The organism is Rhodospirillum centenum SW (assembly GCF_000016185.1).
Classification (GTDB): Bacteria; Pseudomonadota; Alphaproteobacteria; order Azospirillales; family Azospirillaceae; genus Rhodocista; species Rhodocista centena.
Map to the genome: position 1 here is coordinate 618858 of NC_011420.2, position 56069 is coordinate 674926.

General features: G+C 71.6%; 53 protein-coding genes and 1 other RNA gene (2 of these 54 cut by a window edge). 18 read left to right on the plus strand and 36 right to left on the minus strand.

What is annotated here, in order from left to right:
• A protein-coding gene (locus RC1_RS02730) for a TonB-dependent receptor domain-containing protein (RefSeq protein ID WP_012565808.1) crosses the window boundary here: on the plus strand, positions 1 to 400 show its end. Its footprint begins 2567 nt before the window's first position; only the last 400 of its 2967 coding nucleotides appear in the window; its start codon lies off the left edge, out of view; its stop codon occupies positions 398 to 400.
• 170 nt (positions 401 to 570) lie between these two features.
• A complete protein-coding gene (locus tag RC1_RS02735; RefSeq protein ID WP_012565809.1) occupies positions 571 to 1095 on the plus strand; it encodes a hypothetical protein in 525 nt (174 codons plus the stop codon).
• A 36-nt stretch (positions 1096 to 1131) separates the two neighbouring features.
• Here RC1_RS02735 and RC1_RS02740 read toward each other — a convergent pair whose 3' ends face one another.
• Complete coding sequence (locus tag RC1_RS02740; protein WP_012565810.1) at positions 1132 to 2025, minus strand: DnaJ C-terminal domain-containing protein; 894 nt, start codon at positions 2023 to 2025, stop codon at positions 1132 to 1134.
• Between the two features lie 105 nt (positions 2026 to 2130).
• Positions 2131 to 2604: an RT0821/Lpp0805 family surface protein gene (locus RC1_RS02745; protein ID WP_012565811.1), complete on the minus strand. Its 474-nt coding sequence runs from the start codon at positions 2602 to 2604 to the stop codon at positions 2131 to 2133.
• Between the two features lie 170 nt (positions 2605 to 2774).
• Between RC1_RS02745 and pdxH the strand changes: the two genes are divergently transcribed.
• The 5 genes from pdxH to RC1_RS02770 all read left to right on the plus strand — a co-directional run bounded on the left by pdxH (position 2775) and on the right by RC1_RS02770 (position 7317).
• Entirely contained in the window at positions 2775 to 3389 is a 615-nt protein-coding gene (gene pdxH / locus RC1_RS02750; RefSeq protein ID WP_049766630.1) for a pyridoxamine 5'-phosphate oxidase, read from the plus strand.
• A 72-nt stretch (positions 3390 to 3461) separates the two neighbouring features.
• A complete protein-coding gene (locus tag RC1_RS02755) occupies positions 3462 to 4427 on the plus strand; it encodes a cation diffusion facilitator family transporter (RefSeq protein WP_012565813.1) in 966 nt (321 codons plus the stop codon).
• A 163-nt stretch (positions 4428 to 4590) separates the two neighbouring features.
• Positions 4591 to 5421: an MBL fold metallo-hydrolase gene (locus RC1_RS02760; RefSeq protein WP_012565814.1), complete on the plus strand. Its 831-nt coding sequence runs from the start codon at positions 4591 to 4593 to the stop codon at positions 5419 to 5421.
• A gap of 114 nt (positions 5422 to 5535) precedes the next feature.
• Positions 5536 to 6081 (plus strand): hypothetical protein, encoded by a 546-nt coding sequence (locus RC1_RS02765; RefSeq protein WP_012565815.1) that lies wholly within the window; start codon positions 5536 to 5538, stop codon positions 6079 to 6081.
• A gap of 183 nt (positions 6082 to 6264) precedes the next feature.
• Entirely contained in the window at positions 6265 to 7317 is a 1053-nt protein-coding gene (locus tag RC1_RS02770) for a PRC-barrel domain-containing protein (protein WP_012565816.1), read from the plus strand.
• A gap of 102 nt (positions 7318 to 7419) precedes the next feature.
• On the opposite strand, the gene RC1_RS02775 is transcribed toward RC1_RS02770, so the two are convergent.
• Together RC1_RS02775 and RC1_RS02780 are read right to left on the minus strand one after the other, a co-directional pair.
• Entirely contained in the window at positions 7420 to 8598 is a 1179-nt protein-coding gene (locus RC1_RS02775) for a CobW family GTP-binding protein (protein WP_012565817.1), read from the minus strand.
• Positions 8599 to 8657: 59 nt separating this feature from the next.
• Positions 8658 to 9128, minus strand: coding sequence for a Fur family transcriptional regulator (locus RC1_RS02780; protein ID WP_012565818.1), 471 nt, complete (start codon positions 9126 to 9128; stop codon positions 8658 to 8660).
• A gap of 223 nt (positions 9129 to 9351) precedes the next feature.
• Here RC1_RS02780 and RC1_RS02785 point away from each other — a divergent pair, with 223 nt between their 5' ends.
• Genes RC1_RS02785 through panC form a run of 5 tightly spaced genes read left to right on the plus strand, consistent with a single transcriptional unit; the run spans position 9352 to position 13925 of the window.
• Positions 9352 to 10164 carry a DUF6134 family protein gene (locus RC1_RS02785; protein WP_012565819.1) on the plus strand — a complete coding sequence of 271 codons (813 nt, stop codon included), beginning with the start codon at positions 9352 to 9354 and terminating at the stop codon, positions 10162 to 10164.
• A 1-nt stretch (position 10165) separates the two neighbouring features.
• A complete protein-coding gene (locus tag RC1_RS02790) occupies positions 10166 to 11785 on the plus strand; it encodes a cryptochrome/photolyase family protein (RefSeq protein WP_012565820.1) in 1620 nt (539 codons plus the stop codon).
• Entirely contained in the window at positions 11782 to 12567 is a 786-nt protein-coding gene (locus tag RC1_RS02795; protein ID WP_012565821.1) for an SDR family NAD(P)-dependent oxidoreductase, read from the plus strand. The genes RC1_RS02790 and RC1_RS02795 overlap by 4 nt, the downstream gene beginning before the upstream one ends.
• 4 nt (positions 12568 to 12571) lie before the next feature.
• Entirely contained in the window at positions 12572 to 13009 is a 438-nt protein-coding gene (locus RC1_RS02800; protein WP_012565822.1) for a nuclear transport factor 2 family protein, read from the plus strand.
• Positions 13010 to 13046: 37 nt separating this feature from the next.
• A complete protein-coding gene (gene panC / locus RC1_RS02805; RefSeq protein WP_012565823.1) occupies positions 13047 to 13925 on the plus strand; it encodes a pantoate--beta-alanine ligase in 879 nt (292 codons plus the stop codon).
• 3 nt (positions 13926 to 13928) lie between these two features.
• Here the strand turns inward: panC and RC1_RS02810 are convergent, their stop codons facing one another.
• From RC1_RS02810 to RC1_RS02870, 14 genes are all read right to left on the minus strand, one after another.
• Positions 13929 to 14324 (minus strand): hypothetical protein, encoded by a 396-nt coding sequence (locus RC1_RS02810; RefSeq protein WP_012565824.1) that lies wholly within the window; start codon positions 14322 to 14324, stop codon positions 13929 to 13931.
• A 49-nt stretch (positions 14325 to 14373) separates the two neighbouring features.
• Entirely contained in the window at positions 14374 to 14538 is a 165-nt protein-coding gene (locus RC1_RS21655; protein ID WP_012565825.1) for a hypothetical protein, read from the minus strand.
• Between the two features lie 118 nt (positions 14539 to 14656).
• On the minus strand, positions 14657 to 15076 hold the full coding sequence (locus RC1_RS02815; protein ID WP_012565826.1) for a VOC family protein: 420 nt from the start codon (positions 15074 to 15076) through the stop codon (positions 14657 to 14659).
• A 316-nt stretch (positions 15077 to 15392) separates the two neighbouring features.
• Entirely contained in the window at positions 15393 to 16217 is an 825-nt protein-coding gene (locus RC1_RS02820) for a GIN domain-containing protein (RefSeq protein ID WP_012565827.1), read from the minus strand.
• Between the two features lie 11 nt (positions 16218 to 16228).
• The gene (locus tag RC1_RS02825) at positions 16229 to 16996 is read right to left on the minus strand and encodes a GIN domain-containing protein (protein ID WP_012565828.1); all 768 of its coding nucleotides are present in this window, start codon (positions 16994 to 16996) and stop codon (positions 16229 to 16231) included.
• 166 nt (positions 16997 to 17162) lie between these two features.
• A complete protein-coding gene (ligA, locus tag RC1_RS02830; protein ID WP_012565829.1) occupies positions 17163 to 19322 on the minus strand; it encodes an NAD-dependent DNA ligase LigA in 2160 nt (719 codons plus the stop codon).
• An 82-nt stretch (positions 19323 to 19404) separates the two neighbouring features.
• On the minus strand, positions 19405 to 19968 hold the full coding sequence (locus tag RC1_RS02835; protein ID WP_041785100.1) for a 2'-5' RNA ligase family protein: 564 nt from the start codon (positions 19966 to 19968) through the stop codon (positions 19405 to 19407).
• Entirely contained in the window at positions 19965 to 21635 is a 1671-nt protein-coding gene (recN, locus tag RC1_RS02840; protein WP_012565831.1) for a DNA repair protein RecN, read from the minus strand. The genes RC1_RS02835 and recN overlap by 4 nt, the downstream gene beginning before the upstream one ends.
• 58 nt (positions 21636 to 21693) lie before the next feature.
• A complete protein-coding gene (locus tag RC1_RS02845; RefSeq protein ID WP_012565832.1) occupies positions 21694 to 22518 on the minus strand; it encodes an outer membrane protein assembly factor BamD in 825 nt (274 codons plus the stop codon).
• A 236-nt stretch (positions 22519 to 22754) separates the two neighbouring features.
• Positions 22755 to 23696 carry a UDP-3-O-acyl-N-acetylglucosamine deacetylase gene (gene lpxC / locus RC1_RS02850; RefSeq protein ID WP_012565833.1) on the minus strand — a complete coding sequence of 314 codons (942 nt, stop codon included), beginning with the start codon at positions 23694 to 23696 and terminating at the stop codon, positions 22755 to 22757.
• Between the two features lie 486 nt (positions 23697 to 24182).
• Positions 24183 to 25871, minus strand: coding sequence for a cell division protein FtsZ (ftsZ, locus tag RC1_RS02855; protein ID WP_083759236.1), 1689 nt, complete (start codon positions 25869 to 25871; stop codon positions 24183 to 24185).
• A 109-nt stretch (positions 25872 to 25980) separates the two neighbouring features.
• On the minus strand, positions 25981 to 27264 hold the full coding sequence (gene ftsA, locus RC1_RS02860) for a cell division protein FtsA (protein ID WP_012565834.1): 1284 nt from the start codon (positions 27262 to 27264) through the stop codon (positions 25981 to 25983).
• A gap of 13 nt (positions 27265 to 27277) precedes the next feature.
• Complete coding sequence (locus tag RC1_RS02865; protein ID WP_012565835.1) at positions 27278 to 28204, minus strand: cell division protein FtsQ/DivIB; 927 nt, start codon at positions 28202 to 28204, stop codon at positions 27278 to 27280.
• A complete protein-coding gene (locus RC1_RS02870) occupies positions 28192 to 29124 on the minus strand; it encodes a D-alanine--D-alanine ligase (protein WP_041785102.1) in 933 nt (310 codons plus the stop codon). The genes RC1_RS02865 and RC1_RS02870 overlap by 13 nt, the downstream gene beginning before the upstream one ends.
• Before the next feature lie 69 nt (positions 29125 to 29193).
• Between RC1_RS02870 and RC1_RS02875 the strand changes: the two genes are divergently transcribed.
• Positions 29194 to 29376 (plus strand): hypothetical protein, encoded by a 183-nt coding sequence (locus RC1_RS02875; protein ID WP_041785103.1) that lies wholly within the window; start codon positions 29194 to 29196, stop codon positions 29374 to 29376.
• Here the strand turns inward: RC1_RS02875 and murB are convergent.
• The 17 genes from murB to RC1_RS22420 form a co-directional block, all read right to left on the minus strand.
• The gene (gene murB, locus RC1_RS02880; protein ID WP_419760921.1) at positions 29366 to 30322 is read right to left on the minus strand and encodes a UDP-N-acetylmuramate dehydrogenase; all 957 of its coding nucleotides are present in this window, start codon (positions 30320 to 30322) and stop codon (positions 29366 to 29368) included. The two genes, RC1_RS02875 and murB, sit on opposite strands and share 11 nt — an antisense overlap.
• Positions 30319 to 31767, minus strand: coding sequence for a UDP-N-acetylmuramate--L-alanine ligase (gene murC, locus RC1_RS02885; RefSeq protein ID WP_012565839.1), 1449 nt, complete (start codon positions 31765 to 31767; stop codon positions 30319 to 30321). Before murC ends, murB begins: the two co-directional genes overlap by 4 nt.
• 92 nt (positions 31768 to 31859) lie before the next feature.
• On the minus strand, positions 31860 to 32999 hold the full coding sequence (gene murG / locus RC1_RS02890; RefSeq protein ID WP_012565840.1) for an undecaprenyldiphospho-muramoylpentapeptide beta-N-acetylglucosaminyltransferase: 1140 nt from the start codon (positions 32997 to 32999) through the stop codon (positions 31860 to 31862).
• Positions 32996 to 34123 carry an FtsW/RodA/SpoVE family cell cycle protein gene (locus RC1_RS02895; RefSeq protein ID WP_012565841.1) on the minus strand — a complete coding sequence of 376 codons (1128 nt, stop codon included), beginning with the start codon at positions 34121 to 34123 and terminating at the stop codon, positions 32996 to 32998. Before RC1_RS02895 ends, murG begins: the two co-directional genes overlap by 4 nt.
• A complete protein-coding gene (murD, locus tag RC1_RS02900; protein WP_012565842.1) occupies positions 34120 to 35520 on the minus strand; it encodes a UDP-N-acetylmuramoyl-L-alanine--D-glutamate ligase in 1401 nt (466 codons plus the stop codon). The genes RC1_RS02895 and murD overlap by 4 nt, the downstream gene beginning before the upstream one ends.
• Positions 35521 to 35527: 7 nt before the next feature.
• Entirely contained in the window at positions 35528 to 36613 is a 1086-nt protein-coding gene (gene mraY / locus RC1_RS02905) for a phospho-N-acetylmuramoyl-pentapeptide-transferase (protein WP_012565843.1), read from the minus strand.
• Positions 36614 to 36620: 7 nt separating this feature from the next.
• Complete coding sequence (locus tag RC1_RS02910; protein WP_012565844.1) at positions 36621 to 38099, minus strand: UDP-N-acetylmuramoylalanyl-D-glutamyl-2,6-diaminopimelate--D-alanyl-D-alanine ligase; 1479 nt, start codon at positions 38097 to 38099, stop codon at positions 36621 to 36623.
• 13 nt (positions 38100 to 38112) lie between these two features.
• Positions 38113 to 39588: a UDP-N-acetylmuramoyl-L-alanyl-D-glutamate--2,6-diaminopimelate ligase gene (locus tag RC1_RS02915; protein ID WP_012565845.1), complete on the minus strand. Its 1476-nt coding sequence runs from the start codon at positions 39586 to 39588 to the stop codon at positions 38113 to 38115.
• Positions 39589 to 39627: 39 nt separating this feature from the next.
• On the minus strand, positions 39628 to 41421 hold the full coding sequence (locus RC1_RS02920; protein ID WP_012565846.1) for a peptidoglycan D,D-transpeptidase FtsI family protein: 1794 nt from the start codon (positions 41419 to 41421) through the stop codon (positions 39628 to 39630).
• Positions 41418 to 41834 carry a cell division protein FtsL gene (gene ftsL, locus RC1_RS02925; RefSeq protein WP_012565847.1) on the minus strand — a complete coding sequence of 139 codons (417 nt, stop codon included), beginning with the start codon at positions 41832 to 41834 and terminating at the stop codon, positions 41418 to 41420. Before ftsL ends, RC1_RS02920 begins: the two co-directional genes overlap by 4 nt.
• Entirely contained in the window at positions 41831 to 42793 is a 963-nt protein-coding gene (rsmH, locus tag RC1_RS02930; RefSeq protein ID WP_202795582.1) for a 16S rRNA (cytosine(1402)-N(4))-methyltransferase RsmH, read from the minus strand. The genes ftsL and rsmH overlap by 4 nt, the downstream gene beginning before the upstream one ends.
• Positions 42794 to 42816: 23 nt before the next feature.
• On the minus strand, positions 42817 to 43308 hold the full coding sequence (locus RC1_RS02935; RefSeq protein WP_012565849.1) for a division/cell wall cluster transcriptional repressor MraZ: 492 nt from the start codon (positions 43306 to 43308) through the stop codon (positions 42817 to 42819).
• A gap of 671 nt (positions 43309 to 43979) precedes the next feature.
• Positions 43980 to 44409, minus strand: an RNA gene (gene rnpB, locus RC1_RS20560) — RNase P RNA component class A.
• A gap of 13 nt (positions 44410 to 44422) precedes the next feature.
• A complete protein-coding gene (locus tag RC1_RS02940) occupies positions 44423 to 45187 on the minus strand; it encodes an N-acetylmuramoyl-L-alanine amidase (protein WP_012565850.1) in 765 nt (254 codons plus the stop codon).
• Positions 45184 to 46056, minus strand: a complete 873-nt coding sequence (locus RC1_RS22005; protein ID WP_012565851.1) for a DMT family transporter — start codon at positions 46054 to 46056, stop codon at positions 45184 to 45186. The genes RC1_RS02940 and RC1_RS22005 overlap by 4 nt, the downstream gene beginning before the upstream one ends.
• Positions 46053 to 47864 carry an ABC-F family ATP-binding cassette domain-containing protein gene (locus RC1_RS02950; protein ID WP_012565852.1) on the minus strand — a complete coding sequence of 604 codons (1812 nt, stop codon included), beginning with the start codon at positions 47862 to 47864 and terminating at the stop codon, positions 46053 to 46055. The genes RC1_RS22005 and RC1_RS02950 overlap by 4 nt, the downstream gene beginning before the upstream one ends.
• Positions 47865 to 47875: 11 nt before the next feature.
• The gene (locus RC1_RS22420) at positions 47876 to 48670 is read right to left on the minus strand and encodes a TerB family tellurite resistance protein (RefSeq protein ID WP_012565853.1); all 795 of its coding nucleotides are present in this window, start codon (positions 48668 to 48670) and stop codon (positions 47876 to 47878) included.
• Between the two features lie 304 nt (positions 48671 to 48974).
• On the opposite strand from RC1_RS22420, the gene RC1_RS02960 reads away from it, so the two are divergent.
• The 5 genes from RC1_RS02960 (at position 48975) to RC1_RS02980 (ending at position 55668) form a co-directional block, all read left to right on the plus strand.
• On the plus strand, positions 48975 to 49529 hold the full coding sequence (locus RC1_RS02960; RefSeq protein ID WP_012565854.1) for a GNAT family N-acetyltransferase: 555 nt from the start codon (positions 48975 to 48977) through the stop codon (positions 49527 to 49529).
• A 93-nt stretch (positions 49530 to 49622) separates the two neighbouring features.
• Positions 49623 to 53222: a hydantoinase B/oxoprolinase family protein gene (locus RC1_RS02965; RefSeq protein ID WP_012565855.1), complete on the plus strand. Its 3600-nt coding sequence runs from the start codon at positions 49623 to 49625 to the stop codon at positions 53220 to 53222.
• A 118-nt stretch (positions 53223 to 53340) separates the two neighbouring features.
• Positions 53341 to 54318, plus strand: coding sequence for a protein-methionine-sulfoxide reductase catalytic subunit MsrP (gene msrP / locus RC1_RS02970; RefSeq protein ID WP_012565856.1), 978 nt, complete (start codon positions 53341 to 53343; stop codon positions 54316 to 54318).
• Between the two features lie 118 nt (positions 54319 to 54436).
• Positions 54437 to 55096, plus strand: coding sequence for a hypothetical protein (locus tag RC1_RS02975; RefSeq protein ID WP_012565857.1), 660 nt, complete (start codon positions 54437 to 54439; stop codon positions 55094 to 55096).
• On the plus strand, positions 55093 to 55668 hold the full coding sequence (locus RC1_RS02980) for a hypothetical protein (protein WP_012565858.1): 576 nt from the start codon (positions 55093 to 55095) through the stop codon (positions 55666 to 55668). The genes RC1_RS02975 and RC1_RS02980 overlap by 4 nt, the downstream gene beginning before the upstream one ends.
• A gap of 10 nt (positions 55669 to 55678) precedes the next feature.
• Here RC1_RS02980 and RC1_RS02985 read toward each other — a convergent pair whose 3' ends face one another.
• Positions 55679 to 56069, minus strand: partial view of a PAS domain-containing protein gene (locus RC1_RS02985; protein WP_012565859.1) — the 3' portion only. It continues 80 nt past the right edge of the window; the window shows 391 of its 471 coding nt (coding positions 81-471); its start codon lies off the right edge, out of view; it ends in the stop codon at positions 55679 to 55681.

Consider the following 56069-nt stretch of genomic DNA (forward strand, 5'->3'; position numbering starts at 1 on the left):
CGGCACGGTCTGCGGCACGCCGAATCCGGAGTGGCGCCACAAGGCCCGCCTGACCTGGACCACCCCGATCACCGGCCTGACCCTGTCCACCCAGTGGCGCTACTACTCCAAGGCCGAACTGGACGCGACCTCCGACCAGCCGGGCCTGAACAACCCGGCCCAGGTCGCCGGCACCGACCTGAAGCTCGGCACGCAGAACTACTTCGACGCCACGATCACCTACCAGTTCCTGGAGTCGTACACGCTGCGTATCGGCGCCAACAACATCTTCGACCGCGACCCGCCGCTGACCGGCAGTGCCAACTGCCCGACCGGCCCCTGCAACGGCAACACCTGGCCGCAGGTCTACCAGGATGCCATGGGCCGCTACGTGTTCGTCGGCCTGACGGCCAAGTACTGATCGGCGCAGCCTTCGCTGATCGACTGGCGGCGGGACTTCGGTCCCGCCGCTTTTTTTTGTACCGCGCCGGCTGATGGCGCGAAGGGCTTGGTACGGAAGGGAAGTCTCTCGCCAAAAGGGACCGGGGGCGCTAGCCTGCGGGACATCTCCGACCCTTCCCAAGAGCCACGATGCGCCGTCCGTCCCTTCCGGTCCTGCTGCTCGGCCTGCCGGTTCTGCTGGCCGCGGCTCCCGCCTCTGCCCAACCCGTTCCGCCCGTGGCCGCCGTGCTCGGCTGCCTCGATCTGCCCGACGGTCCGGAGCGGCTGGCCTGCTTCAACCGGACGGTTCCGGCGCTGCGCGCCGCCGTGCCGCCGGCGGCTTCGTCCGGGGCCGTGCCGCGTGTGGGGGCGGTGTCCGCTCCCCCGGCGGCGGCGCCCGATCAGTCCTTCGCCGCCGAACAGCTTCCCCGCGCGACCGAGCCCGGGGCAGAGCCGGTCCGCATGACCGCCACGGTCACGGAGGTCGGCCGCGACCCGTCCACCGGCCGCCTGCTGGTGACACTGGACAACGGTCAGGTCTGGATGCAGCGCGAGGCTGCCGCCATCCGGCTGAAGACCGGCATGAGCGTGACCGTCAAACCCGGCCTGTTCGGCAGCTACGCCATGGTGCCGGAGGACGGGGCGACGATGATGAAGGTGCGGCGGGTGCGCTGACGCGCGCTTCCGTCATTCCGGGCGCCGTCCCGGGAGTCAGCCCAGCCCGGCCTTGCGCCGGACGTCGTAGTCGTGGGATTTCGCCCACTTCTCCACAAAGGCGGTGAGGTCCGCGTCCGGGCGTTCCGGCAGGACCACCGTCAGCTTCACGTACTGATCGCCGTGCGCCTTGCGCTCGGGGCTGAAGACCCCCTTGCCCTTGAGGCGCAGCACGCTGCCGGTGTTCGACCCCTTCGGCACCTTCACCGCCACCAGCCCGTCCAGGGTGGGCACCTTGATGGTGGCGCCCAGCAGCGCCTCCTGCAAGGTCACCGGCACATCCATATGGATGTCGTCCTCGCGGCGGACGAAGTAGGGGTGGGGGTCGACATGCACCTCCACGATGGCATCGCCCGCCGGGGCGCCGCCGACCCCGGCCAGCCCCTGGCCCTTCAGGCGCAGCTTGGTCTGGTCGCGGGTTCCCGGCGGGATCGTGACGTCGATGCTCTTGCCCGTGGACAGGGTGAGGCGCCGCTTCGTGCCCAGGCAGGCGTCGGCGAAGGGGACGGTGACGGAATAGGCGACGTCCGAGCCGCGTCCCTTGCTGCCCGTGCCGTAACGGCGCCGGGTGGCGCCGAACAGGTCGGCGAACGGGTCGTCGGAGAAGTCGAAGGGGTCGTCGCGGCCGGCGCCGGCATAGGCGCGCCGGAAGGAACGGTCCGGCCGCTCCGCCCCCGAGGCGTCGATCTCGCCACGGTCGAAGCGTGCCCGCTTGTCGGCATCCGACAGCAGGCTGTAGGCGCCGTTCACTTCCTTGAACTTCAGCTCGATGTCCGTGCGGCCCGGATTGAGATCCGGATGGTACTGCTTGGCCAGACGCCGATATGCCTGTTTGATCTCCTCGGCGGACGCTGTCCGACCGACGCCGAGGATTTGGTAGGGATCGCGCATGGTCACCGCAATTTATAGGACAGGTTGTTCCCGCATCCTACGCCGGCCACGCCGCCGGTCAAGCGGCGGGCCGGTGATCAGGAAGGGAACGCTGTCCCGCGCCGGTCAGCTCACGATCTTCCAGGAGCCGTCGGGCTGCTGGCAGGCCTGACCGTAGGCTTCCTCGCTGCGGCCGCCGACCGTGATGCGCTGCTGGAACTCGCGGCAGTAGGCGCCCGCCTGGGTGCGGCCCTCGCGGGTGGGGGTGACGACGACGCGGTTGCCGTTGTCGGGATTGTCCCAGATGATCGGCTGGTTCAGCGGGGTGGAGCGGTCCCAGGCGGTGCGGGTGTTGCGCTCCAGCGCCAACTGGTCGGCACGGTCGAGCGAGGCACCGACCTCGGACCCGATCAGCGCACCGAGCAGCACGCCGGCGCCGGTCGCCCACAGGCGGCCCGATCCACCGCCGATCTGGGAGCCGGCGAGACCGCCGGCGAGACCGCCCAGGACGGCACCCGCCCCCTGCTTCTGACCACCCGTTGACGTACACCCGGCCAGCATGGCGGTGGTGACGGCGACGAGAACGACTTTCCGGATCATGGTGCTGCCTCTTGAGGGAAGCCTGCGGATGCGCTGGGCGGGACCGCCGGCCTTCGGGTAACCGAAACGCCGGTCGGGACGTCTGCCATGCGGCTCCGGGCATGGACAAGGATTTAATGTTCCCTATTGTCGTGGGCAATTCCGGCGCAACTATGACACAGGTCACCGCCATGAATGCCGTGCCCAGCCCGCTGTCGCCCGCCGAGGCACCTGCCGATCCGTTCCTCTTCTTCCGCGACTGGCTGGCAGAGGCGGAGCGGACCGAACCCAACGACCCCACCGCCATGTCGCTGGCGACCGTCGATGCCGACGGCCGGCCCAGCCTGCGCATCGTCCTGCTCAAGGGGCTGGATGAGCGCGGCTTCGTCTTCTACACGAACACGGAGAGCCGCAAGGGATTTCAGCTTGCGGCGCGGCCGGTGGCGGCGCTCTGCTTCCACTGGAAGAGCCTGCGCCGCCAGGTCCGCATCGAGGGCGCCGTGGAGCGGGTGACGGAGGCCGAGGCCGACGCCTATTTCGCCTCCCGCCCGCGCGGCAGCCGTATCGGCGCCTGGGCTTCGCAGCAGTCGCGTCCGCTGGAGTCCCGCGCCGTGCTGCAGCACCGTGTGGCCGAGACGGAAGCCCGCTACGACGGACAGGAGGTGCCGCGGCCGCCGCACTGGTCGGGTTACCGCGTTCTGCCGGACGACATCGAGTTCTGGCAGGACGGCGAGTTCCGCCTGCACGACCGTTTCCGCTACCGGCGCTCGGCGACGGGCTGGACCTGCCAGCGGCTGTACCCGTAAGGTCCCGGCGCGGAAGCCGGGAGGCCGGGCTTCCGCGCCGCGGGGCCTGTCGGGGAAGCATATCGGGGCGTCATGAACACCGATCACATGCAGGACCGGGAAGGCGCGGCGCGCTGGCGGCGGCGGGCAGCCTATGCCAGCATCGCCGTGGCGCTGACGCTGATCGCGGTGAAGCTCGCCACCTATCTCAGCACCGGGTCCGTCAGCATCCTGTCCTCGCTGATCGATTCGAGCGTGGATGCGCTCGCCTCCGTCGTCACCCTGCTGGGTGTCGCGCAGGCGCTGACGCCACCCGATGCCGCCCATCGGTTCGGCCACGGCAAGGCCGAACCGCTGGCGGCGCTGGCGCAGTCCGCCTTCATCACGGGCTCTGCCGTCTTCCTGGGCTACGAGGCCATCGGCCGGCTGGTCGATCCCCGTCCCGTGGACTCCACCGGCCTGGGCATCGCCGTGATGGTCTTCGCCATCGTCATGACGGCGGGGCTGGTGACCTTCCAGCGCTGGGTGATCGAACGCACGGGCTCCATCGCCATCGACGCGGACAGTCTGCACTACCGCGGCGACCTGCTGATGAACCTGGCCGTGATCGCGGCCCTGGTGCTGACCCGGGTCACCGGGTCCGGGTACTGGGACCCGCTGTTCGCGCTGGGCATCGCCGGCTTCCTGGTCTGGAACGCCCTGCGCATCGCGGAGACGGCGCTGGACGTGCTGATGGACAGGGAACTGCCCGACGACGACCGCGCGCGCGTGGTGGCGCTGGTCCTGGCACATCCGCAGGCGCGGGGCCTGCACGACCTGCGCACCCGCTCCACGGGGGTCGGCCAGCACATCGACTTCCACCTGGAGCTGGACAGCGACCTGACCCTGGCGGAAGCGCACGACATCACCGACGAGATCGAGCTGCGCCTGCGTGAAGCCTTTCCGTCCGCCGACTTCAGCATCCACCAGGAACCCGAGGGCTTGGACGACGACCGTCTGGACAACCGTATCGCGGAAGCGCGGGCGGCTGCCCGCAGCGGGCTCCTGTCCGGGCGATGAATGGAAGGGACGCGCGGACGCCGTCCACGCGGGGCAGGGGCGCGTCGGCAGGGGAGCCGCCGGGGCGGCTCCTGTGCGCGCGGTCACACTTCCGGACGGCGGCCTGCTCTATCGTCTAGTCTACTGAGACAGGGTCCGGAGGGGTCCGGACCAAGGGGCGGAAATGGACTTCCGAGTCACTTTCTGGGGCGTGCGCGGCACGTTCCCCTGCGCCTATGCGTCACATCTTGGCTTTGGCGGCAATACGAGCTGTGTCGAAGTGCAGGCCGGTGACAGGACGCTGCTGCTGGATGCCGGGTCGGGCCTGCGCGCCGCGGGCAAGCATCTGCGGCGTGACGGGATCAAACACGCCACGATGCTGGTGACCCATACGCACTGGGACCACATCACCGGCTTTCCCTTCTTCGAACCGGCCTACTGCCCGGATTTCAGCATGGACATCCTGGGCGGCCATCTCCAGGGCGTCGCCTGCATCAGCGAGGCGCTCGCCACCTGCATGGAATCGCCGCTGTTCCCGGTGCCGCTGGAGACCATGCGGGCCGATCTGCGCTTTAGCTGGATCCAGCCCGGCGACGTGCTGGACATCGACCGGGGGATCACCATCCGCACGGCGTCGATGAACCATCCCGGCGGCGCCATCGGCTACCGCATCGAGTGCGCCGGCAGATCCGTCTGCTATGTGACGGACACCGAGCATGTGCCTGGACTGATGGATGCCAGCATCCTGCGCCTGATCGAAGGCGCGGACATGGTCATCTATGACGCCAGCTACACCGATGAGGAATTCGAGCAGCGGCGCGGCTGGGGCCATTCCACCTGGTCGGAGGGCGTGAAGCTCTGCCAGGAAGCGGGAGCCCGCCGGCTCTGCCTGTTCCACCACGATCCCGACCATGACGACGCCGCCATGACGGCGATCGAGCGGGCGGCCCGGGAGCGGATGCCGACGGCTTTCGCCGCGCGCGAGGGCACGACCCTGGATCTGCGGCGCGACTGACCGGCCGCTCTGGCGGTATCGGGAACCCGGCCGGCGGCGGCCGGTTGACCCGGGCGAGCGGGACACGGGCAAGACGCCCGGCTGTTCCGACCCGCAACCGCTCCGGAGCCTGCCATGTCGCGCACCGCCAGCATCCCGCCTGCCGCTGCTTCCCTTCTCATCCTTCTCCTGACCGCTCCGGCTGCCGCCGGCCAGTCCGCCGCGCCCGCCCCGTCCGGCACCGCCGTGCCTGCCGCGCAGGAGAAGGCGGCACAGGAACTGGAGCGCCAGCGCGCCGCCGACAGGGTGGAAACGCTGACGGGCTCGGACGCTCCGGTCACGGCGCCGGATCCGGGCGTCGGTGTCACCGGCGGCGACTGGGCCGCCGAGACCGTTCCGCCCGCACCCGCCGACGGCGCCGCCCCCCAAGGACCCGGCACGGATGCCGCGGGTGTGGACACCGCGGGCCGGGCGCAGGACGGACCGCCCCTGCCCGACGTTCCCGAGGCGATCGGGGAGGAGATGACGGACCAGGGCATCGCCGGCATCGACGCGCCGCAGCCGGGTTCCGCAGGAGCGGGGCAGGGGGATGCCGTCCGTCCTTCCGGAAACCGCCCCTCCGAAGGCCGTCCCTCAGAAGCTCGTCGGTCCGGGGTGCCCGCGGGCCAGGACGGCGGCTGACACCGGCGCCGGACGTACCCCGAAAAGGCGGAACTCCCGGACCGGCCGCCGGTTGGAGGGGGCGCGGACAGCCCGGGCGCGCCCCCCGGTGGTGGGCCGATCCGGTGACCTGCCCGCACCAAGGCCGGCCCGCCAGATCTGACCCCGTCAGATTCGCCCATGAAAGCCCCCAGGAGGACCCCCATGCGACATCGGCTGTTGTTCGGCACCGCTCTGGCCGTGGTGATCGGCGCCTCTTCCCTGACCCAGGCACAGCCCGGCGGCACCGCCCCGGGAACCGACAGGCGCCCCGTCGGTGAGCCCGGGCGCGAGGACACTCTGACCCTGCCCCCGGGCGGCCAGCCGCCGGCCGGGCTGGCGGATACCAGCGTCGCTGAGCGCCTGCAGGGCGCGTCGCAACGGCTGGCCCAGGCGCAGCAGCAGCTCGGTCAGGGTGGCCAGAACCAGGAGCAGCTCGGCCAGGTACGCGCCGCCCTGACCCAGGTCCGCCAGACGCTGGGCGACCTCAGCCGGCATGCGGACACCGGCCGCGCCATGCAGGCCGTGGAGAAGGCGGAGCAGGCCCTGGCCCAGGGCGGCGGGCAGCAGGCGACGCAGCAGATCGCCCAGGTGCAGAGCGAACTCCAGCTCCTGCAACGCGCCGCCGTCGCGGCGGACCGCCCTTCCGGCCAGGACGGGACCCGGAAGGATCAGACTGCCGACGTGCAGTCTTCCGGGGCGCAGCAGATGTCGGGGCCGCAGTCGGGCAGTGCCCAGGCAGGCAGCGCCCAGTCGAGCAACGCCCAGTCGAGCAACGCCCAGGCACCCGGCTCTGCCCAGGGCCAGCCGGCGGGCCAGTCGCAGCAGTCCGCCGCCCAGGGCCAGTCGGCCGGGCAGCCGCCGTCCGGTCCGTCCGGTGGCAGCGCCGGCCCGGCGCAGCCGCAGCAGACCCTGGCCCAGGCCGAGGCGCTGCTGGGCAAGCGGGTCCAGGTCTCCGACGGCAGCGAGATCGGCTATGTCGAGGATCTGGTGATCGACCGCAGTTCCGGCCGCGTCCGCGGGGTCGTCCTGACCCGCGGCACGGAAGGCATGGGCGGGGCGAACATCCTGGTTCCGTGGGAACAGGCCAGCATCGACCCGCAGGCCGGTGTCCTGAAGCTGGGCATGAGCGAGCAGGAGGTGATGGCGCTGCCGACCTTCACCTACGAGCAGATGGAGGAGTCCATGGTCGGCCTGTTCGGCCAGCAGCAGGACTGACCACGGCAGGCAGGGACCGACGGACACGCGGTCCGGTAGACGGGGCGGTGCTGCGCGGCACCGCCCCTTTCCGTGTCGGCAGGCCGGGCCGCGGCCGGCGGGTCAGGTGTGGGCTGAACCCTGTCCGGTGCAGGCCCGGAACAGCGTCTCCACCACTTCCCGCGACAGATCCTTGACGATGAAGACGATGCGGGTGCGGTGGTCGTCGCTCGGCCAGGCGTCGAGTTGCACCGGCGGGTGGAACAGGTGCTGCACACCATGGACGACGATGGGGCGGTCGGACTCCTCCACGTTCAGCAGGCCCTTCACGCGCAGGATGTTCTCCCCCTGCAACTGCGCCAGAGTCTCGAAGAAGCTGACCAGCGCCTCCCAGGACAGGCGGTCCTCGGCCGTCAGGCAGAAGGACCGGATCGCGTCGCCATGCCGGTTGGGGTCGTGCGCATGGTCGTGCCCATGATCGTGGTCATGGTCGCAGTGGCCGTGCGCGTGGTCGCAGTGGCTGTGGTCGTGGCCGTCATCATGGTCATGGCCGTGGTCATGGCCGTGATGGTGATGGTCGTGCCCATGATCGTGCCCGTGGGGCTCGTAGGCCTCGGCCTTCAGCCAGCGCTGCACGTCCAGCGACTTGGTGGCGGGATTGTAGAGCCCGGCATCGAACAGCAGCACCGGCAGCGCGCCGCCGGTCTGCGCGTCCACCACGGCGGCGGCCGGGTTGATCGCCTTCAGCCGGGCCTTCAGCCGGGCCACCTTCTCCGGGGCGGCGAGATCGGTCTTGGTCAGAACCAGCCGGTCGGCGACGGCGGCCTGCTTCAGGCTCTCCTCGTGCGCGTCGAGCTGGCCCATGCCGTGGACGGCGTCCACCGTCGTCACCACCCCGTCCAGCCGGAAGCGCGAGGCGATCAGCGGGTCCGTCATCAGCGTGTGCAGGATGGGGGCGGGATCGGCCAGCCCCGTCGTCTCGATCACCACGCGGTCGAACCCGGTGATCTCGCCCCGCAACTGCCGCATGTAGAGGTCGCGCAGCGTGTCGGCCAGATCGCTGCGGATGGTGCAGCAGATGCAGCCCGAATCCATCAGCACCGTGTTCTCGTCGGCCTTGGCGACCAGCAGATGGTCGAGGCCGACCTCGCCGAACTCGTTGATGATGACGGCGGTACGGGCCATGGCGGGGTCGCGGATCAGCCGCGACAGGAGCGTGGTCTTGCCGCTACCCAGGAAGCCGGTCAGGACGGAGACGGGCAGGCGCGGCGGCGGGGAGGGGGGCTGCTGCTGGTCGGTCACGGTGGTGCAATCCCGGAGCTTGCGGTGTCGCGTGCGACGGTAACAGGAACGGGTGGCGGTCAGGCCCCCTGGCAGGCGGGGCAGAGGCCGATCACCTCCACGGTCTGGCGGACCGCGGTGAAGCCGCGCGCCCTGGCCCCTTCGGCCACGGCGCGGGCGATCTCGGGGTCGTTCAGCTCCGCGGCGTTGCCGCAGCACTGGCAGACCAGGAACTGGCCGGCATGGGTCTGGCCGGGCTCGGTGCAGCCGATATAGGCGTTCAGGCTCTCGATCCGGTGAACGAGGCCCTGCTCCACCAGGAAATCCAGCGCCCGGTACACCGTCAGCGGGGCCACCGCGCGCCCGTCCTGCCGGGCCAGATCGTCCAGCACGGCATAGGCGCCGCGCGGCCGGTGGCTGGACCAGACCAGACGGAGCACCCGCTCGCGCAACTGGGTCAGCCGCGCGCCGCGCCCCGCGCACAGGGTCCGGGCCCGCTCCATCGCCTCTTCGATGCAGACGCCATGGTCGTGCGCCGAATGGCTGCGCAACGGCGCACAGGGCGCCGGGGCGGGAGGCGAGCCGGAGGCGGCTGCGGAGGGGAGCCTCTGTCGGGGGCCGGCGTGGGTCATGATGGACGCGGTTGGTCGATCCGATGCTGTTACCTTATTACATTCCGAGGCGTCTGTCGCGCCCGACCAGGGGGAGCGGCATTGCGGAACAAGGGATGAGCCCTACCTCTCTGCGCGGGTGCGGAAGAGACGGAGGCGGCGCATGCGGGCGCGGTTCGGGGCAGGGTTTCCGGCGGGGCTGCTGCTGGCCGTCGCCCTGATGGCGGCGACGGTGGCGGCGGGGATGACGGCCGCAGCGGCGACGGTGCCGGCGGCGGGTCGGCTGGCCTTCAGCGTCTTCCGCAACGGCGACAGCACGATGGGCTGGCACCGGCTGGACTTCCACCGCGACGGCGACCGGCTGGTGGTGGAGAAGGAAATCCGCTTCGAGGTGAAGGTCGCCTTCTTCACCGCCTACCGCTATGTCCACACCAACCGCGAGGTCTGGCAGGGCGACCGCCTTGTCGCGCTGGAGACGAGCACGGACGATGACGGCAGGCGGCACTGGGTGCGCGGCCGGGCCACGCCCGAGGGCTTCGCCGTGGAAAGCTCCCGCGGGGCGCTGCTGGCGCCGGCCGACGTGGTGCCGACCAGCTACTGGAACATCCGCACCGTCGGCACGACGCGCCTGCTGGACACGCAGCGCGGCGTGCTGATGGATGTCCGTGTGGAACCGCTGGGGGCAGAGCCCGTAGCGGCGGCCGGCAGCGTGGTGGAGGCGCGGCACTTCCGCCTGCACTTCCTCAGCAACCGGCCGGGTGCGACGGATTTCGTGGACATCTGGTACGACGATGCCGATGCCTGGGTGAAGCTGGCCTTCCGGGCCAAGGGGCAGGACATCGTCTACCGGCTGGATGCGCCCGGCGCCCTTCCGCAGCAGCCCCCGGCACAGCCGGCGGTCACCCGGGCTGCCGACACTCCCCAGGCAGACACTCCCCGGCCCGGCAAATTCCAGGCCGCCGCTCCGTCCCTCTGACATGCCCGGCACCCTCCGCTTCGTCCTCGGTGACCAGCTCAGCCGGGGCATCTCTTCCCTGCGCGGGCTGGATCCCGCTGCCGACACCGTGCTGCTGGCCGAGGTGGCGGCGGAGACGGAGTACGTCCCCCACCATCCGAAGAAGATCGCCCTGATCCTGGCGGCGATGCGCCACTTCTCCGCGGCGCTGCGGGCCGACGGCGTGCGGGTGGACCATGTCCGGCTGGACGATCCGGGGAACAGCGGCAGCTTCCGCGGCGAGCTGCTGCGCGCGGTGGAGCGGCACCGGCCCGACCGCGTGGTCGTGACCTTCCCCGGCGAGTGGCGCGTCTGGACGGACATGAAGGGCTGGGAGGCCGCAGCGGGCGTGCCGGTGGAGATCCGCGACGACGACCGCTTCTTCTGCCCGCCGCGCCGTTTCCGTGCCTGGGCGGCGGGCCGTCGGCAGCTCCGCATGGAGTTCTTCTACCGCGAGATGCGGCGGGAGACGGGCCTGTTGCTGACACCCGACGGGGAACCGGAGGGTGGGGCCTGGAACTACGACACCGACAACCGCAAGCCGCTGCCGCGGGGGCTGGAGCCGCCGCCCCGCTTCGACGTCCGGCCCGACGCCCTGACGGCAGAGGTGTTGGCCCTGGTGCGGGCGCGCTTCGCGGAGAGGTTCGGGGAGCTGGAGCCGTTCCGCTTCGCCGTCACGGCCGCCGGGGCGGAGGCCGCCTTCGAGCATTTCGTGCGCCACGCCCTGAGGCACTTCGGCGACTACCAGGACGCCATGGCGGCGGGGCAGGACACGCTGTTCCATGCCGTCATCTCCCCCTACCTGAACATCGGCCTGCTGGACCCCCGCGCCGTCTGCCGCCGGGTGGAGGCGGAATACCGCGCCGGCCGGGTACCGCTGAACGCAGCGGAGGGGTTCATCCGCCAGATCCTGGGCTGGCGCGAATATGTCCGCGGGCTCTACTGGCTGCGCATGCCGGACTATGCGGAGACGAACGCGCTGGGGGCCGTGCGCGACCTGCCCCCCTTCTTCTGGACGGGGGAGACGCCGATGACCTGCCTGCGCGAGGTCATCGGCCAGACCCGGCGGGAGGCCTATGCCCACCACATCCAGCGCCTGATGGTGACCGGCAACTTCGCGCTGCTGGCGGGACTGGCGCCGCGACAGGTGGAGGAGTGGTATCTGGCCGTCTACGCCGATGCCTTCGACTGGGTGGAACTGCCCAATGTCCACGGGATGGTGCTGCACGCGGACGGGGGCGTCATGGCGTCCAAGCCCTATGCCGCCAGCGGGAAATACATCGACCGCATGTCGGACTACTGCGGGCGCTGCCGTTTCGATGTGCGCCGGACCACGGGGGCCGATGCCTGCCCGTTAAATTTCCTTTACTGGACCTTTCTGATGGACCAGCGGGAACGGTTGCAGGGCAACCCCCGCATGGCCATGATCTACCGGACGCTGGACCGCATGGCCCCGGCCACGCGGGACGCGGTGCGGGCCGATGCCGCCCGCTTCCTGGCCGGGCTCGGGTCCGCATCCGGCCCGCCATCCGATCCGCCATCCGATCCGCCGTCCGCCGCGGCGTCTCCCGTGCAGCCCTCCCTTCTGGAGAAAGACGCATGAACAGCCCCTACACCCCCCGGCCGGGCGACGGGGTCGCCTGGGTCACCGGCGCGTCCAGCGGCATCGGCGAGCATGTCGCGCTGCGGCTGGCCCGGGAGGGCTGGACCGTCGTCATCAGTGCCCGGCGGGCCGCGGTGCTGACGGCCATCGCGGACCGGGCGCCGAAACCCGGCCGCATCGTGCCGCTGGCCCTGGACGTGACCGACCGCGACGCGGTCGGCCGCGCCGTGGCGGAGATCCGGGCACAGCACGGGGAGATCGCGCTGGCCGTGCTGAACGCCGGGACCTATCAGCCCGATTCCGCCGCCAGCCTGGACGCGGCGGCGTTCCGCGCCACGCACGAGCTGAACGTGATGGGCACCGTCCACTGCCTGGAGGCGGTGCTGCCGGCGATGATCGCGCGCCGCCGCGGGCATCTGGTCGTCGTCTCCAGCGTGGCCGGCTACCGCGGCCTGCCGCGGTCGCTGGCCTATGGCTCCAGCAAGGCGGCGTTGATCAACCTGACCGAGTCGCTGAAGATGGATGTCGAGCGGTTCGGCCTTAAGACCCAGCTCGTCAATCCCGGCTTCATCAGGACTCCCTTGACGGACAGGAACGACTTCCCCATGCCCTTCCTGATGCCGGTCGAGGACGCGGCGGAACGGATGGTGACGGAGATGAAGGGCGACAGGTTCGAGATCACCTTCCCGCGCCGCTTCACCTTCCTGCTGCAACGGCTGCGCTGCCTGCCGTATCCGGCCTATTTCGCGCTCGCCCGGCGGGCGATGCCGAAGGGGGGCTGAGCGCATGGCCGAGCCTGTGCCGGTGGAAGCGGCGCTCGACGCCTATGTCCGCTACTTCGAGGCGCTGACCCCCGACACGCTGGACCGGCTGGACCGGCTGGCCGTGCCGGACATCCACTTCAAGGACCCGTTCAACGAGTTCCGCAGCCGCGACCGGCTGAAGCTGGTGTTCGGCCGCATGTTCCAGCGGGTGGACAGCCCGCGCTTCATCGTGCGCGACCATGCCATCAGCGGGCAGACGGCGTACCTGCGCTGGACCCTTACCTTCCGCAGCCGCGGCCCGCGGCCCTGGAGCATCGAGGGCATGTCGGAGGTGCGCTTCGACCATGCCGGCCGCGCCGTCAGCCACGTCGATCACTGGGATGCAGCGGAACAGCTCTACGAGCGCCTGCCGGTGCTGGGCACCGTGCTGCGGTTGATCAAGGCGCGGCTGGCGGATTGAGGTTGCGCCCGCTGCCGCGCCGTCCTACATCGCCGCCATGAGCCAGACGCCCGATCATCCCCCGCTCGACACCGTCCGCAGCGTCTCCGACCTCCGTGCCCGCATCGCCCTCTGGCGGCGCGAGGGTCTGCGGGTCGCGCTGGTGCCCACCATGGGCGCCCTGCACGACGGCCACCTGACCCTGGTGCGGCGGGCGCGCGATCTGGCCGACCGGGTCGTCGCCTCCGTCTTCGTCAACCCCGCCCAGTTCGGCCCGAACGAGGATTTCGCCCGCTATCCGCGGGACGAGGCGGGCGACGCGGCGAAGCTGGCGTCTGCCGGCTGCGATCTGCTGTTCGCGCCCGATGTCGCCGCCATGTACCCGCCCGGCTTCGCCACGGCCGTGGAGGTCGAGGCCCTGTCCCGCCGCTGGGAGGGGGAGTTCCGGCCCGGCCATTTCCGCGGCGTGGCGACGGTGGTGACGAAACTGCTGCTCCAGGCCCTGCCCGACGTGGCCTGCTTCGGGGAGAAGGACTACCAGCAGCTCCAGGTCATCCGGCGGCTGGTGGCGGACCTGGACATTCCGGTGCGGATCGAGGGCGTGCCGACGGTGCGGGAGGCGGACGGGCTCGCGCTTTCCTCCCGCAACGCCTATCTGACGTCGGCGCAGCGGGCGGTCGCGGCAGCGCTGAACCGCACCCTGCGCAGCGTGGTGGCGCGGCTGGCGGCCGAGCCCGGTGCGGTGGCCGAGACGGAGTCCCGCGCGCGCGCGGCACTGCTGGAGGCCGGCTTCGACGCCGTGGACTATCTGGCCGTCGTGGATGCCGCCAGCCTGGAGCCGCTGCTGCGGCTGGACCGGCCGGCGCGGGTGATCTGCACGGCCCGGCTGGGGACCACGCGCCTGCTGGACAACATGGACGTGCCCGTCCCGGCCTGAGCGTCAGCGCCCTTCGGCCGTCTTCTTCAGGATCTTGATCCACTCGTCTGCCGTGGCCGAGCGGCGGAAGCTCACGATGAAGGGCTGCGGGTGGCGGCGGGAGGTCAGCTCCATCTCGAACGCTCCGTCCTTCGGCAGGTAGTGCCAGGCGCCCAGATCGCGCGGACCCAGCAGCACCATCTGCGGCCGGCCCTTGCCCAGCACGGCGATCCGGCCGCGCGTCTCGTCCGCGGCGAGGCCGGAGCCGTCATGGGCATGGCGCTCCGTGACGGTGAAGCCGTCGATGGCGTCGAACCGGGCCAGGATGTCGTCGTCGGACGGCTGCGCCGGCTGGCTCAGCAGCCAGAGCGCCCCCGCCAGAACCAGACCCGCGATCCCCAGCAGCAGCACCAGCGTCATGGCCCCGTCCTCCCCCTCCCGGAAGGGATAGGGCGCGGGGCCGGCGCGATCAACGGGGCCGTTCGTCCGCGGCCCGGCCCGGCATCGCCGCCACCGCCGTGCGGCGGGTCCGGCGCTGCGCCACGACGATGACGATGGCCGCCACCGCGAAGACGGCCAGCAGCATCGCCAGGAACCACATCACCTCGCCGCTCACGCCGCCGTCCACATCCATCCGTTCCTCCTGTCGTGTTCCCCGCGGTGTCCAGGAACGGCAACGGGCGGCGCACCGGACCGGCACGCCGCCCGCGACGATTTGCACGCCGCCCGCCGGGCTGACCGGCGGCCGCGGCTCACCAGGTGCCGGTGTTCGGCATGCTGGCCCAGGGCTCCCGCGGCTCCAGCGCACCGCCCTTCTGCAACAGCTCCACGGAGATGTTGTCCGGCGAGCGGATGAAGGCCATGTAGCCGTCGCGCGGCGGCCGGTTGATCGTGACGCCCATGTCCATGAGCCGCTGGCAGGTGGCGTAGATATCATCCACCGCGAAGGCCAGATGGCCGAAGTTGCGGCCGCCGGTATAGACCTCCGGGTCCCAGTTGTAGGTCAGTTCGACCTGCGCTTCGGGATTCTCGTCGGCGCCGAGATAGACCAGGGTGAAGCGGCCTTTCTCGTTCTCCATGCGGCGGACTTCCTTCAGCCCCAGCTTGGTGCAGTAGAAATCCAGTGATTCCTCCAGGTCCGTCACGCGGACCATGGTGTGGAGGTACTTCATGCCCAGCTCCTTCGGCGTCGGGGGATCGCATCGGCCGGTCGGCCCGGCGACAAGATAGGAAGCGGACGCCGCCGGCGCCACCCGGGCAGTGCTCTCCCGACCGGCTCCGGCCGCATGGTGTTCATGTGCAGGTCAACAGGGCCGGGACGACAGGTGTTTCGTGGTGAGCGATACGACCGGCGCGGGAGAGCCCGTCGGACGGGCGCGGGCGACCCGGCCGCCGCTTGCCCTCTCCCCTGGCCCTCTTCCCTGGCCCTCTCCCCAGGCCCCCTTGCCGGCAACGCAACCGGGTCTGCCCGCGCCGCCTGACCGGGGATCAGCGGCCGCTGTCGTCGCGGATGCGGACCGAGGCGATGCCGGAATTGCGGACCGAGCGGCTGTCCGCCACCCCGTCGAAGGACAGGCTGCCCAGGCCGCTGATGCTGGCCTCCAGCCGCGGGGTATGGCCGCCGCGGACGGCGACGTCGGCCATGCCGCTCATGTCGATGCTGACGGGACCGGAAACCGCGGCGATGTCCACATGGCCCGCGCCGCTGATGCTGACGTCGACCGCCCCCGCGACAGCGCCGGTTGTGACGGCGCCCGCCCCGCTGATGGTGAGCTTCAGGGGGCCGGCCACGTCGCCCACGGTGACAGCCCCGGCGCCGGAGATGCGCAGGTCGGCGCGGGCGACGCGGCCCGCCTCCACCTCCGCGGCCGAGGTCAGGGCCAGGGTCAGCGGCCCGTCCAGGTCCCCGATGCGGGCCTCCCCGATCAGGTTGCCGATGGTGACGGCGCTGCCGGCCGGCACGCTGACCTGGATCCTGACGGTGTCGTCATGGTCCACATTGCGCCGGCTCACCCCGTCGAGGTTCTGGTCAACCACCACCTCGCCGTTGCGCAGGATGACGCTGGTCCGGTCCACCATATCGGACGGCCCGTCGAGAGTGACGCCGACGCGGCCCGTGCCGGTCGCCACCGTCACGGTCACGTCGCCGATCAGGTCCTCAATGCGGAAGGCGCGGGCGTCGAACTCCTGCGGGGCGGCCAGGGCGGCGGGCAGGGGAAAGAGGAGGGCGGTCAACAGGGCCGCCGCCGCGGCGGTGCGCCGGCCCCGGGCGGGGCGGGAAGGGGCCGGGCTGGATGGATCAGGGCGGAACATGCCGGGCCTCCTCAGCGCCTGCCGGTGATGGTGACCTTGCCGGAGCCGGACTGGCGGATGGACTGGCTGCCGGCCGTGCCGTCCAGGGTCAGGTCGCCCGAACCGGAAATGGAGACGGACAGCGGGTCGGCCCGGCCGCCGCGCAGGGCGATGTCGCCCGAGCCGTTGATCTCGGCCGCGACGGGGCCGGAGACGCTGGCGATCTCGATATCACCGGACCCGTCAATCTCCAGCGTCACGGCCCCGGCGGCGGCGCCCGTCTTCACCTTGCCCGAGCCGTTGATGTCCACCGCCAGATCGCCGGAGATGGCGCCGACGGTGATGTCGCCGCTGCCGCTGACGTCCAGGCTGGCCGTCGTCACGTCGCCGACCGTCAGGGTGCCGGAGGTCATGTCCTCCACGGCCAGCGGACCGCGCAGGTCGCCCACGCGGCCCTCGCCGATGAAATCCTCCACGGACAGACCGCTGCCCGCCGGCAGCGTCACCTTCACGGCGATCCAGAGGTCGCGGTCGGAATCGCGCCAGGTGCGGCGGTCGCTGTTGTCCTGCTCCAGCACCACGCGGTCGCCGTCCTGGCGCACGCGGACCCGGTCGATCCGCGCCTGCGGGCCGCTGATGGCGACGGTGACGGGGCCCGACCCCGGAGTGACGGTCACATCCAGGGTGCCGACCACCCCGTCCACGGTGACGCCGCGGGCCGTGTAGTCCTGCGGCCCGAAGGCCAGGGCGGGGAAACTGACGGCGGCGAGAGCCGTGGCGGCGAGCAGGGAACGCAACATGGGGAAAGCCTCGTAGCGATGGACTTCCCCTCTCAAAGCAAGCGCCGTGCCGGTCCGGAAAGCCACGGAAAGTCCGGGGACATTCCATCCGTCGGTGGCGGGATCCGTCACCGGGTGGCGGAATTCCCCAACGGATGGTCCCGCCAGCCCGACCCCGCCGCCCCGCCTACACCCCGCCCGGCTGGCTGATGAGATCCAGCCATTCCTGCTCGGTCAGGATCGTGAGACCCAGTTCGCGCGCCTTCGCCGCCTTGGAGCCGGCATCCGCTCCGACGACCACGTAGTCCGTCTTGCCGCTGACGGAGCCCGCGACCTTGGCGCCCAGGGCCTCGGCCCGCGCCTTCGCCTCGCTGCGGCCCATGGTCTCCAGCGTGCCGGTGAAGACCACCGTCTTCCCGGCCACGGGGCTGCCGTCGGCCCGCGGCGGCGGCACATGGTCCTCCACCGCCTCCAGCTCCTTCAGCAGGGCGTCCAGGGCGTCGCGGTTGTGGGGTTCGGCGAAGAAGGCGCAGATGTCGTCCGCCACGCTCATGCCGATCTGTTCGATGGCGCACAGCTCGGCATAGGCCTCGCCCACCAGTTCGGGCTTCTTCGCCTCGTCGGGGTTGGCGCTGCGCTCGGCGGCGGCGGCGGCCATGCGCTCCGTCCAGGGGCCGACGCTGCGGTAGGTCCGCGCCAGCAGCTTCGCCGTCGCCTCCCCGACCTGCCGGATGCCCAGCGCGAAGATGAAGCGGTCCAGCGGGATGCGGCGGCGGGCGTCGATGGCGCGGAACAGGTTCTCCACCGACTTGCGGCCGAACCCGGTCATGGCCACCAGCCGGTCCAGCCGCTGCGCCTCCCGCCGCTCCAGGGTGAAGATGTCGGCCGGGCTGCGGATGCGGTCCTGGTCGTAGAAGAGCTGGATGCGCTCGATCCCCAGCCCCTCGATGTCGAAGGCGTTGCGCGACACGAAATGGCGCAGCCGCTCCACCGCCTGGGCGGGGCAGACCAGTCCGCCGGTGCAGCGGCTCACCGCCCCGTCCTCCTCCCGCACGGCGGCGCTGCCGCATTCGGGGCAGTGGTCGGGGAAGACGAAGGGCGCGCTGTCGGCCGGGCGGCGCTCGGTCACCACCTCCACCACCTGCGGGATGACATCGCCGGCGCGCTGCACCACCACCGTGTCGCCCACGCGGATGTCCTTGCGTGCGATCTCGTCGGCGTTGTGCAGGGTGGCGCGGCTGACGACGACGCCGCCCACCGTGACCGGCTCCAGTTCCGCTACCGGGGTCAGCGCGCCGGTGCGGCCGACCTGGATGGTGATGGCGCGCAGCAGGGTCTGCGCCCGTTCCGCCGGGAACTTGTGCGCCGTGGCCCAGCGCGGCGTGCGGGTGCGGAAGCCCAGCCGCTCCTGCAGGTCCAGCCGGTTGACCTTGTAGACCACGCCGTCGATGTCGAAGGGCAGGGCGGCCCGGCCGGCGCCGATCCCGGCATAGTAGTCCAGCAGCTCGGCCTTGCTGCGGCAGAGCCGGCTCTGCGCCGGGACGCGGAAGCCCAGGGCCTTCAGCCGCTGCAACGCCTCCCACTGGGTCGCGCCCAGCGGCTCCGACAGGTCCCCCCAACTGTAGGCGAAGAAGCAGAGCGGCCGCTTCGCCGTGACCGAGGGGTCGAGCTGGCGCAGGCTGCCGGCGGCGGCGTTGCGCGGGTTGGCGAAGACCTTCTCGCCCGCCTCCGCCTGCCGGCGGTTCAGCGCGAAGAACTCCTCCCGGACCATGTAGACCTCGCCGCGCACCTCCAGCACGCTCGGCGCGCCCGCGGGGAGCCGGTCGGGGATCTCGCGGATGGTGCGGACGTTCGCGGTGACATCCTCCCCTTCCGCGCCGTCGCCGCGGGTGGCGGCCTGCGCCAGCGCCCCGTTCTCGTAGCGCAGGGAGAGCGACAGCCCGTCGATCTTCGGTTCGGCCACGAACTCCAGCCCGTCCACCTCCTTCAGGTTCAGGAAGCGGGCGATCTGCTCGACGAAGCCGTCCACGTCCTCGGCCGTGAAGGCGTTGTCCAGCGACAGCATGGGCACGCGGTGGCGCACCTTGCCGAAGCCGGCGGACGGGGCGGCCCCCACGGTCTGGGTCGGGCTGTCGGGGGTGACCAGCTCGGGGAAGCGCGCCTCCAGCCCGGCCAGCCGGTGCTCCAGCGCGTCGTAGGCGGAATCCGCGATCTCCGGCGCGTCCTTGCCGTAGTAGAGCGCCCGGTGGTGCGCGATCTCCCGTACCAGGGCGGCGTGCTCGGCCGCGGCCTGGTCCAGGGTCAGGGTCTCGACCGGGATATGGCGGGTGTCGGACAGGTCGGACATGGGCGTGCCGGCGGGGTGGGGGAGGGGAGCGCGACGCCGGGGCGTCGGGGTCGCCGACTTCTACACCGACCGGCGCTTCAAGTCATGACCGCCGGGCGGTGAAGGGCAGCCGTGCCAGCCGTTCCCACGGGCCGCCGTGGTAGCGCCAGAGCAGCAGCCCCTCGGCCCGCGCCGTCCAGGGCGAGAACCCGGCGGAAAGGTCCGCCAGCAGGGCCTTGGCCGCGGCGGGCTCGACCTTGTTCTGGATGGTGACGTGCGGCCGGTGCGCCTGCCGGTCCTGCGGGATCAGCCACTCCGACCAGAGGGCGGCCAGCCGCTCGCGCAGCCGGGCCAGGTCGGGGGCGGCCAGGGTGAGGGCGACACCGCGGCCCAGCGGGCGCAGGCCCGTCACCGCCAGGGGGAACGGCGCCGCGTCCCGGCAGGTCCGGCGCAGATCGGCCAGGATGACGGGGAGCTGCGGTCCCGGCAGATGGTGGAAAAGGGTCAGGTGCGCGGGGATCAGGTTGCGCTCCGGCGGGAAGTGCGCCCGGCGCAGCGCCTCGAAGCGGGCGAAGGAGCGGTCGTCGAAGGCCAGCGTCAGGATCAGGGGCGCGGCTTCCGGCCCGGCGCTCCCCGCCACCGGCGGCGCGTCGCCGGGTGGGGTCACGCCTTGGCCAGCAGGCTGTCCGCGGCGGCGCGGGCGGCATCCGTCACCTCGGCGCCGGAGAGCATGCGGGCGATCTCCTCCCGCCGCTGCGCCGCGTCCAGGGCCGCGACCTCCGTCACGGTGCGGCCGGCGGCGGCCTTCTTGCGCACCTGCCAGTGATGCCCGCCGCGGGCCGCCACCTGCGGGCTGTGGGTGACCACCAGCACCTGGAGCGCGCGGCCCAGCCGGGCCAGCCGCTCGCCCACGGCGTCGGCCACGGCCCCGCCGATGCCGGTGTCCACCTCGTCGAAGACGAGCGTCGGCACGGTGCCGAGCTGGGCCAGCACCACCTTCAGCGCCAGCATGAAGCGCGCCAGCTCGCCGCCCGAGGCGATCTTTGCCAGCGGTCCCGGCGGCGCGCCGGGGTTGGTCGCCACGGTGAAGCTGACATCGTCGATGCCGTGCGGCCCCCAGGCCGCCTCCTCGGTCGGGGCCACGCGGGTGACGAAGCGGGCCTTCTCCAGCTTCAGGGGAGCCAGCTCCGCCGCCACCGCCCGGTCCAGCCGGCCGGCCGCCTTGGCGCGGGCGGCGGACAGTTCGCGCGCCGCGGCGGCGAAGCGGGTCCTGGCATCCTCCGCCTGTTTGGCGAGGCGCTGCAGCAGGTCGCCCTGATCCTCGATCAGCGCCAGCCGCCGCGCCATCTCCGCCCGCAGCCCGGCAAGGCCGTCCACCTCCACCGAGTGCTTGCGGGCGGCGGCGCGCAGGGCGAACAGGCGCTCCTCGATCGTCTCCAGGCTGCCGCCGTCCAGGTCGATGTCGGCGGAGAGCGCCTGGAGCGCGCGGGCGGCCTCCGCCACCTCCGCCGCGGCCTCGTCCAGCACCTGGATGACCGGGTCCAGCCGGCCGCCGGCCTTGTCGGCGATGCGGGCCAGCAGGCGCAGCGACGCGGCCAGCCCGCGCTCCGCCCCGCGGTCGCCGGACAGCTCCGCATGGGCGCCGTTGATCGCCTCGATCAGCCTTTCGCGGTGTTGCAGGGTGACCCGCTTCTCCGCCAGCTCCGCCTCTTCCCCCTCGCGCGGGTCCAGGCTGTCCAGCTCGGCCACGGCGTGGCGGAGATACTCCTCCTCGGCGCGGGCGCGGGCGGCGTCCTCGGCCGCCTGCTGGCGGGCCTGGTCGGCCTGCCGCCAGTCGCGCCAGGCGCCGGCCGTGGCCCGGGCGGCATCGCCCAGGCCGGCATACTCGTCCAGCAGCCCCAGATGGGTGCGCGGGTCCAGCAGGCCGTGCGTGTCGAACTGGCCGTGGACCTCCACCAGCGTCTCTCCCAGCCGGCGCAGCAGGGTGACGCCCACCGGCTGGTCGTTGACGAAGGCGCGGGAGCGGCCGTCGGCGCTGACGGTCCGGCGCAGCACCAGCGTGTCCTCCGCCTCCAGCTCCTGCTCGCGCAGGATGCCCAAGGCGGGGTGGTCGGGATGGCCGGAGAGGTCGAATTCGGCGGTGACGGCGGCCTGCTCCGCCCCGTGGCGGACCAGCGCGCTGTCGCCGCGGGCGCCCAGCGCCAGCCCCAGCGCGTCCAGCAGGATCGACTTGCCGGCCCCGGTCTCGCCGGTCAGCACGCACAGCCCCGGACGGAAGGCCAGGGTCAGACGGTCGATCAGGACGACATCGCGGATCGAGAGGGTGACCAGCATGGTCCGGGTCAGCGGAGGCCCGGCCCGCCGGCCGGGACGGCTGCGGGCAGGGCGGTCATCAGAACATCCAGTCCCAGGCGCGGCTGAAGAAGCCGCGCTCCGCCGCGGGGCGGCTGTCCGTCATCAGGGTATAGGTGCGCTGATACCAGTCGCTGCCCGGGTAGTTATGGCCCAGCAGCGCGGCGGAGGCCTGTGCCTCGTCCACGATGCCCAGGGCCAGATAGGCTTCGGTCAGGCGGTGCAGCGCCTCCGGCACATGGCTGGTGGTCTGATACTTGTCCACGACCCGGCGGAACCGCTTGATCGCGGCCATGTACTGCCCGGTGACCAGATAGTAGCGGCCGACCTCCATGTCCTTGCCGGCCAGGTGGTCGCGGGTCAGGTCCAGCTTCAGGTTGGCGTCGCGGGCATAGGTGGTGGCGGGGAAGCGGCGGGCCACGTCCTGCAGGGCGGTCAGCGCGCTTTCCGTCATGCTCTGGTCGCGGCGCACGTCGGAGATCTGCTCGTAGTAGCAGAGCGCCTTCAGGTAATAGGCGTAGGCGGCGTTGCGGTTGCCGGGATGCAGAGAGATGAAGCGGTCCAGCGTGGTGATGGCGTCGTCGTAGCGCAGCGCCTCGTAATGCGCGTAGGCCGCCATGAGCTGCGCCCGCACGGCCCACTGCGAATAGGGGTGCTGCCGCTCCACCTCGTCGAACAGGGCGGCCGCCTTCAGATAGTTCTCGTTGTCCAGCGCGTTCGCCGCCTCGGTATAGATCTGCTCCACCGGGCGCTCGATATACGGGATCACCTCCTTCTCGCCGGCGCAGGCCGCCAGCAGCAGGAGTGAGGCCGACGCCGCGAGGAGGCGGGGACGGAGGCGGGCGAAGCGGATCGACAACGACATCTTCAGCGGCTGCCTGGAAGCAAGGGACGGGGACTTATAGCACGCGGACTTGGCCTGCCGCCAAGCGGCAACTGCGGGGCACGAACCACCTGCGGGCCACCGGCGGGCAGCCGGGAGCATGCCGCCGGACCGGGGCGCAATCATGGCATCGCCGGAGCGGCGGGGCCGCCCCGGCGGTGCTGGGAGGGGTCGGGCAGGGGAAGGACAGGCCGCGCAGGGAAGCCGCGCGGGCGGGATCAGGCGATGGCGGCCAGCGGCTCGTCCTCGTCGGTCCAGAGCGTGCGGGCCGGTGCCGTCTCTTCCCAGCGGAAGGCGCCGACATCCGCGAACAGGGCGCGCAGCAGGCGGTTGTTCATCTCGTGGCCCGGCCGGACACCGTGGAAATGGCCGATGATCGGAGCGCCGGCCATGTAGAGGTCGCCCACCGCGTCCAGGATCTTGTGGCGGACGAACTCGTCCCCGTAGCGCAGCCCGCCCTCGTTGACGATGCGGTCGCCGTCGATGACGACGGCGTTCTCCAGCGAGCCGCCGCGCGCCAGCCCGGCCTTGCGCATCATGTCCACCTCGTGCAGGAAGCCGAAGGTGCGGGCGCGGGCGACCTCCGCCTTGAAGGTGCGGTCATCCTCACCGATGCCCAGGCGCAGCGCGCCCTCCTGCCGGCGGATGGCGGCGGTGCTGAAGTCGATCTCGACGCGGAAGCTGCTGACCGGGGCGGGCATCAGGGCAACGGACTTGTCGCCGGCCTCCACCCGCACCTCGCGCAGGATGCGCAGGTGGCGGCGCGGGGCGGTCTGGACGGCGCGGCCGGCGCACTCCACCAGGAAGACGAAGGGGGCCGCGCTGCCGTCCATGATCGGCACTTCCGGGCCGTCCAGATCGACCCGCAGATTGTCGATGCCGCAGCCGCGCAGCGCCGACATCAGATGCTCGACCGTGCCGACCTGGGCGCCGTAGGCGTTGCCGACGACCGTGCAGAGGCGGGTATCGACCACCTGGTCCCAGCGCGCCGGGATGGTCGCCTGCTCGTCCGTCGCTCCCCGGGCGACCAGATCCGTGCGGCGGAACACGATGCCGGTGCCGGCCGGGGCGGGCGCCAGGGTCATGTTCACCCGCTGGCCGGAATGCAGGCCGGTGCCGGTGCAGTTGATCGGGGCTTTCAGGGTCGTCTGGCGGGACATGGAGGCTCGACTCTTCATTGTCGCCGGGAACAGGGTCGCCTGCGGTCCGGTCAGACCGGCGGGCGACGCCGGAAACCGGTGCGGCGGATGATCAGCATGCTGCCCCCCCCCGTTCCGTCCGCCGGCCGGCGTATCACCGCCGGTCAGGTCCGGTTCCCGTTTCCGGAAACCGTCGGGCGGTCTCCGCCCCGGAGATGTCTCCGGCGCGGACCTTCCGCAAGGGTGTTCCGCACTGCGGCAGAACGGTCAAGGGCACCCCGTTCAGATAACAGCGGCGGAGTCCCTGCTCAAATCACTCTTTGTTACCGATTGTTACGTCGCCGACGCTTCCGGTCTGCGGCTACGGCCTTGATCGACATGATGGAATCGGCGTCGGGGTGTGACGGCGCGCACAGACGGACGCCGGCCCGGCAGAACCGGACCGGCGTCTTCCGCAGCGCAATATCGGAGCGGTCCGGCGGACCCCTCCTCCTACCGGACCGGGCGTCAGCCGCGGTCCGACGCCTTGCTCAGTTCGCCTGCCGGCGGAGGAAGGCGGGGATGTCCCAGGTGATCCTCCTCGGGGGTCGGCGCCTTCGGCCGGGCACCGGCCTCCGGACCGACGGGGGCAGCCCCCGCCGGCGGCGGGGCCTGCAAGGGATTGCGCGGCGCGGTCGGGGCCGGGGCCGCCATCCGCGGCGCGGGGGCGGGCTGCGCCGGCTGACCGCCGATGCCGAGCATGCGCTGGAACAGGCCGGGGCGCTTCGCATCCGGCGCCGGGGCGGCATAGCGGTCCGGCGCGGCCGGCCCCAGGCGCGGGCCGGGATCGGCCGCCCGCGGCGGGATGAAGGCGCCCTCGCGCCGTTCGCCGCGCAGGGGCCCCTGCGGTGCCGCCGGGCTGCGCGGGCCGGCCTGCTCGAACATCGGCTTCGGCGCCTCGGCCGGAGCGGGGGCGCCCATCTCCGCGGTTGCCGCCTCCAGCGCGGCCTCCTCCGGCAACGGCGCCGTCATGGACGCCGGGTCGGACTCGGCGGAAACCGGGGTCGGCATCGGTGCCGGGGTCAGGTTTACATAGGTGGAGGTCGCCAGATTGCCGGCGGCGAAACCGGCGGGACGCATGGCTTCCCGGGCCGGGGCCTGCGGCACGGAGCGGACAGGCGTGTGCGGCGAGCGCCCGCCGACGACGGCGAGCTGCGGCTGCCCCGGCACGCGCGGCTGGGCGCTGGCGACGGATTCGATGCCGGTGGCGACCACCGAGACGCGCACCCGCCCCTCCATCGTCTGGTCGAAGGTGGAGCCGAAGATGATGTTGGCTTCGGGGTCCACCTCCTCGCGGATGCGGTTGGCCGCCTCGTCCACCTCGAACAGGGTCAGGTCGTGGCCGCCGGTGATGTTGATCAGCACCCCGCGCGCGCCCTTCATGGACACGTCGTCCAGCAGCGGGTTGGAGATGGCGGCCTCGGCCGCGGCGATGGCGCGGTTGTCGCCGTCGGCCTCGCCGGTGCCCATCATGGCCTTGCCCATCTCCGTCATCACGGTGCGGATGTCGGCGAAGTCCAGGTTGATGAGGCCGGGCATCACCATCAGGTCGGTGACGCCGCGGACGCCCGCGTGCAGCACGTCGTCCGCCATCTTGAAGGCGTCGGCGAAGGTCGTCTTCTCGGTGGCGACGCGGAACAGGTTCTGGTTCGGAATGATGATCAGCGTATCGACGAACTGGGCCAGTTCCTGGATCCCGGCTTCGGCGATGCGCATGCGGTGCGCCCCTTCGAAGTGGAAGGGCTTGGTCACCACCCCGACCGTCAGGATGCCCTGCTCGCGTGCCGCCCGCGCGATCACCGGGGCGGCACCCGTGCCCGTGCCGCCGCCCATGCCGGCGGTGATGAAGGCCATGTTGGTGCCGTCGAGGTGGGAGAGGATCTCCTCAAGCTGCTCCTCGGCCGCGGCCCGGCCGACATCGGGGCGCGACCCGGCGCCCAGCCCCCGGGTGATGGTGCTGCCGAGCTGCACCCGCTTGCTGGCCTGGCTGCACGTCAGGGCCTGGGCGTCGGTGTTGGCGACCACGAACTCCACGCCTTCCAGGTTGGCGCGGATCATGTTGTTGACCGCATTGCCGCCGGCGCCGCCGACGCCGAAGACGGTGATGCGGGGGCGGCTCTGCACGTCGACGGTGGGGATGCTGAGCTTGATGGTCATCGGTCTCTCCCTGGGGCTAGGAGTGTCTCGGGTCGCGGACGGCACTGGCGAAGGGGCGCTTGCGCGATCGGGCGGCGCCTTCGCCCGGGGGGAGGTCGTTCATCGTCGGTCATAGGTTCTCCCGGAGCCATAGACCGACCCGGCCCAGCCAGCCGGACGGTTGCTGTTCGACCAGCGGGGCGAGGGCCGGAAGTTCCGTCTGCTGCTGGAGCGCGTAGACGAGCAGGCCGGCGGCGGCGGAGAAGGCCGGGCCGCCGACGCTTTCCGCCAGCCCGCCGATGCGCAGCGGCCGGCCGGTGCGGACCTGCTTGTCCAGCACCTGCTGCGCCAGCTCGCGCATGCCGGGAAGCTGGCTGGCGCCGCCGGTCAGCACGACGCGCCGGCCGGCCAGCTTGCCGATGCCCGATGCCTCCAGCCGGCCGCGGGCCAGCTCGAAGATCTCCTCCAGCCGGGGCTGGATGATGCCGACCAGCAGCGATTTCGGGACGTGGTTGGCCTGCGCGTGCTCCTCCTCGCCGACCTGGGGCACGTCGATGATCTCGCGCTCGTCGGAGACGGTGGGGATGGCGCTGCCATAGAGGGTCTTCAGCCGTTCGGCATGGGCCAGCGGCGTGGTCAGCCCGCGGGCGATGTCGTTGGTGACGTGACCGCCGCCCAGCGGGATGCTGTCGCACCAGATCATCTTGCCGTCGAAGAAGACCGACATGCTGGTGGTGCCGCCCCCCATGTCGATCAGGGTGACGCCCAGATCCATCTCGTCCTCGACCAGGCAGGCGAGGCCCGAGGCGTAGGGGCTCAGGACGAAGCCCTCCACACCCAGGTGGCAGCGGCCGATGCAGGTCGTCAGGTTGCGGATCGGGTTGGCGGCGGTGGTGACGGCGTGCAGGCGCACGCCCAGCCGCTCGCCCACCATCCCGCGCGGCTCGCGGATGCCCTTGGAGCCGTCCACCGTGTAGCCCACGGGGATGGAGTGGATCAGCTCGGCATCGGGGGCGACGTTCAGGTTGTGGGCCTGCGCCAGGGCGCGCTTCAGGTCCCCGTCATTGACCACCTGTCCGGCGATGGCGGTCTCCACCGTGATGGTCTGGCTCTCCGGCTGGCCGCCGGACAGGCTGACCAGCACTTCGCGGATCTGCTCGCCGGCCATGGTCTCGGCGGCGTGGACGGCGGTGCCGATGGCGGTCTCGGCCTGCTCCATGTCCACGATGGCGCCGGCACGGACGCCGCGGCTGACCTGATGGCCGATGCCCACGACGCGGATCGATCCGGGGTCGTCCACCTTGGCGATGAAGCAGACGACCTTGCCCGAGCCGACGTCGAGCGCGGCGATGGTGCCCCCGCGCGACACCCGCTTCGGTCTGCTTCTGACGTTCAGCGCCCCCGGAAATGCCATGCCCGCCGCCCTCTCAGATCTTCTTCTGACGCTGCGCCTCGCGGCGCTGCTCCGCCGCCTGCGCGGAGGTCTGCACGACCAGCCGGTCGGGCACCCGCAGGTCCACCGCCACGATGTCCCGCTCCAGCACCCGGTTCGTCTGCTGCACGGTGGCGAGCTGGCGCAGGGCCGCGGCCATCTCCTTTTCCGGCAGGCGCACGTCCACGCCGTTGTCCAGGCGCAGGTCCCAGCGCCGGCCGCCGACCAGCACGGCCGCCTCGACCCGGGCGCCGATCAGCGGTTCGGCCGACAGCAGGGCCAGCAGCTCGCGGCCGTGCTTCGGCGCGTCCGCCCCCACCAGCATCGGCAGGTCGGGCCAGCGTTCCAGCCGCTCGTCGGTCAGCACCACCCCGTCGGCGTCCACCAGGTAGAGCTTCTGCTCGTGCTGCCAGAGCGCCATGGGCGTCCGCTCGACGAGCTGGACGAAGATCGTCCCCGGCAGGCGGCGCTCCACGGTGGCGGCGGCCACCCAGGGGAGGGCCTGCAAGGCCGCCTGGGCGGCATGCGGATCGAAGGTCAGCATGGGCGAGCCGGTTCCGACCCCCAGCGCGGCCAGCACGGCGGCGCCGTCCGTCTCCGCCCGGCCCTTCACCAGCACCTCGGTCACGGCCAGCCCGGCTTCGGCCGTCGTGCGGACGAAGCCCTCGGACGCCTTCCCGGCCATCTCCGGCAGGCGGCCGTCGGCCCAGACCCAGGCCAGGAAACCGGCCAGCAGCAGCACCGGGCTCAGTTTCAGCCCGGCGCGCAGGGAGGGCAGGGCCCAGCGCGGCAGGGCGCGGCGGCGGTTGGCGCGGCGGGCCGCCTGCATGGTGGCGCGGCGGGCCGCCGCGGCGATCTTCGCCCGGTGGCTGTCGGCCGAGCCCCGGCCGGTGTCGTAGGCGGCGGCGCTCACGCGTGGCATCGGGCCTGCTCCACGATCCAGGCGCACAGCTCGGCGAAGCCGATGCCCTGCGATGCCGCCTGCTCCGGCAGCAGCGACAGGGCCGTGAAGCCGGGCTGCGTGTTGGTCTCCAGGAAGTAGAGGCCGCCGGTGCCGGCCTGGCTGTCGTCCCAGCGGAAATCGCTGCGGCTGACGCCGCTGCATCCCAGGGTCCGGTGCGCCAGCAGGGCCAGCCGCAGCGCCTCTTCCTGGACATCCTGCGGGATCTGCGCCGGGCAGACGTGGACGGCCTCGCCCTCGGTGTACTTCGCGGCGTAGTCGAAGAAGCCGGAGCGCGGCACGATCTCCGTCACGGCAAGGGCACGGTCGCCCATCACGCCCACGGTCAGCTCGCGGCCCGGGATGAACCGCTCCACCAGCACGCGCTCGCCATAGGCCCAGCCGCCCTCCTCCAGCACCGACTGGTTCTGGCCGGGGCGGACGATGCGGACGCCGACGGAGGAGCCCTCGTCCACCGGCTTCACGACATAGGGCGGCTCGATCGGATGCCCGGCCAGGATCTGCTCGCGCGTCACGGTCACACCGTCGGGCACCGGCACGCCGACGGCGGCCAGGACGCGCCGGGTCATCTCCTTGTTCATGGCCAGGGCGGAGGCCAGCACGCCGGAATGGGTGTAGGGGACGCCCAGATACTCCAGCACGCCCTGGATCAGCCCGTCCTCCCCGCCGCGGCCGTGCAAGGCGTTGAAGACAACGTCCGGCTTCGGCGTCAGGGCGTGCAGCAGGGCCGGCAGGTCGCGCTGCACGTCCACCGCTGTCACGGCGTAGCCGCGCTCTTCCAGCGCGGCCGCGACGGACCGGCCGCTGACCAGCGATACGTCGCGCTCTGCCGACCAGCCGCCCATCAGGACGGCCACCCGCGTCGGGCGGCGTTGGTTCATGATCCCGCTCCCCATCCGGCATCCCCGTCCGTCCCGGCCGGACGGGGAGCCAGTTCTAGACCTTCGCAGATGGAAAAGGAAACGCAAGATTTTGTGGTAGTGATCATCACGACGTCTATGGAATGCGGCCGCACGGCCGAGTCGAACCGCCCGGACACCGCCCCGGCCGGCGCCGGCGCGATGACTCCGCGTAAGGTCCGGCGGGCCGCCGGCAAGACTCGGCAAGACTTCGCCGCGTTCGTCATGGCGTGATCTCCCGGGCCGGCCGGCCGATCCGCCGGATCTCCCAGCGCAGCTCGATCCCGCTCGTCTCCAGCACCCGCCGCCGGACCTCCTCGCCCAGCCCCTCCAGGTCGGCGGCCGTGGCATCGCCCAGGTTCAGCAGGAAATTGCAGTGCTTCTCCGAGACCTGCGCGCCGCCGATCTGCAGCCCGCGGCAGCCGGCCCGGTCGATGAGCTGCCAGGCCTTGGCCCCGCCCGACAGTTCCGGGTCCGGGTTGGCGAAGGTGGAGCCGCCGGTGCGCGCCCGTACCGGCTGGCTGTCCGCCCGTGCCTTCTGGATGGCGTCCATGGCGGTGGCGATGGCGGCCTTGTCCCCCGGCGTGCCTTGCAGCACGGCGCCGGTGAAGATCACGTCCTCGGGCACGCCGCAGTGGCGGTAGCCGAGATGCAGCCCGGCGCGGTCGAAGCGCAGGCGCCGGCCGGCGCGGTCGATCCCCTCGGCCGTGACCACCAGATCGGCCGTCTCCCGGCCGTAGGCGCCGGCGTTCATGCGCAGGGCGCCGCCGATCGTGCCGGGGATGCCGGAGAGGAACTCCAGCCCCGCCAGTCCCTCGTGCTGCGCGGTCAGGGCGACGTTGTAGTCCAGCGCCCCGGCCCCGGCGACCAGCCGGTCGCCCTCGACGGCGATCTCCGCGAAGGGACCGCCCAGGCGGATCACCACGCCGGGCACGCCGCCGTCGCGGACCAGCAGGTTGCTGGCGACGCCGATCACCGTGACCGGCACGTCGGCCGGGCAGCCGGCCAGGAAGCCGGCCAGATCGTCGGCATCGGCCGGGCGGAACAGCACGTCCGCCGTTCCACCGACCCGGAACCAGGTCATCGGCCCCAGGGGCGCGTCCGCCGTCAGCCGCCCGCGGACGCGCGGCAGGCGGTCGATCAGATGGGGACCCGGCAGGGGCTCGGCAGCCGTCATCAGGTGCCTCCCGCCTTGGCCGCCGGGGCGGTTCCGCCGCTGATGCCGTGGAGCGCGTCCAGCTCTGCCGGCAGCCGGTTGGCCCAGCCGGTGATGCTGCCCGCCCCCAGGCAGACGACCATGTCGCCCGGCTGCGCCAGCTCGCGCACGATGCCGGCCAGCGCCTCGGGCGAGGGCAGGGCCTGCACGTTGCGGTGGCCGTGGGTGCGCAGCCCCTCCACCAGCGCCTCCTTCGAGGCGCCTTCGACGGGCTGCTCGCCCGCGGCGTAGACGTCGGCCACGATCACGGCGTCGGCATCGTTGAAGCAGGTGCAGAACTCCTCGAACAGCGAGGAGAGGCGGCTGTAGCGGTGCGGCTGCACCACCGCGATGGTGCGGCCGCTGCCGGCCATGCGGGCCGCCTTGAGCACCGCCTGGATCTCCACCGGATGGTGGCCGTAATCGTCGATCACGACCACCCCGTTGGACTCGCCCGTCCGGGTGAAGCGGCGCTTGACGCCGCTGAAGCGGGCGAAGCTGGCGCGGATCTGCTCGTCCGCGATGCCCATGTTGATGGCGACGGCGATGGCGGCGAGCGAGTTCTGGACGTTGTGCAGCCCGTACATGGGCAGATGCACCCGCTCGATGGTGCGCGCCTCGCCGGTCACCCGCTCGGAGACCTGCACGTCGTAGAAGGCGCCGCGGTGGTCGCCCTCGACATTGACGGCGCGCACGTCCGCCTGCGGGTTGAAGCCGTAGGTGACGATCCGGCGGTCGGCACGGGCGACCAGGGCCTGCACCTCCGGATGGTCGGTGCAGAGCGCGGCGAAGCCGTAGAACGGGATGTTCTCGACGAAGCGGTCGAACGCCTCCCGCTCCTTCTCGAAGGTACCGTAGAAGTCCAGATGCTCGGGGTCCATGTTGGTGACGACGGCGATGGTCGCCGGCAGCTTCGTGAAGGTGCCGTCGCTCTCGTCCGCCTCGACCACCATCCAGTCGCCGCTGCCCAGCCGGGCGTTGGTGCCCAGCGCGTTGATGATGCCGCCGTTGATGATGGTCGGGTCGAAGCCGGCCCCGTCCAGCAGGGCCGCCACCATGGAGGTGGTGGTGGTCTTGCCGTGCGTGCCGGCCACCGCCACCGACCATTTCAGGCGCATCAGCTCGGCCAGCATCTCCGCCCGGCGCACGACCGGCACCAGGGCGGCGCGGGCGGCCACGACCTCGGGATTGTCGGTCCGCACGGCGGAGGAGATGACGACGACCGCCGCTTCGCCCAGATTCTCCGCCCGGTGGCCGATCTCCACCCGGATACCCAGGGTGCGCAGCCGCGCGACGTTGTAGTTGTCGGCGATGTCGCTGCCCTGGACGGAATAGCCGAGATTGTGCAGCACCTCGGCGATGCCCGACATGCCGATGCCGCCGATGCCGACGAAGTGGATGGTGCCGATGGAAAGCGGCATCGCGCGCATGGCTCAGGCCCTCCCCGGGAAACGGGCGGGGCCGGCGGGCGCCGAGCTTGCGGGAGAAGGGCCGCTGGGCGTGGGGGCATGCATCGGGGCGCTCATTCGGCGGCTCGCATCTGGCTGTCCGGGGTGCTCCGGCCGTTGCCCAGGCCGGCGGCGCCCAGCACCGCGTCGGCCAGCCGGCGCGCGGCATCCGGCAGGCCCCAGGCGGCCGCGGCGGCCGCGGCCGGGGCCAGGGGGGCGGGATCGGTCAGCAGCGCCGTCAGCCGTGCCGCCAGCGCCTCGGCCGTGAACTCCGGCTGCGGCATGATCCAGGCACCGCCCGCCGCCGCCACGGCGCGGGCGTTGGCGGTCTGGTGGTCGTCGGTGGCGTGCGGATAGGGCACCAGGATCGAGGGCCGACCGGCCACCGTCAGCTCCGCCACGGTGGAGGCGCCGGCACGGCCGATCATCAGGTGGCAGCGGGCCAGCCGCTCCGGCAGGTCGCGGAAGAAGGGGGCGAGGGTGGCCTGGACGCCCAGGGCCGCATACCCGTCGCGGGCCGCCTGGAGGTTCTCGGCGCGCGCCTGCTGCACGATGCCCAGGCGCAGGCGCAGGTCCTCCGGCAGCATCGCCACGGCGCGCGGCACGATCTCCCCGAACACGGTGGCACCCTGGCTGCCGCCGGTGACCAGGATGTCCAGGCTGCCGCCCGGCAGGGGCGCCTCGTAGGGCCGGTCGCGTAGGGCCAGAACGGCCGGGCGGACGGGATTGCCGGTCCGCACGGCGCGCGCCCGGTCAACATTGTCCATGCCCTGCACTTCCGGGAAGGAGGTGCAGATCAGCCGCGCCCGCCGCGCCAGCATCCGGTTGGCCCGGCCCATGACGGCGTTCTGCTCGTGGATCGCCACCGGGATGCGCAGGCCGGCGGCGGCGTAGACCGCCGGGAAGGACGGATAGCCGCCGAAGCCGACGACGATCGCCGGCTCCAGCCGCGACAGCAGGCGGCGCGCCTGGAGCGTGCCGATGCCCAGCTCCAGCGCCGTGCGCGCCTTGCCCAGCAGCCCGCCGCCCAGGGTGGCGGAGCGGATGCGGTGGACCGGAACCTCGCGCAGCGCATCGCCGAAGGCGGTGCCGCGCACGTCCGTCACCAGCACGACACGGTGGCCGCGCTCCAGCAGCTCGCGCGCCAGCGCCTCGGCGGGGAACAGATGGCCGCCGGTGCCGCCGGCCGCCAGCACGATGGGGGCCATGCTCATGGTACGTCTCCCGGTCCGAAGCGGCGCCGCGTCAGCGCCAGCAGCATGCCCATGCCGATTCCCAGCGCGATCAGCGAGGACCCGCCATAGCTGATGAAGGGCAGCGTCATGCCCTTGGTCGGCATCAGGTGCAGCGACGACCCCATGTTGATGAGGGACTGCAGGCCGAACTGCATGCACAGGCCCGATGCGGCCAGCAGCACGAACAGGCTCTGGTCGTTGAAGGCGCGGGCGAAGCCGCGCAGCACGACGAAGGCGAACAGGCCGACGATCAGCAGGCACCAGAGCAGGCCCAGCTCCTCTCCGGCGACGGCGAAGATGAAGTCCGCATGGGCGTCGGGGATCGACATCTTCACGCTGCCCTGGCCGGGGCCGGTGCCCCACAGGCCGCCCTTCTCGAACGCCTCCATGGCGCGGGCGACCTGGTAGTTGTCGCCCGAGGCGGGGTCGAGGAAGCGGTCGATGCGGCTCTGCACATGCGGGAACAGGAAGTAGGCGCCGACAAGGCCGGAGATGCCCAGCACCACCAGCCCCACCACCAGCAGCACCGGCAGGCCCGCCAGGAAGAACTGCCCGGCGAAGACGGCGGTGATGACGAAGGTCTGGCCCAGGTCAGGCTGCATCAGCAGCATCGCCACCGTGACCAGGAAGAGCCCGGCGACGACCGGGATGCCCGGGAAGCCCTCGCGGTTGCGCTGAAGGGCGAACAGCCACGCGGCGACGACCGCGAAGGCGGGCTTCACGAACTCCGACGGCTGCACCGACAGGCCGGGGAGATGCAGCCAGCGGGTGGCGCCCTTGATCTCCACCCCGACCACCAGGGTCAGGGCGATGCCGATCAGCGAGAGCAGGAACAGCCCCACCGACAGCCGCAGCACCCCGCGCGGGGACAGCAGCGATACGCCCACCATCACGCCCAGCGCCGGCAGCAGCAGCATCAGGTGCCGCTCGATGAAGTGGAAGGTGGTCAGGCCGATGCGCTCGGCCACGGCGGGGCTGGCGGCCTGGATCAGCACCACGCCGATGGCCGCGATCAGCACCACGGCCGCCAGCGTCCAGCGGTCCACGGTCCACCACCAGCGGCCCAGCAGGGAATGGTCGGTGCGGGCGAAGGTGAAGCTCATCGGCCGGCCTCCGTCAGCGCCTGCACCAGCTTGGCGAAGTGGTCGCCGCGCACCTCGAAGTTCGGATACTGGTCGAAGCTCGCGCAGGCGGGCGACAGCAGCACGACAGCCCCCGGCTCGCCCCCGGCGAGCGCCGAACGGAAGGCCGTGGGCACCGCCGTCTCCATCGTGCCGCAGCGGGTGTGCGGCACCCCGCGGGCGGCCAGCCAGGACGCGAACTCCTCCGTCGCGGCGCCGATCAGGAAGGCGTGGCGGACCCGCGGCATGAAGGCGTCCAGGCCTTCCAGCCCGCCCTCCTTCGGCTTGCCGCCCAGGATCCAGTGGATGGCGTCGTAGCAGCCCAGGGCCTTGGCCGCGGCATCGGCGTTGGTCGCCTTGCTGTCGTTGACGAAGCGGACGCCGTCGATGGTGGCGACCGCCTGCTGGCGGTGGGCCAGCCCGGCGAAGCTGCGGATGGCGCTGGCGATGGCCTCCGGCGCCACCCCGGCGGCGCGCGCCAGGGCATAGGCGGCGCAGGCGTTCTGCCAGTTGTGCCGGCCGGGCAGGGAGGGGCACCCGCGCAGGTCCAGCACGGCCACGGCGCGGCCCTCGCTGTCGTCCACCAGCACGCCGTCGGGGGCGGAGACGCCGCCGGCCACGGCCCGTTCGGCGGAGATGCGGACAACGCGGCGGCCGCCCTCGGCCTCCAGCGCGTCGGCCATGGCGGAACAGTGGGCGTCGTCCACCCCGATCACGGCGACCGGCAGGGCGGGCCGCGGGGACGGGGCAGGGCGGAAGGCCAGCCGCTTGGCGGCGACATAGCCGTCCATGCCGCCGTGGCGGTCCAGGTGGTCGGGCGTGATGTTCAGCAGCGCCGCCGCGTCGAAGCCGAGCGAGGGCGTCAGTTCGAGCTGGTAGCTGGACATCTCCAGCACGTAGACGTCGCCGGCGTCCAACGGCTCGAAGGTCAGCACCGGGGTGCCCAGGTTGCCGCCGACCTGCAGGCGCCGCCCCGCGGCGGCCAGGATGTGGCCGGTCAGCGCCGTTGTCGTGCTCTTGCCGTTGGTGCCCGTGATGCCGAGATAGGTCGCCTCCGGCCGGGCGCGGCGCAGCAGCTCCACGTCCCCGATGACCGGGATGCCCGCGGCGCGCACCCGCGCGGCCACGGGATGCGGGGCGGGGAAGGTGTGCGGGATACCCGGCGACAGCACCAGCGCCGTCACGCCGGTCAGGTCGGCGTGATGCAGGTCGGTCAGCGGCAGGCCGGCGGCGGTGGCCGCGGTGCGTCCGGCCTCGGCGTCGTCCCAGGCCAGCACCTCGGCGCCGCCGCGGGAAAGCGCGATCGCGGCTGCGAGGCCCGAGCGGGCGAGCCCCATCACCGCGATACGCTGGCCGGCAAGGAAGGAGAGGTCGATCATCCGGCCCTCACCGCAGCTTCAGGGTGGAGAGGCCGACCAGCGCCAGGATGGCGGCGATGATCCAGAAACGGATGACGACCGTCGGCTCCGACCAGCCCTTCTTCTCGAAGTGGTGGTGGATCGGCGCCATCCGGAAGACGCGCTTGCCGGTCAGCTTGAAGCTGGCGACCTGCACCATCACCGACACCGCCTCCAGCACGAACAGGCCGCCGACGATGGCCAGCACCAGCTCGTGCTTGGTCATCACGCTGACGGCGCCCAGCGCGCCACCCATGGAGAGCGAGCCCGTGTCGCCCATGAAGACCATGGCCGGCGGGGCGTTGAACCAGAGGAAGCCCAGCCCCGCCCCGACCAGCGCGCCGCAGAACACGGCCAGTTCGCCCGTGCCGGGGACATGGTGGATCTGGAGATAGCCGGCGAAGATCGCATTGCCCGACAGGTAGGCGATCAGCCCGAAGGTCGCCGCCGCGATCATGATCGGCACGATGGCGAGACCGTCCAGCCCGTCGGTCAGGTTCACGGCGTTGCTGGCGCCGACCATCACCAGGATGGCGAAGGGGATGAAGAACCAGCCGAGATTGACCAGCAGGTCCTTGAAGAAGGGGACGGCGAGGCCGGTGTCCAGCGGGTGCGGCGTCACCGCGATGTACCAGGTGGCGGCGACGCCGGCGATGGCGATGGTCCAGGCGAGCTTGAGCCTGCCCGACAGGCCCTTGGTGTTGCGCTTGGTCAGCTTCAGGAAGTCGTCGCCGAAGCCGATCAGGCCGAATCCCACCGTCACCAGCAGCACGATCCAGGTGTAGACGTTCGCCAGATCCACCCAGAGCAGGGTGCTGACGATCACCGCGATCAGGATCATCAGCCCGCCCATGGTGGGCGTGCCCTTCTTCTTCAGGTGGGTTTCCGGCCCGTCGGTGCGGATCGGCTGGCCCTCTCCCTGCACCGACTTCAGCCAGCGGATCACCCGCGGCCCGATCACGAAGCTGATCAGCAGCGCGGTCACCATCGCCCCGCCCGTCCGGAAGGTGATGTACCGGAACAGGTTGAAGATCTGGAACTCGTCCGCCAGCGGATAGAGCAGGTTGAACAGCATGTCGTCCTCAGCTCGCCGAACCGGCGGCGACCGCGGCCGGTGCCTCCGCCGCCTGATCCCCGTGGTCGAGCGCGACGAGCGCATCGACCACCCGGCTCATGCGGCTGCCGGCCGATCCTTTCACCATCACCACGTCGCCCGCCCGCACCGCGTCCGCCACCAGCGGCGCCAGCGCCGCGCTGTCCTCGGTATGGCGGCCGCGCAGGGCGGCGGGCAGGCGGTCGAACAGGAACTTCATGTTCGGGCCGCAGCAGAACACCAGATCGGCGCCCGCGCGGCGGAACTGGTCGGCCAGCCCGGCATGCAGCGAGGGCGCCTGCGCGCCCAGTTCAAGCATGTCGCCCAGCACGGCGATGCGGCGGCCGCCGGCGCCGGGATCGGCCTTGCCGAGCACGGTGGCTGCGGCGGCGACGGAGACGGGGCTGGCGTTGTAGCTCTCGTCGATCACGGTGAAGCTGCCCTTGGCCAGGGCCACCCGGCGGCGCAGGCCACGGCCCTTGATCGGGGCGATCTGGGAGAGCTGCCGCGCCGCGGCGGCCACGTCGCCCTCGGCCGCGCTGACGGCCAGCAGCACCGCAAGACTGTTCAGGACATGGTGCCGGCCGGGCAGGGACAGGCAGTACTGGATGCGCTCGCCCCGGATGCTGGCCGTGACGGCGGAGGAGGTGGCGTGCAGCGAGCACTCCAGAAGGTGCGCGTCCGCGCCCTCCTGCGTGCCGAAGCTCCAGATCCGGGTCAGGCCCTGGGTGCGGGCGGCAGCGACCAGCCGGGCGAAATGCGGGTTGTCGCGGTTCAGGATGGCGGTGCCGGCCGGCGTCATGCCCTCGAAGATCTCTGCCTTGGCGTCGGCGATGCCCTCGACGCTGGCGAAGAACTCCAGATGCACCGCCTCCACCGTGGTGATGATCGCCACGTCCGGCTGCACCATGCGGGACAGCGGCCCGATCTCCCCGGCATGGTTCATGCCCAGCTCGAAGACGCCGTAGTGCGCGTCGGCGGGAAAGCGGGCCAGCGACAGCGGCACGCCCCAGTGGTTGTTCAGGCTGCCCTGGGTGGCGAAGGTCGGCCCCCGGGCGTCCAGGCAGAGCTTCAGCGCCTCCTTCGTCCCGGTCTTGCCGACCGATCCGGTGACGGCGATGACCTTGCCGCGGGCGTTCAGGCGGGCGACGCGCCCCAGATCCTCCAGCGCGGCCAGGGTGTCGTCCACCAGCAGCACCGGCGCCTCGGGCGGCACGTTGCCCGGCAGGCGGGAGACCAGGGCCGCCGCGGCCCCGTGCGCCAGCGCGTCGCCGACATAGTCGTGGCCGTCGAAGTTGGGGCCCTTCAGCGCGACGAACAGGTCGCCGGGCCGGAGCGTGCGGCTGTCGATGGAGACGCCTGTCGCCATCCAGTGCCCCGGGGTGCGCCCGGTCGGATGGCGGCCGTTGGTCGCGGCGGCGGCATCAGCCGCTGTCCACAGGATGTCGGAGCCGTCGTGCGTCTTCATGGCCTGCACCCCGTCACACGTTGAGCCTGCCGACGGCGGCGCGCGCGACGGCGGCGTCGTCGAACGGTCGCACTTCGGTTCCCACGATCTGTCCCTGCTCGTGCCCCTTGCCGCAGACGACCAGCACGTCGCCCTGCTCCAGCCCCGCGATGGCGGCCTCGATGGCCTCGGCGCGGTCGCCGATCTCCGTGGCGTCGGGGCAGGCGGCCAGGATCGCCGCCCGGATCACCGCCGGAACCTCGCTGCGCGGGTTGTCGTCCGTGACGATGGCCCGGTCGGCGAGCCGCGCCACCACCTCGCCCATCAGCGGGCGCTTGCCCGGATCGCGGTCCCCACCGGCACCGAACACGGCGACCAGACGGCCGACGGTATGCGGCCGCAAGGCTTTCAGAACCGTTTCCAGGCCGTCGGGCGTGTGGGCGTAATCGACGTAGACGGCCGCGCCATTTTTAAGCCGCGCGACCAGATCCAGGCGGCCGCGCACCCCTTCCAGGCGGGCGAGCTGCGCCGTCGCCGCCGCCGGATCCTCGCCGGAGCCGATCACCAGCCCCAGGGCGCAGAGCGCGTTCCAGAGCTGGAAGTTGCCGACCAGCGGCAGCTCCAGGCTGTGGCGGGTGCCGAACACCTCGATCTCCACCTGCTGGCCGTGCGGCAGCGGCCGGGCCGAGTGCAGCGCCAGCTCGCGGCCACGCTCGCCGTAGCCGATGACCGTCTGCTTGCGCGAGCGGCAGAGGGCCGCCAGCGCCTCGAACTGCGGCGTGTCGGCGTTCAGCACGGCCACGGCACCCTGGGGCATGACGCGCTCGAACAGCGTCGCCTTGGCCTGGAAATAGGCCTCCATGGTGCGGTGGTAGTCCAAATGATCACGCGTCAGGTTGGTGAAGCCGGCGCACGTCACCAGCACCCCGTCCAGCCGGAACTGGTCGAGTCCATGCGACGAGGCCTCCATCGCCAGATGGGTCACGCCGCCGCGGGCGAGCTCTGCGAGAAGCCTATGAAGCTCGACGGGGTCGGGTGTCGTCAAGGTCTCGATGTTCGGGAAGCCATCGGCCACCAGACCTAGCGTCCCCATGGCGCCGCTGCGGTGGCCGAGCCCGGACCAGATCTGCCGCGTGAACTGCGCGGTGGAGGTCTTGCCGTTGGTCCCGGTCACGGCCGCGATGCGCTGCGGCTGCGCCCCGTAGAAGGCGGCGGCCAGCAGCGCCAGCCGCCGCCGCGGGTTCAGGTCCTCGATCAGGGCGACATGCTCGCACCCCGGCGGCAGCACCGTCCCTTTCGGGGCCAGCACGGCCGACGCCCCGGCCGCCACGGCCTGGGCGATGAAGTCCCGCCCATCATGGCGTGTGCCCGGCAACGCTGCGAACAGCGTTCCGGGCACGATCTTGCGCGAATCGGCGGTCAGGGCGGTGATCGGCGGATCCCTTTCCAGCGCCAGGGCCGAGACGGCGATTTCGGTGCGGGAGGCCATGATGTCCGAGAGCTTCTTCATGTCGTTCGGGTCATCGCGGGTGGGGGTTCCGGGGGCGCATCACCGCCCCCCGGAACTGCCCGCCGGAACGGACGCCACCTGGGCGACGGCCGGAGGATCGACGGGATTGATGGCAAGGGCATGGATGATCTCGGGCGATTGCGCGTCCTGCGGCCGGACCCCCAGCAGCGGGCCGGCCTGGGCCACGATGCGCCCCCCGGTGGGGGCGCCCACCCAGCCGCCCGTGGCATAGCCGAAGCTCTTCTTGTTCCCCTTGGGCTCGTCCACCATCACGTAGACCACGTATTTCGGATCGTTCATGGGGAACACGCCGAGGAAGGAGGAGATGAGCGCCTTTCTGGCATAGCCGCCATTCTTGACCTTCTCGGCCGTGCCGGTCTTGCCGCCCACCAGATAGCCCGGCGCATCCGCCATCCTGGCCGTGCCCTCGGTGACGACGATGCGCATCAGCTTGCGCAGCGTGTCGCTGGTCTGCTCACTGACGATCCGGGTGCCGGGAATCTCTGCGTCGCGGTCGCGCTTCAGCAGGGTCGCCGGATGCATGATGCCGCCGTTCACCACGCCGGCGGCGGCGGTGACCAGATGCACCGGGCTGACGGACATGCCGTGCCCGAAGCTGATGGTCATCATGTTCACGTCGCGCCAGGGGTTGGGGATGATCGGCCAGCCCATCTCCGGCAGTTCCAGCGAGGCGGGCCGGGCGAAGCCCAGCTTCGTCATGAACTCCTTCTGGGCGACGGGGCCGACCTGCTCGGCCATCCGCACCGAGCCGATGTTGGACGAATGCTTGAACACGTCCACCACGTCCATCCAGCGGTTCTCCGCATGGAAGTCGGAGATGGTGAAGCGGCCGATGCGGATCGGGCGCGTCGCGTCGAACATGTCGCGCAGCTTCACCCGGCCCGACTCCAGGGCCAGCGCCGTGTTGAAGATCTTGAAGGTGGAGCCCATCTCATACACGCCCAGCGTGTTCCGGTTGAACCGCGGGTCCAGGTCCTGCTGCTCCTGCGGGGGCGGCGGATTGTGCGGATCGAAGTCGGGCAGGCTGACCATCGCCAGCAGCTCGCCGGTCTTGACGTCCATCACCATGCCGGCGCCGCCGATCGCCTGGAAGTCGTCGATCGCGGTCTGCACCTCCCGGCGCAGGATGTGCTGCAGCCGCACGTCGATGGACAGGCGCAGCGGCTCCTGGTTCTCCTTCAGGCGGCGGTCGAACGCCTGTTCGATCCCCATCAGGCCGACATTGTCGACCCCGGAGAAGCCGACGACATGGGCGGCAAGGCTGCCCTGCGGGTAGATGCGCCGCTCCTCCCGCTGGAAGGCCAGGCCGGGGATGCCCAGGCGGTTCACCTCATAGACCTGACGCGGGGTCAGGTTGCGCTTGATCCAGACGAAACGCTTGTCGCTCTGCAACTCGGCCAGGACATCCTGTTCCTTGATGTCCAGCACTTCGGTCAGGCGCCGGGCCGCCTCCTTCGGGTCGATCACCAGCTTCGGGTCGGCGAACAGCGACTCCGTCGTCAGCGACGACGCCAGCAGCACGCCGTTGCGGTCCACGATGTCAGCGCGGCTGGTCGGGGCCTTGGCCCCGGCGGCGCGGGCCACCTGCGGCTCGCCGCCCCGGCTCAGCACCGTCGCGTCCAGCAGCTTCAGCCCGACCGCGCCGAAGGCCAGCGCGAACATGGCCGCCGTCACGACCAGCCGATGGCGCCCCTGCTCCAGAGCCGGGTTGCCGTGCGGCTGCCAGCGGACCCGCGGTTCCGTCCGCGGGGCGTGCGGCCGGTCGAGGCCGGTCATGTCGAAGCCGGTCAGCGACAGGGGCGCGTCGGTCATCGGGGGGCTCCGTAGGTGGCGAGAACGACGGGGGCGTCCGGACGGGGCGCGTCACGCCGCGGGCTGTGCGCCGGCGCCGCGGCCCGGCCGGGCTTGCGCGCCGGGACCGGGACCGTGACGGTCGCCAGCAGCTCGGGCTGCTTCTCCGGAAGGGCGTCCAGGGAGACGATCTGTTCAGCGCGGGTGGGTTGCAGCAGCAGGTGCTGGGCCACCAGGGCCTCCAGCCGCGTCGGATCGTTGAGATAGGCCCATTCCGCCCGCAGCACCTGGATCGCCTCCTGCTCGGCGACGATCTGGCGGTTCAGCGAGGAGAGCTTCTCCGCCTGTTCCTGCACCCGGTAGCTGGTCTGGTACAGGATCACGCTGGCCAGCGAGGCGAGGGCGATCCAGACGATGGTGGATTTGCCGATCATGCGGCGTCTCCCAGGCGACGGGCGGGGGCCGAGGTGCGTTCGGCGCTGCGCAGCCGCGCCGAACGGGCGCGGGGATTGGCGGCCAGTTCCGCCGGCGCGGGCGTGACGCCCGACCGGGCGATCAGGCGGAAGGTCGGCGCCGGGGCGTCGGCCGGGGCCGGCAGGTGGCGCGACGGAGCGGGGGCTGCGGCGGAACGGCTGCGCAGGAACTCCTTCACCACCCGGTCTTCCAGCGAATGGAAGGTGACCACGGCCAGCCGGCCGCCGGGGGCCAGCAGCCGCTCGGCCGCGGCCAGACCACGCTCCAGCTCGCCCAGCTCGTCGTTCACGGCGATGCGCAGCGCCTGGAAGGTGCGGGTGGCGGGATCGATGCCGTCCTTCGACTTCGGCACGACGGAGCGCACGATCTCGGCAAGGTCCAGGGTGCGGGTGATGGGAGCCTCGCGCCGGCGCGCCACGATGGCGCGGGCGACGCGGCGGGAGTGCCGCTCCTCCCCATAGCGCCAGACGATGTCGGCGATCTCCGCCTCGTCCCGCTCGTTGACGATGTCGGCGGCCGTCGTCCCATGCGATCCCATCCGCATGTCGAGCGGACCGTCGAAGCGGAAGGAGAAGCCGCGTGACGGATCGTCGATCTGGGGGGAGGAGACCCCGATGTCCAGCGCGATGCCGTCCACGCGGGTGATGCCGTGCGCAGCCAGCAGCGACTCCATGCAGCCGAAGGTGCCGTCAAGGACGGTCAGCCGGCCGGGATGCCGGGCTGCCAGCGCATGGCCGCGGGCCACCGCGGCGGGGTCGCGGTCGATCGCCCAGACGGTGCAGGCGGCCGAGGCCAGCAGGGCGGCGGTGTAGCCGCCGGCGCCGAAGGTCCCGTCCACCAGAACAGCACCGTCGCGGGGGGCGAGGGCGTCCACCACCTCGTCGCGCAGGACGGGGATGTGCAGCGACGGGGCGTCCACGGCCCCCGGGGTCGGGCCGGCCGTCATGACGCCCCCCTGGCCAGGGCCGAGGTGCGGGCGAGCACGGTGGACAGCGAGATGTTGTTGGCGCGGGCCACGTCGCGGCTCTGCGCCTCGTGCGCCGCGAAGGCCGCCGGGTCCCAGAGCTGGAAGGTCTTGCGCCGGCCGACGAAGGAGATGGACTCGCCGATCCCGGCGAACTCCAGGTAGGGCTCGGGGATGATGATGCGGCCCTCGGGGTCGATCTGAAGCCGCACGGAACCGCCGAACACCGTCGTCTCGATGGTGTCGCGCAGGTCCTCCGGCATGTCGGGATTGTCGAGCGCGAGGGAGAGCTGCTCCAGGAAGTCGATGCTGCACGCATCCAGCGCGTTGGCCTGGAGCGAGCGGAAGACGATCAGTTCCACCGGCCCGCCGCCCGTCACATGCCCCAAGGATGTGCGGAAGGGTGCGGGCACCGAGACCCGGCCCTTCTTGTCAACCTTGTTGACGTATGTGGACAGGAACAGCGCCATCGCCCCCCACGATCCGGCACCTCCCCGATGCCGACCCTGTTTCGGAAATCCCCTCCTCGACCGCCGCCCGCCCCGCTGGCGCGGAGTGGGTCGGAATGGGCCGACCTTCCCGATTTATGGGTAGGATTGGGATACCATGGGACGTCATGGGCGTCAATGGGACGGCAGAGTAAAGTGCCTGATCGGCCAAGAATTTTCGGGGGGCTGTGGGTAGGTCTGGGGAATTCCTGGGGATAAAACGGGAGAACTGCGGGAACCATTCAGGAAAGCTCACGGATCCGTCGGCGAAGACGGGTTCCGTTCATCTTTTGTTCCTTTCGAAAACAACAATAATTCGGCGGCATCTCTTTGAGCCGCTTGTCACCCCTTGGGGAAGCGTGGGGGTGATTCTTCCGGCCCCTCAGGCGGGGCGGGACGGGGCCGGCCGGACCGGCAGCCGTGTCACCCGGGAGTCATGCCGGAACCCCGCGTCGCAGGCCACAAGATATTGTGGCGCTGCCCCGATTTTTCTGAGGGTATTGTGGGCGGACTTTGAACCTCAGCCTGCGCGTGCCCTGCGCCCTGGAAGCCCCTGCCCGCGAAGGGGCTGTGCGGGTGCTTCCGGCAACCGTTTTCGCGGGCCCGAAAGGGGCAAATATCCGCAAGCATTCCGCAGTCCTGCGGAAAATCAAGACGCCAGACGGCCTGTAAGCCGGGTTCTGTCCGCCGGACCGTATCCAGCGGGCTGGACGGTATCCGGGGGATGGCCATTCCTCTGGGACGCCCGTTGCCGGACGCCTCACGCGACCCACCCGGGCGGCTGCGCGGAAGCGCGCTTCGGCCGGTTTCCCGGCCGTGCCACCCCTATTCGGTCTTGCTCCCGGTGGGGTTTACCATGCCACCCCCGTCGCCGGGGGCGCGGTGCGCTCTTACCGCACCCTTTCACCCTTGCCCATGCCGTCCCACCCGGAGGCGGGGATCATGGGCGGTTTGCTTTCTGTGGCACTTTCCCTGGGGTCGCCCCCGCCGGGCGTTACCCGGCACCGTGCTTCCGTGGAGCCCGGACTTTCCTCCCCCCGGCGGGTTTCCCCGTTGCCGGAGGGCGGCCATCCGGCCGTCTGGCGTGGCGCGATAGTTAGGCGTTTCGCTCCGTCCAGGCAACAGCGGCGATGCGCGCCAATGCGCGCAGCCGGCATACGTCGCCGGCATCGGGGCGCAAGGGGCCGGACAAGGCCGCCGGATGCCAGTGCCGCCGGAAGGCCGTCAGCACCTGTCCGGCCGTCCCGTCCCATGCCGTCCCGTCCCATGCCGTCCCAGGGGAGGGCAGGGGCTCGTAGCCCACGGCGGCCAGCAGGGACGCGACCTCCGCCTCCGTCCAGGGGGCGTCGTCGGCCGCGGCCGGTTCAGGCCAGGCACCGATGCCGGCCCGGGCCAGCCGCGGCCAGTCGAACAACTCGCCCGGGTCCTCCTTGCGCGCGGGCGCCACGTCGGAATGGCCCAGCACATGCAGCGGCGGGATGCGGTAGTGCGCCACCAGATCGGCCGCCAGCGACTCCAGCGTCGCCATCTGCGCCTCGGGGAAGGGACGGTAGCCGAAGGCGTGGCCGGGATTGACCAGCTCGATCCCGATGGAGCGGCTGTTGACGTCGCGCTCGCCGCGCCAGAAGGACAGCCCGGCATGCCAGGCCCGGCGGTCCTCCCGCACCAGCCGGTAGAGCGTGCCGTCCTCGTCGATCACGTAATGGGCGCTGACCTCCGCCGCCGGGTCGCAGAGCCGCTCCAGCGCCTCCTCCGCCGTGCGCATGCCGGTATAGTGCAGCACCAGCATGTCGATGGCCGCTCCCGGCCGGCGCGGCCCGTGGTTGGGGGAGGGCAGGTCGATCAGCCGGAACCCGCTCACGTCGTGCTCCGCGCCGGAGTCAGGCGGGGCCGGCGGACGATGATGACCCCGACTCCGCCCAGCGTCAGCAGGCCGCCGACCACGAGCTGCCACGTCACCGGCTCGCCCAGCGTCAGCACCCCGCCGCCGACTCCGAACACCGGCACCAGCAGCAGGAAGGGCACCGTCTGGTTCACGTCGAACCGCCGCACCAGCGGATACCAGAAGGCATAGGCGAGGATGGTCGCCAGCAGCGCCAGATAGGCGAGGCAGGCCAGACCCAGCCAGTCGGCGTTCCGGATCTGCTCCATCTGTCCCGACTCGAACACGAGCGACAGCGCCAGGAGCTGGGGCACGGCGAACAGCGCCATGTAGGCGTTCAGCGTCTTCCAGTCGATGCCGCCCAGCCATTTGAGCTGGATGTTGGAGAAGGCGAAGGCCAGCGCCGCGCCGACGATCATCAGGACGTGCGGCACGCTGGTGCGCTCGTCGGGCACGCCGGCGATCACGGCGACACCGGCGAAGGCCACGGCCATGCCCAGGGCGCGCCGCCAGCCCAGCCGGTCCTTGAAGAAGATCGCGGCGAACATCGAGGCGAACGGCACCTGGAGCTGGATGGCGATGGAGGCGGTGGAGGCGTCCACCTGCTGCACGCCCATGAAGACCAGCGGGAAGTGCAGGCCCCCCATCACCAGGGAATAGAGGGCCATCTGCCGCCAGTGCCCCCGCGGCGGCTTCACGAAGGGCAGCAGAATCGCCGCGACCAGCGCGAAGCGCAGGGTCATCAGCAGGAGCGGCGAGAATTCGGTCATCGCCACCTTGGCGACGACGAAGTTGAAGCCCCAGATCGCCATCACCGTCAGCGCCTGGAGCATGTGGAGCGGGGTCATCGACCCAGCTCCTCCTTCAGGGACTCAAGCTCCAGCCAGCGGTCCTCGGCCGCGGCCAGTTCCGCCTGCGCCGTCGAGAGGTCTTCCGTCGCCCGGGCGAAACCGGCGGCGTCCTTCGTGTAGAAGGCGGGATCGGCCAGCTTCGCCTCCAGCGTGCCGATGCGAGCGGTCAGCGCGTCGATCCGGCCGGGCAGTTCGTCCAGTTCGCGCGCCTCCTTGAAGCTCAGCTTCGTCTTCGCCCGCGCCGGTGCCGCGGCAGCCGGGGCCGCCGGCTTTGCCGCGGGTGGCGGGGCGGCCGGGGCGGCGGGGCGGCGCTGCACCAGGTAGTCGCTGTAGCCGCCGGCATATTCCTGCACGTCGCCGTCCCCCTCCACCGCGATGGTGGAAGTGACCAGCCGGTCCAGGAAATCGCGGTCGTGGCTGACCAGCAGCAGCGTGCCCTCGTAGTCCGCGAGCACCTCCTCCAGCAGGTCCAGCGTGTCCATGTCCAGGTCGTTGGTCGGCTCGTCCAGCACCATCAGGTTGCTGGGCCGCGCGAACAGCCGGGCCAGCAGCAGCCGGTTGCGCTCACCGCCCGAGAGCGCCCGCGTCGGCTGGTCCATCATCGACGGGTCGAACAGGAAGTCCTTGAGGTAGGAGGCGATGTGACGGGGCTTGCCGCCGACCATGATGGTGTCGCCCCCGGCCGGCAGCAGCACCTGCTTCACCGTCGCCTCCGGGGCGAGCTGGGCCCGGCGCTGGTCGAAGATGACCATCTCCAGGTTCGTGCCGCGGCGGACGTTGCCCGAATCGGGCTCCATCTCCCCGGTCAGGATCTTCAGGAGCGTCGTCTTGCCCGCGCCGTTCGGCCCGATCAGCCCGACCCGGTCGCCGCGCAGGATGCGGGTGGAGAAGTCGCGCACGATGGTGCGCGTGCCCTCGGGTCCCGTGAACTCCTTGCCGATCCGCTCCGCCTCCAGCACCAGCCGGCCGGACAGGTCGGCCTCGGCCACCGCCATGGTCACCTGACGGGAGCGGATGCGCTCGGCCCGGTCCTGCCGCATGCCCTGGAGCCGGCGGACACGGCCCATGTTGCGGGTGCGGCGGGCGCTGATGCCGCCCTCCCACATCCATTTCAGCTCGGCCTTGATGCGCTGGTCGAGCTTGTGCGCGGCGGCCTCCTCCTCGGCGAAGACCTCGTCGCGCCAGGTCTCGAAGGCGGCGAAGCCCCGCTCCGTCTCCCGCATGGTGCCGCGGTCCAGCCAGAGCGTGCGGCGCGAGAGTGCGTTCAGGAAGGCGCGGTCGTGGCTGATCAGCAGCAGCCCGCCGCGGAAGGACTGCAGCTCGCGCTCCAGCCACTCGATGGTGGGAATGTCCAGATGGTTGGTCGGCTCGTCCAGCAGCAGCACGTCCGGTTCGCCCACCAGGGCGCGGGCCAGGGCCGCGCGCCGCGATTCACCCCCCGACAGGGTGGCGCAGGCGCGGTCGCCGGGCAGGTCCAGCGCCTCCAGCACCGCATCCACCCGGTAGTGCGCCAGCTCGTCCAGTCCGGCCCCGACGAAATCGGCCACGGTGGGATGGGCACTGAAATCGGGTTCCTGCGCCAGATGGGCGATCTTCGCCCCCGGCTGCACGAAGCGCTCGCCACGGTCGGGCACGACCAGACCGGCAAGGCACTTCATCAGGGTGGATTTGCCGCTGCCGTTGCGGCCGACAAGGCAGACCTTGTCGCCGCGGCCGATGCCCACATCCACGTCGTGGAACAGGGTCGTCGCGCCAAGCTCGATCGCGGCGCCCCGCAGGGCGACCAGGGGAGGGGTAGCGGCCATGGGCCCTCGGGTCAGGGGGTGGCGATCTCGCCGGGCGTGCGGGCCGCGGCGCGGTCGCGTTCGATGCGGTCGTAGGCGGCGTTGATGGCGGCCATCTTGTCGTGCGCGATCTCGACGAACTCCGGCGGCAGGCCCTGGGCCATGACGCGGTCGGGGTGATGCTCCCGCACCAACCGCCGGTAGGCCGTCTTGATCTCGCTCATGTCCGCGGTCCGCGGCACGCCCAGCACGGCGTAGGGGTCGTCCAGCGGATCGGCGATGCCCGCCGCGGCCCCGCCGTGGATGCGGCGGATCTGCTCGTACTCGGCGTCGCTGAAACCGAACAGGCGGGCGACGGCGTGCAGGTAGGTCAGCTCCGCCGCGTGCAGCGTGCCGTCCGCCCTGGCGATGTGGAACAGGCCGCCCAGCAGGTCTTCCAGCACCGCGCGACGGTCGTGGAACATGCGGGCGAGCTGCTGCGCGTAGGGCTGGTATCCCGCGCTGTCACGCTTGGCGATGTCGAACAGGCGGCCGACATTGCGCAGCTCCTCCGGCGGGATGCTGAACACCTCCTTGAAGGCGTCCACCTCCTTGCGGTGGACGACGCCGTCGGCCTTCGCCATCTTGGCGCTCAGCACGATCACGCCGACGGTGAAGGCGATGGTCTTGGTCTGGTCGGGGCGGCCCTGGTCGTCGGTTCCCTGCGGCTCGTCCAGCGAACGCAGCTCGTCCACCGCGTGGCCGGCCACGGCGCCCAGCAGGGCGCCCAACGGCCCGCCGATGGCGAAGCCGGCGGCCCCGCCCAGGATCTTGCCCCAGATGCTCATGCTGTCGTCTTGCCGCGCTTGCAGACGCCGCCCGGCGGCGGCTCCCCCACCATAGCGGTCCCTCCGGCGCTTTCCAATGCCGCAGGGCCGGGCGGACCGGCGCTCCTTCGCGGAGGTGGGCGGCTGCGTCATATTGCCCTGCACCATCCGCGGCCAACGCGGATCGGGCATGCTGGCCGAAGTGTTTACTCCTTATTATATTGCACTGCACAATATCGTATTCGCAGCCGCGGCAAGCGAAGCGTTGTGGACGGCATGCCGGAGGAGCCCTGCCAAGGCGGGTTTCGATGCGAGGGGATAGGGAATGACTGTTTTCCGCAGGATTCTGCCGGCCGAGATCCGGAGCTACCGGGCCCACCTGCTGCGCCTGTCGATGGACGACCGCCGCGCCCGCTTCATGGGGGCGGTGTCCGACGACGCGGTGGACGCGCACTGCCGGCGGATCGACTGGTCGCGGGCGGTGATCGTCGCCGCCTTCGTGCGCGGGGAGATCCGCGGCGCCACCGAACTGCGGCTGGAGAGGGAAGGCGCGCAGGAGGGGGAACTGGCCGTCAGCGTGGAGCAGGACTGGCAGGGCCAGGGCATCGGCACCACCCTGGTCCGCCGCGTCCTGACCATCGCGCGCAACCGCGGCATCCGTCGGCTCTGCGTCGTCTGCCTGCCGGAGAACCGGCGCATGCAGCGCATCGCCACCACCCTGCTGGGGCCCTGCGCCTTCGCCTATGGCGAGGTGTCCAGCCACATCGAGCTGCCGCCACCGACCCCGATCACGCTGGCGCAGGAGGCGCTGGACCGCTCCACCCTGCCGCTCAGCGTGATGCTGGACCAGTGGCAGGGGGAACCGGCGCGGGCGGCCTGACGCCCGGCCGCCATTCCCGATTTCTGCCCGGTTGTCCCGACCGGCCTCCAAGGGGCACACTCCGACCCTTTCCGACGGACGGGGACAGGGGCGATGACCGAGGGGCGCTGGCAGTTCTGGATCGACCGGGGCGGGACCTTCACGGACATCGTGGCCCGCCGCCCCGACGGTGGCATCGTCACCCACAAGCTCCTGTCGGAGAACCCGGAGCGCTACCGCGACGCCGCCGTGCAGGGCATCCGCGACCTGCTGGGCCTCGCGGCCGGGGACCCCGTGCCGGCCGACCGCATCGCGGCGGTCCGCATGGGCACCACCGTTGCCACCAACGCGCTGCTGGAGCGCAAGGGCGAGCCGACCGTGCTCGCCGTCACCGCCGGCTTCGCCGACCAGCTCCGCATCGGCTATCAGGCCCGGCCCCGCATCTTCGCCCGCCGCATCGAGCTGCCGGAGCAGCTCTATACCCGCGTCGTCGAGGTGCCCGAGCGGGTCGCCGCCCGGGGCGAGGTGCTGCGGCCGCTGGACCTGACGGCGGTGGAGACCGGCCTGCGCCGGGCCTTTGCGGACGGTTTCCGCGCCTGCGCCGTCGTGCTGATGCACGGCTACCGTTTTCCCGCGCATGAGCGCGCGGTGGGGGATCTCGCCCGGCGGATCGGCTTCCCGCAGGTCTCCCTCAGCCACGAGGTCAGCCCGCTGATGAAGCTGGTCGGCCGCGGCGACACCACCGTGGCCGACGCCTACCTGTCCCCGATCCTGCGCCGCTATGTGGAGCAGGTGGCGGCGGAGCTGCCGGGGGTGCCGCTCTACTTCATGCAGTCCAACGGCGGACTGGCGGAGGCCGCGCACTTCCAGGGACGCGACGCCATCCTGTCCGGCCCCGCGGGCGGCATCGTCGGCGCTGCCCGCACGGCCGCGGCGGAGGGCTTCGACCGCATCATCGGCTTCGACATGGGCGGCACCAGCACGGACGTGTCGCATGTCGCCGGGGAGTACGAGCGCAGCCTGGAGACGGTGGTGGCCGGGGTCCGGCTGCGCGTGCCCATGCTGCGGATCAATACCGTGGCGGCGGGGGGCGGCAGCATCTGCCGCTTCGACGGCAGCCGCTTCCGGGTCGGGCCGGAGAGTGCCGGGGCCGATCCCGGCCCCGCCTGCTACCGCCGCGGCGGCCCGCTGACGGTGACGGACTGCAACGTCATGGTCGGCAAGCTGCATCCGGAGTTCTTCCCCGCCGTCTTCGGACCCGGCGGCGACCGGCCGCTGGACGCGGCCGTGGTGCGCGACCGCTTCGCCGCGCTGGCGCGGGAAGTCGCGGCCGCCACCGGCCGCGCCCTGGTCCCCGAACAGATCGCCGACGGCTTCCTGCGCATCGCCGTGGAGAACATGGCGCAGGCGATCAAGCAGATCTCCGTGCAGCGCGGCTACGACGTCACCCGCTACGCGCTCCAGTGCTTCGGCGGGGCGGGCGGGCAGCATGCCTGCCTGGTGGCGGACGCGCTGGGCATGCGCACCGTCTATGTCCATCCGCTGGCGGGGGTGCTGTCGGCCTACGGCATCGGCCTTGCCGATCTGGTCGCCCTGCGCGACCGCGCGGTGGAGGCGGTGCTGGGACCCGACCTGATGCCGTCGCTCGACGCGCTGGTGGCCGACCTCGGCCGGGCGGCGACGGACGACCTGCTCGCCCAGGGGGTGGGGATCGGGGCCATCGTCCTGCACCCCCGCGCGCACCTCAAGGTGCAGGGGACGGACACGGCGCTGGAACTGCCCTTCGGGCCGGAGGCGGAGATGCGGGCCGCCTTCGCGGCACTGCACCGGCAGCGCTTCGGCTTCGATCCGGGCGACCGCCCCCTGGTGGTGGAACTGGCCGGGGTGGAGGCCGTGGGCCGCGCCGGCGGCGAGGCGGTCCTGCCGCCCCCTGCCGGGTCCGCCGGGAAGCCGGTGCCGCTGGCCGCCGTGGGCGCCTGGATGGCGGGGGAGCACCGCACCGTGCCGGTCCACGACCGCGGCGCGCTGGGCGCCGGTGCGGTGCTGGACGGTCCCGCCATCCTGCGCGAGCCGACCGGCACCACCGTGGTGGAACCCGGCTGGCGCGCCCGCGTCACCGCCGCCGGCGGGCTGGTGCTGGAGCGGGTGGTGCCGCTGCCGGCGCGGGTCGCCGTCGGCACCGAAGCCGACCCGGTGATGCTGGAGGTCTTCAACAACCTCTTCATGTCCATCGCGGAGCAGATGGGACTGGCGCTGGAGAACACCGCCCATTCCGTGAACATCAAGGAGCGGCTGGATTTCTCCTGCGCCGTCTTCGACCGCCGCGGCGGCCTGATCGCCAACGCGCCGCACATCCCGGTGCATCTCGGCAGCATGGGCGACAGCGTGCGGGCGGTGATCGCAGCCCGCGGCGACAGCCTGCGGCCCGGCGACGCCGTGATGCTGAACAACCCCTACCGCGGCGGCACCCACCTGCCCGACGTGACGGTGGTGACCCCGGTGTTCGACACGGCCGGGACGGAGCTTCTGTTCTGGGTCGCCAGCCGCGGCCACCATGCCGACATCGGCGGCATCACCCCCGGCAGCATGCCCCCCGACAGCCGCACGCTGGAGGAGGAGGGAGTGCTGATCGACGATTTCCTGCTGGTCGAGGGCGGCCGCCTGCGCGAGGCGGCGGTGGTGGCGCTGCTGACGGGAGGCCGCTGGCCGGCGCGCAACCCGGCGCAGAACCTGGGCGACCTGCGCGCCCAGGTCGCCGCCAATGCCCGCGGGGCCGCGGAACTGCTGAAGATGGTGGACCTGTTCGGGCTGGAGACGGTGCGCGCCTACATGGACCACGTCCAGCGCAACGCCGAGGAGCAGGTGCGCCGGGTCATCGGCGTCCTGCAGGACGGCGACTTCGCGCTGGAGATGGACAGCGGTGCGGTCGTCCGGGTGTCGGTGCGGATCGACCGCACGCGCCGCACCGCCCGCATCGACTTCACCGGCACCAGCCCGCAGCAGCCGGGCAACTTCAACGCCCCCGCGGCCATCACCCGCGCGGCGGTGCTCTATGTCTTCCGCACCCTGGTGGAGGACGACATCCCGCTGAATGACGGCTGCCTCGCCCCGCTGGAGATCGTCATCCCCGAGGGCTCCATGCTGAACCCGCGGCCCCCGGCGGCCGTGGTCGCCGGCAATGTCGAGGTCAGCCAGGCCGTGACGGATGCCCTCTATGGCGCGCTGGGGGCGCTGGCGGGCTCGCAGGGGACGATGAACAATCTCACCTTCGGCAACGACCGCCACCAGTACTACGAGACGATCTGCGGCGGCGCCGGGGCGGGGCCGGACTTCGACGGCACCGACGCCGTCCATACCCACATGACCAACAGCCGCCTGACCGATCCGGAGGTGCTGGAATGGCGCTTCCCGGTGCTGCTCGAGGATTTCCGCATCCGCCGCGGCTCCGGCGGGGCGGGGCGCCAGCACGGCGGCTGCGGCGTGGTGCGCCGTCTGCGCTTCCTGGAGCCGATGACGGCCGCCATCCTCTCCAACCACCGCCGCGTGCCGCCGGCCGGGCTGGCGGGCGGCGGGCCGGGCGCCGTCGGCCGGGCCCGGGTGGAGCGCCGCGACGGCACGGTGGAGGACCTGCCCGGCACCGCGCGGGTGGAGATGCGGCCGGGCGACGTCTTCGTCATCGAGACGCCGGGCGGCGGCGGCTTCGGCGCGCCCTGACGGGGGCCGGGAAGGGCATCGGGGCCGGGCAACGGGGGCCGGCCGGTTGACGGCCGCGTCCGGCGCCCCACCCTGACTGTCGGCCGCTGCGGCGGAACCGACGGACAGGGAGGCGGGCATGCTGCTGAAGAGACGACGCGGCTGGGAACTGCCGGAGCGGGAGGCGACCCCGGAATCCGTCTATCTGGACCGCCGCCGGCTGTTGCGGCTGGCCGGGCTGGGGGCCATCGCCGCCGGCACGCTGTCGCTGGCGGGGTGCGGCGATGCCGGTGCCGAGGCGCCGGCCGATCCCTCGGCCGGGCTCTACCCCGTGCCGCGCAACCCGGCCTTCACGCTGGACCGTCCCCTCTCCCCGGAGGGGGAGGTGACCACCTATACGAACTTCTACGAATTCGGCTCGCACAAGACGATCTGGCGGCAGGCGCAGGAACTGCCGATCCGGCCCTGGACCGTGACCATCGACGGGCTGGTCGAAAAGCCGATGCAGGTGGACATCGACACGCTGCTGGCGGCCATGCCGCTGGAGGAACGACTCTACCGCCACCGCTGTGTCGAGGCCTGGGCCATGGCCGTGCCGTGGAGCGGCTTTCCCCTGCGCAGTCTGGTCGAGTACGCCCGGCCGCTGGGCTCGGCCCGCCATGTCGAGCTGACCACCTTCGGGGCCGATGTCCACGCCGCACCGGGCCTGCGCCAGCGCTGGTATCCCTGGCCCTACCGCGAGGGCCTGACGCTGGCGGAGGCGACGAACGATCTGGCCTTCATCGCCACCGGCCTCTACGGCAAGCCCCTGCCGCGCCAGAATGGCGCGCCCCTGCGGTTGGTCGTGCCCTGGAAGTACGGCTTCAAGTCGGCCAAGTCGATCGTCCGGATACGGTTCACGGAAGAGCGGCCCGGGACTTTCTGGAACCGTGTGAATGCGCAGGAGTACGGGTTCTGGGCCAATGTCAATCCCGAGGTTCCGCACCCGCGCTGGAGCCAGGCGAAGGAAAGAATGCTTGGGACCGATGAGATGCGGCCGACATTGATATACAACGGTTATGGCAATGAGGTTGCCCAAATCTACAGCGGTTTGCAGGGAGAGGCGCTGTTCATGTGAGTCCTCACTGTCTTTGCGGGAATTGCCGGTTTGACTTTCCCCTTGGAGGACATCCCTTCTTCCCCTAGAGTGTGAACGGAGTAATCTGGGGAGGGGCGGCAAAGACCGCCCGGCGATAATGGGCTCCGGCATCATCGCGATCCTGCAGTTCGGGCTGTTCACCTTCGTGGCCTCCGTCGCGGCGAACATCGTCCTGGCCGTGGCGGGCTATCTCTGGGCCGCGGTGATCGAACAGACCGGCGGTGTCCAGCCGGCGCGTCAGCGCATCGCCCGCTATTCCCGCCTTGCCCTGGGGTTCCAGAACCGTCTGGAGGCGCGCAAGACCGCTGCCGCCGGGTCTGCCTCCTCCCTGTTCGGGGCGGAGCGGCAGGAGAAGCAGCTCCGCAGCCGCCTGCGCGAGCTGGAGACGGCGCAGCACCGCTTCGTCCGCGTCGTCGGGCAGGAACTGTTGCCGAACCGCTGTTACGAGGCCATGGCGATCAACAGCTCCGTCACCCATCAGGTGCGGCGGGGCGAGCGCCACCCCTTCTACGACAGTTCCTGGGCGCGGGCGGTGCCGGTCCACATCTGGGCGCAGAGCGAGGAGGAGGCCGCGGCGGAGTTCGAGCGCGTCTTCCCCAAGACCGTGGGCTTCAAGATCCTCAGCATCATGCCGCTGGCGGCCGACGGCCGCCCGGCCGCCCGGTCCATGGTCCCGCCCCCGAAGGGGTCCGACACCAGGGCGGCAGACGCCAGGGCAGCAGACGCCAGGGCCGCCGAAACCGGGGTGGCGGCATGACCGACTTCGGCCTCATCCTCGGCGGCATGGTCGTGCTGCTGGCCGCGAAGCCGGCGCTGGACCGGGCCCGGCTTTCGGTCCGCGCCGCCCGCCGCACCGTGGCGGAGGTCGAGCGCCGCCGCCGCACGCTCAGCCATCAGGTGCGCGTCCTGGCGCGCGAAAGCCTGCACCAGCGCCTCACCGCCGGGCATGACGAGGAAGAGGTGGGAGAGATCCAGGCGCGTATCGCCGGGCTGCAACGCCGGGTGCAGGACCTGGAGGAGGTGGACCGCCGTGTCCTGGTGCTGGATGAGCGGCGCGGCCTGTCCGAACGGGGCTGGATCGTGCTGCTGCGGCGGGACAGCACCGCCGCCCCGCCCCAGGAACCCGCTCCCGTCTCCCGTCTCTGGTCGGAGGGGCGCTATCTCTTCTGCTACGCCACCGATCCGGCCCGGGCCCGGCGGAAGCTGACCGTGCGCTTCCCCGAGGAGGGTGGTTTCCAGGTCGTCGAGGTCTTCCCCCATGAGGGCGACCTGACGGAAATCCCGAAGATCGGCGCAGAGGGGGCGGCCCCCCTGCATGGCGCCGCCTGAGCCTGCTCCGTCAGTGGGTCGCGCCCAGCGCCGTGGTGCGGGTGGCGATCAACAGCAGGTCGGGCGTGCGCCCGTCCCGCGCGAAGGGCAGCAGCAGGGCCGAGCAGCGGAAACGCCGCGAGCCGATGTCTACTTCTGACACCGTGCGGTGGGGTCCTCTGCCGACCAGGCAGCGGTCCAGGGCCGCGTGGAAATGACCGTAGAAGGGATGCCCGGACAGTTCCGCCAGGGTCTGCCCCGTCACCTCCCGCCGGAACCAGAGCAGCGGCCGGCTGCCGACCCGGGTGAAGCGGAAGGTATCCCGCTCCCGGTCGACCGTCAGGACGATCACATCCTCCAGCGGGAAGGGCAGATCCACCAGATCAAGCGCCGCGGGCGGCGGCATCCGGTCATCGCCGAGA

Bases quoted from the DNA above. Each gene is read 5' to 3' on its own strand.
- RC1_RS02735 (WP_012565809.1), top strand. From the start codon at position 571: ATGCGCCGTCCGTCCCTTCCGGTCCTGCTGCTCGGCCTGCCGGTTCTG.
- RC1_RS02740 (WP_012565810.1), bottom strand. From the start codon at position 2,025: ATGCGCGATCCCTACCAAATCCTCGGCGTCGGTCGGACAGCGTCCGCC.
- RC1_RS02745 (WP_012565811.1), bottom strand. From the start codon at position 2,604: ATGATCCGGAAAGTCGTTCTCGTCGCCGTCACCACCGCCATGCTGGCC.
- pdxH (WP_049766630.1), top strand. From the start codon at position 2,775: ATGAATGCCGTGCCCAGCCCGCTGTCGCCCGCCGAGGCACCTGCCGAT.
- RC1_RS02755 (WP_012565813.1), top strand. From the start codon at position 3,462: ATGAACACCGATCACATGCAGGACCGGGAAGGCGCGGCGCGCTGGCGG.
- RC1_RS02760 (WP_012565814.1), top strand. From the start codon at position 4,591: ATGGACTTCCGAGTCACTTTCTGGGGCGTGCGCGGCACGTTCCCCTGC.
- RC1_RS02765 (WP_012565815.1), top strand. From the start codon at position 5,536: ATGTCGCGCACCGCCAGCATCCCGCCTGCCGCTGCTTCCCTTCTCATC.
- RC1_RS02770 (WP_012565816.1), top strand. From the start codon at position 6,265: ATGCGACATCGGCTGTTGTTCGGCACCGCTCTGGCCGTGGTGATCGGC.
- RC1_RS02785 (WP_012565819.1), top strand. From the start codon at position 9,352: ATGCGGGCGCGGTTCGGGGCAGGGTTTCCGGCGGGGCTGCTGCTGGCC.
- RC1_RS02790 (WP_012565820.1), top strand. From the start codon at position 10,166: ATGCCCGGCACCCTCCGCTTCGTCCTCGGTGACCAGCTCAGCCGGGGC.
- RC1_RS02795 (WP_012565821.1), top strand. From the start codon at position 11,782: ATGAACAGCCCCTACACCCCCCGGCCGGGCGACGGGGTCGCCTGGGTC.
- RC1_RS02800 (WP_012565822.1), top strand. From the start codon at position 12,572: ATGGCCGAGCCTGTGCCGGTGGAAGCGGCGCTCGACGCCTATGTCCGC.
- panC (WP_012565823.1), top strand. From the start codon at position 13,047: ATGAGCCAGACGCCCGATCATCCCCCGCTCGACACCGTCCGCAGCGTC.
- RC1_RS02810 (WP_012565824.1), bottom strand. From the start codon at position 14,324: ATGACGCTGGTGCTGCTGCTGGGGATCGCGGGTCTGGTTCTGGCGGGG.
- RC1_RS21655 (WP_012565825.1), bottom strand. From the start codon at position 14,538: ATGGATGTGGACGGCGGCGTGAGCGGCGAGGTGATGTGGTTCCTGGCG.
- RC1_RS02815 (WP_012565826.1), bottom strand. From the start codon at position 15,076: ATGAAGTACCTCCACACCATGGTCCGCGTGACGGACCTGGAGGAATCA.
- RC1_RS02820 (WP_012565827.1), bottom strand. From the start codon at position 16,217: ATGTTCCGCCCTGATCCATCCAGCCCGGCCCCTTCCCGCCCCGCCCGG.
- RC1_RS02825 (WP_012565828.1), bottom strand. From the start codon at position 16,996: ATGTTGCGTTCCCTGCTCGCCGCCACGGCTCTCGCCGCCGTCAGTTTC.
- ligA (WP_012565829.1), bottom strand. From the start codon at position 19,322: ATGTCCGACCTGTCCGACACCCGCCATATCCCGGTCGAGACCCTGACC.
- recN (WP_012565831.1), bottom strand. From the start codon at position 21,635: ATGCTGGTCACCCTCTCGATCCGCGATGTCGTCCTGATCGACCGTCTG.
- RC1_RS02845 (WP_012565832.1), bottom strand. From the start codon at position 22,518: ATGTCGTTGTCGATCCGCTTCGCCCGCCTCCGTCCCCGCCTCCTCGCG.
- lpxC (WP_012565833.1), bottom strand. From the start codon at position 23,696: ATGTCCCGCCAGACGACCCTGAAAGCCCCGATCAACTGCACCGGCACC.
- ftsZ (WP_083759236.1), bottom strand. From the start codon at position 25,871: ATGACCATCAAGCTCAGCATCCCCACCGTCGACGTGCAGAGCCGCCCC.
- ftsA (WP_012565834.1), bottom strand. From the start codon at position 27,264: ATGGCATTTCCGGGGGCGCTGAACGTCAGAAGCAGACCGAAGCGGGTG.
- RC1_RS02865 (WP_012565835.1), bottom strand. From the start codon at position 28,204: ATGCCACGCGTGAGCGCCGCCGCCTACGACACCGGCCGGGGCTCGGCC.
- RC1_RS02870 (WP_041785102.1), bottom strand. From the start codon at position 29,124: ATGAACCAACGCCGCCCGACGCGGGTGGCCGTCCTGATGGGCGGCTGG.
- RC1_RS02875 (WP_041785103.1), top strand. From the start codon at position 29,194: ATGGAAAAGGAAACGCAAGATTTTGTGGTAGTGATCATCACGACGTCT.
- murC (WP_012565839.1), bottom strand. From the start codon at position 31,767: ATGCGCGCGATGCCGCTTTCCATCGGCACCATCCACTTCGTCGGCATC.
- murG (WP_012565840.1), bottom strand. From the start codon at position 32,999: ATGAGCATGGCCCCCATCGTGCTGGCGGCCGGCGGCACCGGCGGCCAT.
- RC1_RS02895 (WP_012565841.1), bottom strand. From the start codon at position 34,123: ATGAGCTTCACCTTCGCCCGCACCGACCATTCCCTGCTGGGCCGCTGG.
- murD (WP_012565842.1), bottom strand. From the start codon at position 35,520: ATGATCGACCTCTCCTTCCTTGCCGGCCAGCGTATCGCGGTGATGGGG.
- mraY (WP_012565843.1), bottom strand. From the start codon at position 36,613: ATGCTGTTCAACCTGCTCTATCCGCTGGCGGACGAGTTCCAGATCTTC.
- RC1_RS02910 (WP_012565844.1), bottom strand. From the start codon at position 38,099: ATGAAGACGCACGACGGCTCCGACATCCTGTGGACAGCGGCTGATGCC.
- RC1_RS02915 (WP_012565845.1), bottom strand. From the start codon at position 39,588: ATGAAGAAGCTCTCGGACATCATGGCCTCCCGCACCGAAATCGCCGTC.
- RC1_RS02920 (WP_012565846.1), bottom strand. From the start codon at position 41,421: ATGACCGACGCGCCCCTGTCGCTGACCGGCTTCGACATGACCGGCCTC.
- ftsL (WP_012565847.1), bottom strand. From the start codon at position 41,834: ATGATCGGCAAATCCACCATCGTCTGGATCGCCCTCGCCTCGCTGGCC.
- RC1_RS02935 (WP_012565849.1), bottom strand. From the start codon at position 43,308: ATGGCGCTGTTCCTGTCCACATACGTCAACAAGGTTGACAAGAAGGGC.
- RC1_RS22005 (WP_012565851.1), bottom strand. From the start codon at position 46,056: ATGACCCCGCTCCACATGCTCCAGGCGCTGACGGTGATGGCGATCTGG.
- RC1_RS02950 (WP_012565852.1), bottom strand. From the start codon at position 47,864: ATGGCCGCTACCCCTCCCCTGGTCGCCCTGCGGGGCGCCGCGATCGAG.
- RC1_RS22420 (WP_012565853.1), bottom strand. From the start codon at position 48,670: ATGAGCATCTGGGGCAAGATCCTGGGCGGGGCCGCCGGCTTCGCCATC.
- RC1_RS02960 (WP_012565854.1), top strand. From the start codon at position 48,975: ATGACTGTTTTCCGCAGGATTCTGCCGGCCGAGATCCGGAGCTACCGG.
- RC1_RS02965 (WP_012565855.1), top strand. From the start codon at position 49,623: ATGACCGAGGGGCGCTGGCAGTTCTGGATCGACCGGGGCGGGACCTTC.
- msrP (WP_012565856.1), top strand. From the start codon at position 53,341: ATGCTGCTGAAGAGACGACGCGGCTGGGAACTGCCGGAGCGGGAGGCG.
- RC1_RS02975 (WP_012565857.1), top strand. From the start codon at position 54,437: ATGGGCTCCGGCATCATCGCGATCCTGCAGTTCGGGCTGTTCACCTTC.
- RC1_RS02980 (WP_012565858.1), top strand. From the start codon at position 55,093: ATGACCGACTTCGGCCTCATCCTCGGCGGCATGGTCGTGCTGCTGGCC.